Annotated in this window: 48 protein-coding genes, 2 pseudogenes and 1 riboswitch (2 of these 51 only partly in view); of the genes and pseudogenes, 18 read left to right on the top strand and 32 right to left on the bottom strand. The window is 71.1% G+C overall.

The features are described 5' to 3' along the window. The 3 genes from AC3EO4_RS11455 to clsA all read right to left on the bottom strand — a co-directional run. Positions 1-10 carry the 5' portion of a double zinc ribbon and FHA domain-containing protein gene (locus AC3EO4_RS11455; protein WP_354906861.1) on the bottom strand. 494 nt of this gene lie to the left of the window's left edge, so the window shows 10 of its 504 coding nt (coding positions 1-10); it begins with the start codon at positions 8-10; the stop codon falls past the left edge of the window. Positions 11-214: 204 nt separating this feature from the next. Continuing rightward, the gene (locus AC3EO4_RS11450) at positions 215-2,710 is read right to left on the bottom strand and encodes a sugar phosphate nucleotidyltransferase (protein ID WP_379568455.1); all 2,496 of its coding nucleotides are present in this window, start codon (positions 2,708-2,710) and stop codon (positions 215-217) included. 4 nt (positions 2,711-2,714) lie between these two features. Further along, positions 2,715-3,344, bottom strand: coding sequence for a cardiolipin synthase ClsA (clsA, locus tag AC3EO4_RS11445; protein WP_379568457.1), 630 nt, complete (start codon positions 3,342-3,344; stop codon positions 2,715-2,717). Positions 3,345-3,485: 141 nt separating this feature from the next. Then, positions 3,486-3,596: riboswitch (TPP riboswitch) on the top strand. Here clsA and thiC point away from each other — a divergent pair. Continuing rightward, the gene (gene thiC / locus AC3EO4_RS11440) at positions 3,589-5,271 is read left to right on the top strand and encodes a phosphomethylpyrimidine synthase ThiC (RefSeq protein WP_431895269.1); all 1,683 of its coding nucleotides are present in this window, start codon (positions 3,589-3,591) and stop codon (positions 5,269-5,271) included. Its footprint overlaps the riboswitch before it by 8 nt. 148 nt (positions 5,272-5,419) lie before the next feature. Here the strand turns inward: thiC and AC3EO4_RS11435 are convergent, their stop codons facing one another. From AC3EO4_RS11435 to AC3EO4_RS11415, 5 genes are all read right to left on the bottom strand, one after another. Beyond that, positions 5,420-6,619, bottom strand: coding sequence for a serine hydrolase domain-containing protein (locus tag AC3EO4_RS11435; RefSeq protein WP_431895267.1), 1,200 nt, complete (start codon positions 6,617-6,619; stop codon positions 5,420-5,422). 124 nt (positions 6,620-6,743) lie between these two features. Continuing rightward, the gene (locus tag AC3EO4_RS11430; RefSeq protein WP_431895265.1) at positions 6,744-7,331 is read right to left on the bottom strand and encodes a phosphoribosylanthranilate isomerase; all 588 of its coding nucleotides are present in this window, start codon (positions 7,329-7,331) and stop codon (positions 6,744-6,746) included. A gap of 9 nt (positions 7,332-7,340) precedes the next feature. Next, positions 7,341-7,772, bottom strand: coding sequence for a hypothetical protein (locus tag AC3EO4_RS11425; protein ID WP_379568465.1), 432 nt, complete (start codon positions 7,770-7,772; stop codon positions 7,341-7,343). Positions 7,773-7,858: 86 nt separating this feature from the next. Next, positions 7,859-8,533, bottom strand: coding sequence for a response regulator (locus AC3EO4_RS11420; RefSeq protein ID WP_379568467.1), 675 nt, complete (start codon positions 8,531-8,533; stop codon positions 7,859-7,861). Beyond that, positions 8,530-10,137, bottom strand: coding sequence for a sensor histidine kinase (locus AC3EO4_RS11415; protein ID WP_431895263.1), 1,608 nt, complete (start codon positions 10,135-10,137; stop codon positions 8,530-8,532). Before AC3EO4_RS11415 ends, AC3EO4_RS11420 begins: the two co-directional genes overlap by 4 nt. A 128-nt stretch (positions 10,138-10,265) precedes the next feature. On the opposite strand from AC3EO4_RS11415, the gene AC3EO4_RS11410 reads away from it, so the two are divergent. Further along, entirely contained in the window at positions 10,266-10,853 is a 588-nt protein-coding gene (locus AC3EO4_RS11410; RefSeq protein WP_379568471.1) for a class I SAM-dependent methyltransferase, read from the top strand. 229 nt (positions 10,854-11,082) lie between these two features. Further along, positions 11,083-12,264 carry an acyl-CoA dehydrogenase family protein gene (locus AC3EO4_RS11405; RefSeq protein WP_379568473.1) on the top strand — a complete coding sequence of 394 codons (1,182 nt, stop codon included), beginning with the start codon at positions 11,083-11,085 and terminating at the stop codon, positions 12,262-12,264. A 10-nt stretch (positions 12,265-12,274) separates the two neighbouring features. Here AC3EO4_RS11405 and AC3EO4_RS11400 read toward each other — a convergent pair whose 3' ends face one another. The 3 genes from AC3EO4_RS11400 to AC3EO4_RS11390 are packed head-to-tail and all read right to left on the bottom strand — an operon-like array spanning position 12,275 to position 14,708. Beyond that, complete coding sequence (locus tag AC3EO4_RS11400; RefSeq protein ID WP_431895261.1) at positions 12,275-13,066, bottom strand: enoyl-CoA hydratase/isomerase family protein; 792 nt, start codon at positions 13,064-13,066, stop codon at positions 12,275-12,277. Beyond that, a complete protein-coding gene (locus AC3EO4_RS11395) occupies positions 13,063-13,983 on the bottom strand; it encodes an alpha/beta hydrolase (protein ID WP_431895260.1) in 921 nt (306 codons plus the stop codon). Before AC3EO4_RS11395 ends, AC3EO4_RS11400 begins: the two co-directional genes overlap by 4 nt. 35 nt (positions 13,984-14,018) lie before the next feature. Beyond that, complete coding sequence (locus tag AC3EO4_RS11390; RefSeq protein WP_379568479.1) at positions 14,019-14,708, bottom strand: gamma-glutamyl-gamma-aminobutyrate hydrolase family protein; 690 nt, start codon at positions 14,706-14,708, stop codon at positions 14,019-14,021. 518 nt (positions 14,709-15,226) lie between these two features. Here AC3EO4_RS11390 and AC3EO4_RS11385 point away from each other — a divergent pair. After that, positions 15,227-16,345 (top strand): globin domain-containing protein, encoded by a 1,119-nt coding sequence (locus AC3EO4_RS11385; protein ID WP_379568481.1) that lies wholly within the window; start codon positions 15,227-15,229, stop codon positions 16,343-16,345. A 39-nt stretch (positions 16,346-16,384) separates the two neighbouring features. Here the strand turns inward: AC3EO4_RS11385 and AC3EO4_RS11380 are convergent, their stop codons facing one another. The 6 genes from AC3EO4_RS11380 to AC3EO4_RS11355 all read right to left on the bottom strand — a co-directional run bounded on the left by AC3EO4_RS11380 (position 16,385) and on the right by AC3EO4_RS11355 (position 20,945). After that, the gene (locus AC3EO4_RS11380; RefSeq protein ID WP_379568483.1) at positions 16,385-17,176 is read right to left on the bottom strand and encodes a helix-turn-helix domain-containing protein; all 792 of its coding nucleotides are present in this window, start codon (positions 17,174-17,176) and stop codon (positions 16,385-16,387) included. 75 nt (positions 17,177-17,251) lie between these two features. Next, on the bottom strand, positions 17,252-18,670 hold the full coding sequence (locus AC3EO4_RS11375) for a WS/DGAT/MGAT family O-acyltransferase (RefSeq protein ID WP_431895257.1): 1,419 nt from the start codon (positions 18,668-18,670) through the stop codon (positions 17,252-17,254). 84 nt (positions 18,671-18,754) lie between these two features. Next, a complete protein-coding gene (locus AC3EO4_RS11370; RefSeq protein WP_379568487.1) occupies positions 18,755-19,156 on the bottom strand; it encodes a hypothetical protein in 402 nt (133 codons plus the stop codon). Between the two features lie 100 nt (positions 19,157-19,256). Next, positions 19,257-19,805, bottom strand: coding sequence for a universal stress protein (locus AC3EO4_RS11365; RefSeq protein WP_431895254.1), 549 nt, complete (start codon positions 19,803-19,805; stop codon positions 19,257-19,259). Beyond that, complete coding sequence (locus AC3EO4_RS11360; protein WP_431895253.1) at positions 19,802-20,521, bottom strand: universal stress protein; 720 nt, start codon at positions 20,519-20,521, stop codon at positions 19,802-19,804. Before AC3EO4_RS11360 ends, AC3EO4_RS11365 begins: the two co-directional genes overlap by 4 nt. Continuing rightward, positions 20,499-20,945 (bottom strand): cation transporting ATPase C-terminal domain-containing protein, encoded by a 447-nt coding sequence (locus AC3EO4_RS11355; RefSeq protein ID WP_431895251.1) that lies wholly within the window; start codon positions 20,943-20,945, stop codon positions 20,499-20,501. The genes AC3EO4_RS11360 and AC3EO4_RS11355 overlap by 23 nt, the downstream gene beginning before the upstream one ends. Before the next feature lie 449 nt (positions 20,946-21,394). Here AC3EO4_RS11355 and AC3EO4_RS11350 point away from each other — a divergent pair. The 5 genes and pseudogenes from AC3EO4_RS11350 to AC3EO4_RS11330 form a co-directional block, all read left to right on the top strand. Continuing rightward, positions 21,395-21,505 (top strand): annotated as a pseudogene (locus AC3EO4_RS11350) (hypothetical protein); the annotation flags it as partial. 78 nt (positions 21,506-21,583) lie between these two features. Next, positions 21,584-22,699, top strand: a complete 1,116-nt coding sequence (locus AC3EO4_RS11345; RefSeq protein WP_431895560.1) for an acetate--CoA ligase family protein — start codon at positions 21,584-21,586, stop codon at positions 22,697-22,699. Positions 22,700-22,782: 83 nt separating this feature from the next. Next, the gene (locus AC3EO4_RS11340) at positions 22,783-23,466 is read left to right on the top strand and encodes a CBS domain-containing protein (RefSeq protein WP_431895249.1); all 684 of its coding nucleotides are present in this window, start codon (positions 22,783-22,785) and stop codon (positions 23,464-23,466) included. 2 nt (positions 23,467-23,468) lie between these two features. Beyond that, positions 23,469-24,050, top strand: a complete 582-nt coding sequence (locus tag AC3EO4_RS11335; protein WP_488186338.1) for a CBS domain-containing protein — start codon at positions 23,469-23,471, stop codon at positions 24,048-24,050. Continuing rightward, positions 24,047-24,421: a CBS domain-containing protein gene (locus AC3EO4_RS11330; RefSeq protein WP_431895246.1), complete on the top strand. Its 375-nt coding sequence runs from the start codon at positions 24,047-24,049 to the stop codon at positions 24,419-24,421. The genes AC3EO4_RS11335 and AC3EO4_RS11330 overlap by 4 nt, the downstream gene beginning before the upstream one ends. 84 nt (positions 24,422-24,505) lie before the next feature. Here the strand turns inward: AC3EO4_RS11330 and AC3EO4_RS11325 are convergent, their stop codons facing one another. The 5 genes from AC3EO4_RS11325 to AC3EO4_RS11305 all read right to left on the bottom strand — a co-directional run bounded on the left by AC3EO4_RS11325 (position 24,506) and on the right by AC3EO4_RS11305 (position 28,697). Then, on the bottom strand, positions 24,506-25,348 hold the full coding sequence (locus AC3EO4_RS11325) for a universal stress protein (protein WP_431895244.1): 843 nt from the start codon (positions 25,346-25,348) through the stop codon (positions 24,506-24,508). A 123-nt stretch (positions 25,349-25,471) separates the two neighbouring features. Continuing rightward, entirely contained in the window at positions 25,472-26,065 is a 594-nt protein-coding gene (locus AC3EO4_RS11320; RefSeq protein ID WP_431895243.1) for an Rv1733c family protein, read from the bottom strand. Between the two features lie 63 nt (positions 26,066-26,128). Further along, positions 26,129-27,211 (bottom strand): carboxylate-amine ligase, encoded by a 1,083-nt coding sequence (locus tag AC3EO4_RS11315; RefSeq protein WP_431895241.1) that lies wholly within the window; start codon positions 27,209-27,211, stop codon positions 26,129-26,131. Between the two features lie 153 nt (positions 27,212-27,364). Continuing rightward, positions 27,365-27,634, bottom strand: coding sequence for a DUF1876 domain-containing protein (locus AC3EO4_RS11310; protein ID WP_379568507.1), 270 nt, complete (start codon positions 27,632-27,634; stop codon positions 27,365-27,367). A gap of 259 nt (positions 27,635-27,893) precedes the next feature. Continuing rightward, on the bottom strand, positions 27,894-28,697 hold the full coding sequence (locus tag AC3EO4_RS11305; protein WP_431895238.1) for a universal stress protein: 804 nt from the start codon (positions 28,695-28,697) through the stop codon (positions 27,894-27,896). A 466-nt stretch (positions 28,698-29,163) separates the two neighbouring features. Between AC3EO4_RS11305 and lanKC (AC3EO4_RS11300) the strand changes: the two genes are divergently transcribed. The 4 genes from lanKC (AC3EO4_RS11300) (at position 29,164) to AC3EO4_RS11285 (ending at position 36,747) form a co-directional block, all read left to right on the top strand. Then, a complete protein-coding gene (gene lanKC / locus AC3EO4_RS11300; RefSeq protein ID WP_431895237.1) occupies positions 29,164-31,731 on the top strand; it encodes a class III lanthionine synthetase LanKC in 2,568 nt (855 codons plus the stop codon). Positions 31,732-31,916: 185 nt separating this feature from the next. Beyond that, positions 31,917-34,505, top strand: a complete 2,589-nt coding sequence (gene lanKC, locus AC3EO4_RS11295; protein WP_431895236.1) for a class III lanthionine synthetase LanKC — start codon at positions 31,917-31,919, stop codon at positions 34,503-34,505. 8 nt (positions 34,506-34,513) lie between these two features. Further along, on the top strand, positions 34,514-35,791 hold the full coding sequence (locus AC3EO4_RS11290) for an MFS transporter (RefSeq protein ID WP_431895235.1): 1,278 nt from the start codon (positions 34,514-34,516) through the stop codon (positions 35,789-35,791). Beyond that, complete coding sequence (locus tag AC3EO4_RS11285; protein ID WP_431895234.1) at positions 35,788-36,747, top strand: LLM class flavin-dependent oxidoreductase; 960 nt, start codon at positions 35,788-35,790, stop codon at positions 36,745-36,747. Before AC3EO4_RS11290 ends, AC3EO4_RS11285 begins: the two co-directional genes overlap by 4 nt. Before the next feature lie 29 nt (positions 36,748-36,776). Here AC3EO4_RS11285 and AC3EO4_RS11280 read toward each other — a convergent pair whose 3' ends face one another. Together AC3EO4_RS11280 and AC3EO4_RS11275 are read right to left on the bottom strand one after the other, a co-directional pair. Next, positions 36,777-36,893: an agmatine deiminase family protein gene (locus AC3EO4_RS11280; protein WP_431895232.1), complete on the bottom strand. Its 117-nt coding sequence runs from the start codon at positions 36,891-36,893 to the stop codon at positions 36,777-36,779. A gap of 42 nt (positions 36,894-36,935) precedes the next feature. After that, positions 36,936-37,315: pseudogene (locus AC3EO4_RS11275) on the bottom strand (agmatine deiminase family protein); the annotation flags it as partial. Positions 37,316-37,449: 134 nt separating this feature from the next. Between AC3EO4_RS11275 and AC3EO4_RS11270 the strand changes: the two are divergent. Together AC3EO4_RS11270 and AC3EO4_RS11265 are read left to right on the top strand one after the other, a co-directional pair. Next, a complete protein-coding gene (locus AC3EO4_RS11270; protein ID WP_431895231.1) occupies positions 37,450-37,728 on the top strand; it encodes a hypothetical protein in 279 nt (92 codons plus the stop codon). Between the two features lie 332 nt (positions 37,729-38,060). After that, positions 38,061-38,912 (top strand): universal stress protein, encoded by an 852-nt coding sequence (locus AC3EO4_RS11265; protein ID WP_379568521.1) that lies wholly within the window; start codon positions 38,061-38,063, stop codon positions 38,910-38,912. Between the two features lie 6 nt (positions 38,913-38,918). Here the strand turns inward: AC3EO4_RS11265 and fdhF are convergent, their stop codons facing one another. From fdhF to AC3EO4_RS11245, 4 genes are all read right to left on the bottom strand, one after another. Further along, positions 38,919-41,600 (bottom strand): formate dehydrogenase subunit alpha, encoded by a 2,682-nt coding sequence (gene fdhF, locus AC3EO4_RS11260; protein WP_431895229.1) that lies wholly within the window; start codon positions 41,598-41,600, stop codon positions 38,919-38,921. Continuing rightward, positions 41,597-43,201 carry an NAD(P)H-dependent oxidoreductase subunit E gene (locus AC3EO4_RS11255; RefSeq protein ID WP_431895228.1) on the bottom strand — a complete coding sequence of 535 codons (1,605 nt, stop codon included), beginning with the start codon at positions 43,199-43,201 and terminating at the stop codon, positions 41,597-41,599. The genes fdhF and AC3EO4_RS11255 overlap by 4 nt, the downstream gene beginning before the upstream one ends. Before the next feature lie 284 nt (positions 43,202-43,485). Further along, a complete protein-coding gene (locus AC3EO4_RS11250) occupies positions 43,486-44,631 on the bottom strand; it encodes an acetate/propionate family kinase (RefSeq protein WP_379568527.1) in 1,146 nt (381 codons plus the stop codon). After that, a complete protein-coding gene (locus tag AC3EO4_RS11245; protein ID WP_488186337.1) occupies positions 44,628-46,916 on the bottom strand; it encodes a phosphoketolase family protein in 2,289 nt (762 codons plus the stop codon). Before AC3EO4_RS11245 ends, AC3EO4_RS11250 begins: the two co-directional genes overlap by 4 nt. 263 nt (positions 46,917-47,179) lie before the next feature. On the opposite strand from AC3EO4_RS11245, the gene AC3EO4_RS11240 reads away from it, so the two are divergent. After that, on the top strand, positions 47,180-47,374 hold the full coding sequence (locus AC3EO4_RS11240; protein WP_379568531.1) for a hypothetical protein: 195 nt from the start codon (positions 47,180-47,182) through the stop codon (positions 47,372-47,374). Between the two features lie 392 nt (positions 47,375-47,766). On the opposite strand, the gene AC3EO4_RS11235 is transcribed toward AC3EO4_RS11240, so the two are convergent. Further along, positions 47,767-48,417: a CBS domain-containing protein gene (locus AC3EO4_RS11235; RefSeq protein WP_379568533.1), complete on the bottom strand. Its 651-nt coding sequence runs from the start codon at positions 48,415-48,417 to the stop codon at positions 47,767-47,769. Between the two features lie 243 nt (positions 48,418-48,660). Next, positions 48,661-49,506: a universal stress protein gene (locus tag AC3EO4_RS11230; RefSeq protein ID WP_431895225.1), complete on the bottom strand. Its 846-nt coding sequence runs from the start codon at positions 49,504-49,506 to the stop codon at positions 48,661-48,663. Positions 49,507-49,937: 431 nt separating this feature from the next. Here AC3EO4_RS11230 and AC3EO4_RS11225 point away from each other — a divergent pair, with 431 nt between their 5' ends. Beyond that, entirely contained in the window at positions 49,938-52,448 is a 2,511-nt protein-coding gene (locus AC3EO4_RS11225; RefSeq protein WP_431895223.1) for a cation-translocating P-type ATPase, read from the top strand. Positions 52,449-52,474: 26 nt separating this feature from the next. Continuing rightward, a complete protein-coding gene (locus tag AC3EO4_RS11220) occupies positions 52,475-53,839 on the top strand; it encodes an MBL fold metallo-hydrolase RNA specificity domain-containing protein (RefSeq protein WP_431895221.1) in 1,365 nt (454 codons plus the stop codon). A 59-nt stretch (positions 53,840-53,898) separates the two neighbouring features. Here the strand turns inward: AC3EO4_RS11220 and AC3EO4_RS11215 are convergent, their stop codons facing one another. Together AC3EO4_RS11215 and AC3EO4_RS11210 are read right to left on the bottom strand one after the other, a co-directional pair. Further along, entirely contained in the window at positions 53,899-56,673 is a 2,775-nt protein-coding gene (locus tag AC3EO4_RS11215; protein ID WP_431895220.1) for a poly(A) polymerase, read from the bottom strand. Beyond that, positions 56,673-57,171, bottom strand: the 3' portion of a protein-coding gene (locus tag AC3EO4_RS11210) for an RNA ligase family protein (protein WP_431895218.1). It continues 1,235 nt past the right edge of the window; 499 of the gene's 1,734 nt are visible here — the last part of the coding sequence; its start codon lies off the right edge, out of view; the stop codon is at positions 56,673-56,675. Before AC3EO4_RS11210 ends, AC3EO4_RS11215 begins: the two co-directional genes overlap by 1 nt.

Raw genomic sequence — 57,171 nt, 5'->3', positions numbered from 1 at the left:
CGTACGGCATCTATCGGCTCGGCCTCCTACCGCGAGAACGCGGCGACGGTTGATCAGGACGCCCCACGCCTCTCGCTCGTTCACGATTGCGAATGCCGCAACTTACGCTGATCACTGGCAAAGGTCAAGGCGGGACGCCGCACGGCGGTTCGGACGGTGACAAAGTTACCGCCGAGCCGCCCCCAAGGTCCATGCCGCCGCGCCACTTGTGTTGTCACGTTCCTGCGGCCTGCTCCACGACGCGCGCCCATCTGTCAAGGAATGCCTCTGCTGTGTCGAAATCGTGCGCTTCGGCCCACAGGTCGGTGGCGGGTTCCGAGGCGGCGGGCAGGATGAGAGCCCAGCGCCCGTCGTCCCCGACGACCCGCACGCCGTCGGTGGTGTCGACGCGGAAGCCCTCGGCGGCCTCGATCACCGAGCGCATCACCGCCCCCTTGGTGGCCCACGGCGTCGGGACCGTCCGCTTGAGCAGCTTGGCCTCCGGGATCCGCGCGTCGATCTGGCTGAGCGTCAGACGGGTGCGGGCCACGAGGCCGAGCAGGCGCAGGAAGGCGGCCAGGCCGTCCACCGTGGGCCCGAACTCCGGCACGATGAAGCCACCCCTGCCGTCACCCGCGAAGATCATGTACGGCTTGGCGGCCGCGGAGGTGAGCGCGTCGAGCGAGGTGGAGGTCCACTCGACCTGGACGCCGTGGAAGCGGCACACCTGCTCGGCCACCCTGGTCGTGGTCACCGGGAGCGCCACCCTGCCGCGGCGGCGTTCGGCGGCGACCAGGTCGAGCACCACCAGCAGCGCCCGCTCCTCGCTGATGAGCTGGCCCATCTCGTCGACCAGGGCGATGCGCTCGCCGACGGGGTCGAAGCGGACGCCGAAGGAGGCGCGTGAGGAGCCGACGAGTTCGGAAAGGCGCTGCAGGTCGCGGCGGCGCTCGGCGAGCGTCTCGGTGGGCGAGGCGGAGTCGAGTCTGGCGTTGACGGTCAGCACCTCGACGCCGAGACGGCCGAGCAGGGTGGGCAGCACCACCGAGGCGGTGCCGCCCGCGCAGTCCACGACGACCTTCATGTCGTTGACGCCCGTCATGTCGACGCAGCGCAGCAGCTCCTGCGCGTAGTCCTCGACCGCTCTGGCTGGGAAGCTCAGCTCGGCGATCTCGCCGGGGAAGGCTCTGCGGAACTCCTGGCGGGAGAAGACGCGTTCCAGCTTGCGCTGTGCGGTGGGGCTGAGGTCGGCGCCGTGGGAGTCCATGAAGACGATGTCGACGCTCTGCGGGTCGCCGGAGGTGGTGCGCAGCGCGATGCCGCCGCTGGCGGGCCTGCGGGAGGTGTGGAAGCGGGCCACGGGCAGCGGCATGGCCTCCAGGTCGAGCACGTCGATGGCGCCCGCGGTCAGCGCGCTGATCACGGCGCGTTTGAGCGCCCTCGCCGCGCGGGAGGAGTCGCGCGAGGTGATGACCTGGTCGCCCTTCTTCAGGGTGGTGGCGTAGGCGCTGGCCAGCCGGACGCAGAGCTCGGGGGTGATCTCGACGTTGACCAGGCCGCTGACGCCGCGGGGGCCGAACAGGCTGCGCTGGCCGCGCGACTCCCAGATGACGCTGGTGTTGACGACCGCGCCCGCCTCGACGGTCTTGAAGGGGTAGACCTTGACGCCGCTGGAGACGTACGCCTCGGCCTCGATGACGCACTCGTCACCGACGACGGCGTTCTCCTCGATGCGGGCGCCGGTCATCAGGTCGGTGTTCTTGCCGATGACGCAGCCGCGCAGGTGGGCGCCCGGACCGATGTAGACGTTGTCGTGGACCACGGCGCGGTGCAGGAAGGCGCCCTCGCGCACGACGGCGTTGCTGCCGAGCACGGTGTACTCGCGCAGCTCGGCGCCCGCCTCGATCTTGACGTAGTCGCCGATGAGCAGCGGGCCCTTGAGCACGGCCTCGGGGTCCACCTCGGCGCCCTCGCCCACCCAGACGCCCGGCGACATCTCGAAGCCGCCGACGTCGAGCTTGACCCGCCCTGACAGCGCGTCCGCCTGGGCCTTCAGGTAGCTCTCGTGGGTGCCGACGTCCTCCCAGTAGCAGTCGGAGACGTAGCCGTAGATGGGCGCGCCGCGTTCGAGCAGGCGGGGGAAGACGTCAGAGGACCAGTCGACGGCCTCTCCCGCGGGGACGTCGTCGAGGACTTCGGGCTCCATGACGTAGATGCCGGTGTTCACCGTGTCGGAGAAGACCTGGCCCCAGGTGGGCTTTTCGAGGAAACGCTGCACCCTGCCCTGATCGTCGACGATGATGATCCCGAACTCGAGCGGGTTGGGGACGCGCGTCAGACCGATAGTGACGAGGGCCGAATTCTCCCGATGAAACCGGATCATGTCCGATAAATCGATATCGGTCAGAGCGTCGCCGGAAATGACGAGGAAGCGGTCGTCGCGGAGTTTGTCGGCGGCGTTCTTGACGCTGCCCGCCGTACCGAGGGGAAGGTCTTCCGTGGCGTAGTGCAGGCGCATGCCCAGTTCGTCGCCGTCGCCGAAGTAGCTGCGCACCAGCGCGGCAAGGAACTGGACCGTGACCACGGTCTCGGTCAGGCCGTGTTTCCGCAGCAACCGGAGCACGTGTTCCATGATCGGGCGGTTGACCACAGGAAGCAGGGGTTTGGGCTGGTTCGCGGTCATCGGCCGCAACCTCGTGCCCTCCCCGCCTGCCATGACGACCGCCTTCACCCGATCACTCCTTCGTCGCAGTTTGCCCGGGTTCGCGCAGCTCCCCCTTGGCAGCGGTGACGAGCTGGCGCACCTGTACCACATACAACACGCCTGCCCACCAGTACAGACCCGTTCCCCAAATGGCGAACGCCCATCCGATAATCCTCGCAATATCGGCATACCAGGAGCCGGTGTGCGAGGCCAGGAAGAGCAGCGGGAAGGCGTACATCAGATTGGCCATGGCCGCTTTGCCAAGAAAATGCACAGGCAGTGCCTTGTAGCCGTATTTGCGGAGCACGGGGAAGAAACATCCGACGAAGATTTCCCGTGCCAGGATGATCGCGACCAGCCACCACGGGATCACCTCCCTGAGCACCAGGCCGAGGAGGGTGGCGAAGACATAGAGCTTGTCGGCGGCCGGGTCGATGAGGCGGCCCAGCCTGCTGGTCTGGTTCCAGGCGCGGGCGATCTTGCCGTCGAGCCAGTCGGTGAACCCCGCCACCATGAGCAGCCCGATCGCCCAGCCGTCCGCCTTGGGTCCGAGAACCAGCCAAAGGAACACGGGCACACCGAGGAGACGCAGGAAGCTCAGCAGGTTAGGAACCGTCCAGATCCGGTCCTCCGCTGACGAAGGGGCGGAAGTTTCGCTCACGCTTGCGACCCTACTGCGTCGCCGACCAGCGCACGCTGCCGCGCCGTGGCCCGATGGATCCGCTCGCGGACCGCCGCGGCATTTCGGGCATCCGAAGAAGCCGGGGGTTGCGCGGCCCCCCGGTGATCGGGTTACGGTTGCGCCGACCAACGCGGGAGCCCGGTGTGACCGGGCTGAGAGGACGGCTACAGCCGCCGACCGCCAGAACCTGCTCCGGGTAATGCCGGCGAAGGGAGTTTGCGCGATGAGTGGCGCGCGTTTTTCCAAGATCTACCAGGGCGATCTCAGGGTCCCGGCACGCCGGATCGAGCTGAGCGACGGCGGATCCTTCACCGTCTACGACACCTCCGGCCCCTACACCGACCCCAGCGTGGAGACCGACGTCACCCGCGGCCTGCGCCCCCTTCGCGAACAGTGGATCCTCGACCGCGGCGACGTCGCCAGGTACGGCGGCCGCCACGTCAAGCCCATCGACGACGGCTACCGCGACCAGGCGGCCTGGAAGCGGGCGGGCGCGAACCTGTTCGCCGGCGAGCGCCGCGACCCCCTCAGGGCCGCGGGCGCGCCCGTCACCCAGCTCGCCTACGCCCGCAGGGGCGTGGTGACCAGGGAGATGGAGTTCGTCGCCGTCAGGGAGGGCGTGGACCCCGAATTCGTCCGCGCGGAGGTGGCCGCGGGCAGGGCGATCATCCCCGCCAACGTCAACCACCCCGAGAGCGAGCCGATGATCATCGGCAGGAACTTCCTCGTCAAGATCAATGCCAACATCGGCAACTCCGCCATCACCTCCTCCGTCGAGGAGGAGGTGGAGAAGATGACCTGGGCCATCCGCTGGGGCGCCGACACCGTCATGGACCTGTCGACGGGCCGCGACATCCACACCACCCGCGAGTGGATCATCCGCAACTCGCCCGTCCCGATCGGCACCGTCCCCCTCTACCAGGCCCTGGAGAAGGTCAACGGGGTCGCCGCGCACCTGTCGTGGGAGGTCTACCGCGACACGCTCATCGAGCAGTGCGAGCAGGGCGTCGACTACGTCACCGTCCACGCGGGGGTGCGGCTGGCGTACGTGCCGCTCACCGTCGGCCGCAAGACGGGCATCGTCTCCCGCGGCGGCTCGATCATGGCGGCATGGTGCCTGGCACACCACCGCGAGAGCTTCCTGTACGAGCACTTCGAGGAGATGTGCGACATCCTCGCCTCCTACGACGTCGCCTTCTCACTGGGCGACGGGCTGCGGCCGGGCTCGATCGCCGACGCCAACGACGAGGCGCAGTTCGCCGAGCTGCGCACGCTGGGCGAGCTCACCAAGATCGCTCACGCGCACGACGTGCAGGTCATGATCGAAGGTCCGGGCCACGTACCGATGCACAAGATCAAGGAGAACGTGGAGCTGCAGCGCGAGCTCTGCGACGACGCCCCCTTCTACACCCTCGGTCCCCTGGTCACCGACATCGCGCCCGGCTACGACCACATCACCTCGGGCATCGGCGCGGCCATGATCGGCTGGTACGGCACGGCGATGCTCTGCTATGTCACCCCGAAGGAGCACCTCGGCCTGCCCGACAAGGACGACGTCAAGACCGGCGTCATCACCTACAAGATCGCCGCGCACGCCGCGGACCTGGCCAAGGGGCACCCGGGGGCGCAGGCGTGGGACGACGCGCTGTCGGATGCGCGGTTCGAGTTCCGGTGGGAGGACCAGTTCGACCTTTCACTGGACCCTGACACCGCGCGGGCCTTCCACGACGAGACGCTGCCCGCGACCCCGGCCAAGACGGCGCACTTCTGCTCGATGTGCGGGCCGAAGTTCTGCTCGATGCGGATCTCCCACGACCTGCGGGCGCAGGCGGGGATGCGGGAGAAGGCGGAGGAGTTCGTGCGCGGCGGCGGCGAGATCTACCTGCCGCTTCCCGAGCGGCGCTGAGGCCCGACCTGCCGCGGAACGCCCGCGCCGCCTGCCGCAGGGGCCGGGCGGCGCGGGCCGGCCGTCGTAGCGGTCCCTGGACCGGGAGGCCGGGACCGCGAGACCGGGACCGCGAGACCGGGGTCACGAGGCCGGGGTACGCCTGAGGTCAGCGCTTCACGGGCGCGCTCGCGTCGAGCAGCAGATTCTTGGCGTCGGTGGCCGTGAACCTGCCGGTGGTCCCGCACACGGCGCCCACGGTGTGCGCGGCCCAGGCCTGCGTGCCCGCCTCGGCCCCCGGGTGCCAGGTCGTGTTGATGCCGGACGAGGCCTGCCTGCCGCCCTCCTCGGTGCTGAGCGACAGCGTCGCCATGCCGATGACGCCGCCGTCATGCCCCCACAGCTTCCCGCAGGGCGTGTCGTAGGCGATGAGGCCGAGGCCGTAGTCGAAGGTGACGGGGACCCCCGGCCCCGGCGTGATCGGACCCGTCCTCCGCATCTCCGCGAGCTGGTCCTGGCCGATCAACCGGCCGGTGAGCAGCGCGCGGAAGAAGCGGTTGAGATCCTCCATCGTCGAGACCATCGCGCCCGCCGTGCCGCCCCACGACATGTTGAACGTGCTGAAGTCCCTGAGCGGGAAGGAGCCGAAGAAGGACGTGTACGCCTTCGCGTGCGGGCGGGGCAGCTCCGGCGTGTTCGGGAAGAACGTGTGCGACAGTCCCGCCCGCTGGATCACGTGGCGGGTGATGTAGCGCTCGGCGGACATCCCCGTGACCTTGTCGAGCAGCAGGCCGAGCACGATGTAGTTGGTGTTGGAGTAGCTGCCCGGCGAGTCGCCCGGCTCCCCCGACGGGCCGACGCCGAGGCCGAGGCGGATGAGCTCCTCGTCGCTGAACTGCCGCACGCGCATCTCTTCGAGGCTGTCGGGGCCGGTGATCAGCGCGGTGTCGTAGTCGCCGAGGTGGCTGGTGTGGTTGAGCAGCATCCTGACGGTGACGCGCCGGTCGGGCAGCAGCCCGGGCAGGTACTCCTCGACGGGGGCGTCCAGCCGTACCTTGCCCTGCTCGACCTGCTGCAGGACGGCGGTGGCGACGAAGGTCTTGGTGATGCTGCCGATCCGGTGGTACATGGCGGGCCGCGTGGGACGCCCTGCCTCCAGGTCGGCCAGGCCCGCCGCGCCGCGCCAGTGCCGCCATCCGTCCCGGACGGCGGAGTAGGCCCCGGCGACGCCGCCCTTGGGCACCTCCTCGAGCGTGCGCCGCAGCTCCTTCCTGTCGAGCCCCGGTCCTGCGGCGTGCGCGGCCGGAGCGACGCCGGCCAAGACGAGCAGCGCCCCGAGGCCCAGTGCGGCCATCCTCTTCCATGCCATCCTGTCGCCCTTCTCGCGAAGTTTCCGGACGGGCTCACTATGGCATGCCAGTGATCATGGAAACCTCGGCGGGAAGGAGGACTTCTCCGCTCATCCCCTGAAAGGAGGGGAGGCGACCGAAGTCTCAGGCGCGGGCGGCCTGGAGGAAGGCGCGGATGAGGGCGGAGTCCTTCACGCCCCTGGAGACCTCCACGCCGCTGGAGACGTCGACGCCCCACGGCTGCGCCGCGGCGATCGCCTGCCGTACGTTGCCGGGATCGAGGCCGCCGGCCAGCAGCCAGTGGCCCGAGGGGCCGCCGCGGACGGCCGCCCAGTCCCAGGGCTCGCCGGCGCCGGCCCTGGGCGCGTCCACGATCAGCAGGTCCTCGTCGAACGCCCCTGTCCGCAGGTCGGCGTCGGCCGGGACGGCGCGCACGAGCGTGAGACCGAGGTCCTTCAGCGCGGTGAAGTCCGCGTGCGGGTGACGGCCGTGCAGCTGGACGGCCCGCACCCCTGCGGCCGTGGCGGCCTGCCGTACCTCTTCGACGGGCTCGCCCATGAAGACGCCGACGGTCAGCACGTGGGCCGGGACCGGCGCGGCCAGCTCGGCGGCCCGCGCGGGACTCACCCTGCGCGGGCTCCGGGTCATCACGAACCCGATCGCGTCGGCGCCGGCCTCGACGGCCGCCTCGACGTGCTCGGGCTCGCTCAACCCGCAGATCTTCACGAACATGGCCAAAGCCTATCGGCGCCGCGCGGCCGAGGGCGACCACGCCCACACCGTGGTGAGGGCCAGCAGACCGAACATGAGCACGCCGTTGGGAACGTGCGCGCCGAGGCCGACGAAGATCAGCAGGAAGTGCTGGGCGATGCCGAGCAGGAACAGGGCGAGGCTCGCGAGGGCGGGCCAGCCCGCGCCCCTGCCGGGACGCCAGTAGAGGACGGCGGCGATCACCTGGAGCAGGCCGACCAGGTGGGCGACCATGCCGATCATGACATGGGTCTCGGCCGTCGCGAGGTCGGCCACGAGCGAGGTGTCGCCGTAGACCAGCGCCTGCCCGGCGAACGAGGCCGCCACCAGCAGCGAGACGGCGTGGGCGAGCACCAGCACGCGCAGGGTGTAGAGCAGCCCGGACGAGACGGGGACGGACGTGGCTGAGGTCACGTCGTGCATGAGGGTGGTCCTTCCTTCTGAGGTGAGGACCACATCGTGGCCGGGCGGGCCCGGCGGGGTCGTCAGCCTGCCGGGTGACCCCCCGATCAGCCCCTGGGCGGATGGCGCACCGGGCGGAAGGCGGCGTCGACCAGGCCGATGCGGTGGGCGACGACCGCGGCCTGGATGCGGTTGCGCAGGCCGAGCTTCTCCATGGCCGAGCCGACATGAGTCTTGACCGTGGTGACGCCGACGTGGAGGCGGTCGGCGATCTCGGCGTTCGACAGGCCGGTGCCGACCAGGGCGAGCACCTCGAGCTCGCGCTCGGTGAGCCCGGCGGGGGTGGGCGTGGTCTGCTGCTCGGCGGCCAGCGCCCGTTCGACGACCCTGCGCAGGACGGAGGGCGCGAGCAGTTGCTCGCCTGAGGCGGCCCTGCGCACGGCGTCGACCATGCGTTCGGGTTCGTCGTCCTTGACCAGGAACCCGAGCGCGCCGACGCGCAGCGCGGCGTAGACGTTGGAGTCGTCGGCGAAGGTGGTCAGCACGACGATCTTCGCGGCCGGCTGGGCGGCCAGGATCCGTTTGATCGCCTCGAGCCCGTCGACCCGCGGCATGCGCAGATCCATGAGCACGACGTCGGGCCTGTGGTGCTCGGCCAGACGGACAGCCTCCGCGCCGTCGTCGGCCTCGCCGACGACCTCCATGTCGCCCGTCGCCTGCAGCAACATGCGGACGCCCGCCCTCACCAGGGCCTGGTCGTCGGCCACCACCACTCGAATCACGTCGTCACCTTGGTCGTCGCCATCGTGGCCTGGGGGTAGGGAAGGGTCACGGCCAGGCGCCAGCCGCCGCCGTCGGGACCCGCGGTCAGCGTGCCGCCCAGGGCCTTGGCCCGTTCGCGCATGCCGGCCAGACCCTGGCCCGAGGACGGCAGCGGCTCGCGGATGGTGGGTGGACGGCCGTTGGCGACCTCGACGACCAGCTCGCCCTCGCCTGCGGCCAGCCCGACCCTGACGGCGGTGCCGGGGCCCGCGTGCTTGAGCACGTTGGTCAGGCCCTCCTGGACGATGCGCGCGGCCGAGGCCCTCGCCACCAGCGGCGCCTCACCGAGCGCGGGGTCGAGGTCGAGGTCGACGATCAGCCCGGCGGCGCTCATCCGCTCGGCCGACTCGGCGACCACGTCGGCGGGGTCGGCCAGCAGTACGGCGTCGCCGGCCGGGTCGCGCAGCACGTCGAGCAGGCCGCGCAGGTCCTCGAGCACCTGGTGACCCGTCTCCTTGATGTCGGCGAGCGCGTCGGCGACGGGGCCGTCGGGCGCGGCGTAGCGGGCGGCGGAGGCCCGCAGCACCATGGCGCCGACGTGGTGGGCGACGATGTCGTGCACCTCGCGGGCGAGGCGCTCGCGCTCGGCCAGCTGGTCGGCGCGCAGCTGCGCGATGGCCAGCCGTTCGGACTCGCGCACCCGCAGCCGCTCGGCCTCGGCGGCCGACTGCCTGGCCCCGGCGTACCTGCCGATCGCGATGGGAGTGGCGACGACCACCAGCAGCAGGACCACCCTGAGCGCGGTGACGTTGCCCTCGCCGTTGACCACCACCATCGCGGCCAGCGAGCTGGCGGTGACGTAGACCACGAGGTTCCAGAACCAGGAGGCGACCCGCATCGCGAACACGCCGACCGCGGTCAGCATCGCGACCTGGATGGTGCCGGTGGTCGCGGGGATGAACTGGTGCGCGCTCAGCAGCAGCGCCCCTTCCACCGCGAACACGGCGGCCGGCAGCCGCCTGGCCACCCCCAGCGCGAGGCCCGCCGCCACGACGAAGGAGCCGATCACCCATGCGGGCTGGCTGCCGGTGTGCCAGGAGGGCCAGGTCCCGAGGACGGCCACCGCCACCCCCGCGCCCGCCAGCAGCACGTCCGGGGTGATCTCGGGTGCTTCGAGCCGTCCTGCGGGGCCGCGCAGGTAGCGGCCGACGAGGGCGGGCAGCAGGGCGATGCCGACGGAGTAGAACCAGGCGTTGCGGGTGAAGGCGATGCCGGGGTCGGCGATGTTGAGCCCGGTGGCCAGCGCGCCCGCGGCCACGACCCCCAGGGTGGCGAGCCAGCCGCGGTGGTAGCCGGTGGCGCCGATCGCCACGCACAGCAGGATCTGCGCGGTGTTGGAGGTGAAGGAGCCGATCTGGTCGGTGAAGACGAGGAAGCCGACCAGGTAGAGGCTGACGTGGACGGGCCGGTGGCGTACCAGCCCCATGGGGGCGCCGACCAGCACCGCGAACAGGGGGACGCGCCACTCGGACTGCGGACCGCCTGCCTTGCCCGACATCAGCAGGTCGAGGGCGATTCCGGAGACGGCGAGCAGCACGTCCGGTGCCAGACCACGCCATCGCATGGCACAACCGTATCGACGGGCGCGACCTGCTCGATCCTCCCGACGGAGGAGTTCGCATCCTCCAAGTGGCCGGACATCCGCCCGTAAGATGGAGGATGAGTCTTGACCCCGCACCGTAACGTTGTCACATGCCCAACGACACCACGTTGTTCCTCGGCCAGTTCATGCGCTCGCCCGGCACGATCGGCGCCCTGGCGCCGAGCTCCCGGCGGCTGGCCGAGACCGTCTGCACGCCCGTGCCCGAGCGCGGCGAGCCGACCGTGGTCGAGTTGGGTCCTGGCACCGGCCCTTTCACGGCGGAGATCCAGCGCAGGTTGAACGGGCGCGGCCACCATCTGGCGGTCGAGCTGAACCCGAAGCTCGCCACCTTGCTCGCCGACCGTTTCCCCCGGGTGGACGTGGCGCAGGACGACGCGGCGCGCCTGCCCGACCTGCTGCGCGAGCGCAATCTGGTCAGGGCCGACGTGGTGGTCAGCGGGTTGCCGTGGGCGGCCTTCCCCGAGGAGCTGCAGCGGCAGCTGCTCGGCGCGGTCACTTCCATCTTGTGCCCCTCCGGGGCTTTCACGACGTTCTCCTACGTGCACGCGATGCCGCTGGCCTCGGCGCGCCGCTTCCGGACGCTGCTCGGCGAGCGGTTCGAGGAGGTCGTCCTGGGTCGCACGGTCTGGCGCAACACCCCGCCGGCGTTTGTGCTGCACGCGCGCCGGCCGCGCTGACCGTCCCTTTTCTCCGCCGTACGGCTCTCTCCGCCGTACGGCGTTCTCTCTTCCTACGGCTTCGCACGGCCGAGGCCACCGTGGTCACCGGTGACCGCCCGTCCATCACGCGTGCTCCAGCGGGACTCCGGCCGGTCGCCGTCACGTCAGTGATCTCGGCCGTTTCGCTCTGTCGAAGGTACAGAACTTCGTTCTACGATTGCGCACGCAACGAGAATGGAGTGATCACGTGGACTTCACGCTTCCCGAGAGCGCGCTTGCCGTCCAGAAGGGCGTCGGGGACATCTGCGCACGCTACGACATGGACTACTGGCAGCGCTGCGAGGCCGACAAACGGTGGCCCGAGGAGGTGTGGGCGGAGCTGGCCAAAGGCGGGTGGCTCGGCCTGGCCGTACCCGAGGAGTTCGGGGGCGGCGGGCAGGGGCTGCTGGAGCTGGCGGTCGCGACCGAGACGCTGGCGGCCTCCGGAGCGGCGGGGGGATCGGCCTTCACCTACGTGCTCACGCCCGGCTTCGGGGCGCTGACCCTGGCCAGGCACGGCAACGAGCAGCAGCGCGCCGAACTGCTGCCCAAGCTGGCCACGGGCGAGATCGAGACGTGTTTCGCGCTGACCGAGCCCGACGCGGGCTCCAACTCGCTGGCGATCACGACCTCGGCCAGGCGCGACGGCGGCGACTACGTGATCAACGGGCAGAAGATCTGGATCACCGGCGTTCAGCGGGCCACCTGGATGATGCTGGTCACCAGGACGATCCCGGCGGCCGAGGCCAGGCCGCGCACCAACGGCATGACGGTGTTCCTGGTGAACGTGCCGGAGGCGGTGGCCGCCGGGCAGCTGTCGTTCCGGCCGATCCCCAAGATGGGCGCCAACACCACGCCGTCGAACATGGTCTTCTTCGACGACCTGCGGGTCCCGGCCTCCAGCGCGGTCGGCCAGATCGACCAGGGCGCCATCGTGCTGTGGGACATCCTCAACCCCGAGCGGATCCTGCTGGCGGCCTCCGCGCTGGGCGGTGCGGAGGTGGCGTTGCGGGTGGCGGTGAGCTACGCCAAGGAGCGGGAGGTGTTCGGGCGGCCGATCGGCTCGAACCAGGCGATCGCCTTCCCTCTCGCCCAGGTGAAGGCGAAGATCGAGCTGGCCAGGCTGATGCTGTACAAGGCGGCGTGGTCCTTCGACCGGCAGCTGCCGTGCGGCACCGAGGCCAACATCGCCAAGCTGACCGCGTCGCAGGCGGCATGGGAGGCGGCCGACGCGGCGTTCCAGACGCACGGGGGGATGGCCTACTCGCTGGAGTACCCGGTGGCGCGGCTGCTGACGGACGCGCGGATCGGCAAGGTGGCGCCGGTGACGGAGGAACTGCTGCTGAACTACCTGGCCACGCAGGTGCTGGGGCTGCCCAGAAGCTTCTGACCCGTGCGGGTCAGGAGAAGGAAGGGGGGCGCTTCTCGCGGAGCGCCCTGACGCCCTCCTGCACGTCGGGCCCGGAGAAGCCGAGGAACTCCATGGCGAGGGAGGCGTCGAACGTCGGCCCCGCCATGCGCAGCCAGTTGTTGAGCGAGTACTTGGTCAGCCTGATGGCCTCTTGCGAGCCCTCGGCCAGCCGTACGGCGATCTCCATGGCCTTGTCGTGGACCTCGGCGTCGTCGACGCAGACGCTCACCAGGCCCATCCGCTCGGCCTGCTCGCCGGTGACGGGCTCGCACAGCAGCAGGTGGTACTTGGCCTTGGCCATGCCGCACAGCAGCGGCCAGATGATCGCCGCGTGGTCGCCCGCCGCGACGCCGAGCCTGGTGTGCCCGTCGATGATGCGGGCAGTACGGCCGGCGACGGAGATGTCGGCCAGCAGCGCGACAGCCAGGCCCGCGCCCACCGCCGGGCCCTGGATGGCGCTGACCACCGGCTTGGAGCAGTTGAGCACGTTGTAGACGATGTCGCGGGCCTCGGTGAACACGCGCAGCCTGGTGGCGTGGTCGCGGGTCATCTCCTCGATCATCGACAGGTCCCCGCCGGCGGAGAAGGCCGCGCCCTCGCCCCTGACCAGGACGGCGCGCACCTCCTCGTCACGGTCGAGGTCGCGCCAGATCTCGGCCAGCTCGCGGTGGCCGGTCATGTCGACCGCGTTCAGCCTGCTCGGCTCGCTGATCGTGATCCGCAGGACGCCGTCGGCCGCCCAGTCGACCTTGAGCTTGTCGAAGCCGTCGAATCCGCTCACGACGCCAGCGCCGCCCTGAGCCTGTCCGCGACGAACGCGCGGGCCTCCTCCGCCTGGTCGAACCAGCCGGGCAGGCCGAAGAAGCCGTGCACCATGCCGGGATAGCGGTGCACCTCGACGCTCACGCCCTCGGCCGCCATGCGCGCGCCGTACGCCTCGCTCTCGTCGCGCAGCACGTCGTGCTCGGCGGTCACCACGGTCGCCGGCGCCAGGCCCGCGCAGGATTGCAGGCGCAGCGGGGACAGCCGCGGGTCGAGAGGGTCGGCCGCGGCGGCGTACCGCTCCACGAACCAGGCCATCTCCTCGGCGTCGAGCCCGTAGCCCTTGGCGTGGTCGCGGTAGCTGGCGGTGTCCATGGCCACGTCGGTGATCGGGTAGACGAGCACCTGGTGGGCCAGGGTGAGCCCGGCGTCGCGCGCCTGCCACGCGGCCACCGCGGCCAGGTTGCCGCCCGCGCTGTCGCCGATCACGGCGACGCGGCCGTTGCTCTGGTAGAAGGCGGGGCGGGCGAAGATGTCGCGCACCACGGTCCACGCGTCGTCGGCGGCGGCGGGAAAGGCGTGCTCGGGCGCGAGCCGGTAGTCGACCGAGACCACCACCGCGCCGGTCCTGACGGCAAGGTCCCTGCCGAGCGCGTCGTTGCGCCTGACGCTGCCGAACACCCAGCCGCCGCCGTGGAAGTAGACGATGACAGGCAGGGTGTGGTCGCCAGGATCGGCTCGGTAGACCCTGATCGGCACGTCGTCGGCCAGCGCGTCACGCACGAACGGCAGGCGCGTCAGCGGGCCGCGCCTGTCGGCCAGGCCGTCGGCGGCGCGCATCCGCTCGATCTCCGCCTGGCCCAGGCTCGCAGGGTCGAGGCCGAGGTCGGAGGGGTAGAGCTCCAGATAAGCCCTGGCCTGGGGATGCAAGCTCATGATCCGAGCTTACTCATGAGCCACCCCATTTCTCATCAGTATCGGGCGGCCTCCACGAGTGCCTCGAACAGTCGCATATCCTCGCCCCGCTCGGGGTGCCACTGGACGCCGACGCCGAACCTGTGCCCCTGCAACTCGATGCCCTCGACGATCTGGTCGTCGGCCCACGCGACCGCCAGCAGGCCGTTACCGAGCCGCTTGACCGACTGGTGGTGCGGCGCGGTCACCTCGATCCGGTCGCCGAGCGCCTTGCCCAGTTTGCTGGAGACGCTCACCTGGATGACGTGCGGCCGGCCGTGCGCGGCGTGCCGTTCGTGGTCGAGGACGTCGGGCAGCCAGGGGATCAGCGTGCCGCCCTGGGCGACGTTCAGCACGTGCATGCCGCGCGCCACCGCGAGGATCGGCACGTCGGCCTGGACGGCTGCGCGGGCCAGCGCCAGCTCGAACCTGTCGCGGTGCGGCTGCGGCTCGGCCACCCTGTCGTCCTGGTCGGCCCCGTAGACGGAGCCGGCCACTTCGGCGCCTCCGGCCAGGACGATGCCGTTCAGGCCCCTCACGTAGGCGTCGATGGCGTGCAGGTTGAGCGGGGGCAGCAGGACGGGCGCGCCTCCCGCCCTTTCGACCGCCTTCGCGTAGGAGGGCGGCCCGAGGACGGCCTCCCTCACCCAGTCGCCCCAGCGGGCGGCCTCGAAGTAGGCGGTGATGCCGATCAGCGGTCGAGACATGCGCGCTCCAGAGGGCAAGCAGGAGGACGGGCGACCCACGTCGAAGATGGCGACCAGGTTCCTGGTCCATCATGGCGCACGCGATTTCGGTTATGTCACCTATCCCGGGTATCAGTGCTGTCACTTCCGGCGCACCCGATCACGGCGCCCGGTCCGCCCACCCGGTTCGCCAGGCACGAGCGTCCGCTACCGCCTGGCCGGGGCGGGAGGCCCGGCGGCGCGGAAAGACGACTCCGCGAACGCGCCGACTTTTCACGAAGCGTGAATGCGATACGCATTCACTTTTCTCGCCCCCAATGTATCGACTCCTGGTTGCAGAAAATAACGGTACCGTTACGGATAGTTCAGATTCGCACCGTATTGAGGTGAAACGGTTGTGACTCCAGGGAGCCGGTGTAACACTCCGAAATGAGCGTATGGAGGAGCCGGGGCTGTCCAGACGCTCGCAACCCGGAGCCGTCAGGGAGGTGGAACGACAGACTGGAATAGCATTCTGGTCAAAGGGTGGGTCAAAAGGCATGTCGTTGAATCCGCGCCTCGTCAAGGAGAGTTTCTCCGTCATCGAACCCGTCGCCGACAAGGCGGCGGCCTATTTCTACGGCCGGCTGTTCGCGGAGAACCCGCACCTGCGAGGGATGTTCCCGCCAGCCATGGACGTCCAGCGCGACCGGCTCTTCAGCGCGCTGACCCGGATCGTGTGGAGCCTGGACAGTCCGGACAGCCTCGCCTCCTATCTGGGCCAGCTCGGCCGCGACCACCGCAAGTACGGCGTGATCGCCGAACACTACACCGCGGTGGGCAACGCCCTGCTGGCCACCGTCAGACGCTTCGCCGCCGACATCTGGACCGCCGAGATCGAGGCCGCCTGGGTGGCCGCGTACACGGCCGCGGCCAACCTCATGATCGACTCCGCCGACGCCGACTCGGGCGTCTCGCCCGCCTGGTGGCTGGCCGACGTCATCGACCACGAGCAGCGCACGGAAGACATCGCGGTCCTCACGCTCAAGCCCACGCAGCGCCTGCCGTACGTCGCGGGCCAGTACATCAACGTGCAGACCGCGCGCTGGCCGCGGGTCTGGCGCACCTTCTCCATCGCCAACGCGCCGCGCGAGGACAACACGATCAGGCTGCACGTGCGCGGGGTGGCGGGCGGCTGGGTCTCGACCACGCTGGTACGGCACACGCGGATCGGTGACACCATCATGCTCGGGCCGCCGATCGGCACGATGATCCCGCACGAGGCGGGCGGAAGGGACGTGCTGTGCGTGGCCGGCGGGACCGGGCTCGCACCGATCAAGGCGATCATCGACCACATCATCACCTCGGGCAGGCGGCCCAACATCCACCTGCTGTACGGCGCTCGGACCGCCGCCGAGCTGTACGACCTGCCCGACCTGATCCGCATGGAGTCGGGCTTCCCCTGGCTGCGGGTGCTGCCGGTGGTGTCGGACCAGCCGTCCTACGACGGGATGCGCGGGCACCTGCCCGAGGTGATGCAGCGCTTCCACTCGTGGGCCGAGCACGAGGTGTACGTGTGCGGGCCCCCCGCGATGGTGCACGAGACGGTGCTCAGACTGCAGACGGCCGGCGTCCCGGCGACCCGCATCCACCGCGACATCGCCCAGGGCGAGCACTGACCCCGGGCGTCGTCCCGGACGACCGGTGGGTCGCGGGCGTCAGCGGAAGACGGCGGCCGTCTCCTCGTCGTTCGGCCAGAACGTCTCGATCGCCAGCTCCGACACCGTCACGTCCACCGGCGTCCCGAAGGTCGCGATGGTCGTGAACATCGACAGGATCCTGTCACCGTGCCTGATCCGCAACGGCACCATGATGTCGGCGATCCCTGGGGCGTGCGCCACGTTCAGGTCCACGCCCGGATAGGTGTAGGCCGCCACCTCGTCGTGCAGCTCGGCCAGCCGCCCGTCACCCGAGGCCTCGGCCTGCCGCCTCAGCCGGTGCAGCAGGTGGGCCCGCACCTCGGCGAGGTTGACCAGCCGCCCGCCCATCGCCTCCGGGTGCAGCGACAGCCGCATCACGTTGATCGGCTCCTTCAGCAGTTCGGCCGGTGCGCCCTCCATGAACATCGCCGCCGCCGCGTTGGCCGCCACCAGGTCCCACGCCGCGTCCACGACCAGCGCGGGGTACGGCTCGTGCCCGGCCAGGATCTTGTCCAGCGCCTGCCGTACCACCTGCATCTCCGGCGCCCGCACCTCCCGCTCGGGGAAGACGGGGGCGAACCCGGCCGCCACGAGCAGCCTGTTGCGGTGGCGCAGCGGCACGTCCAGCTCCTCCGCCAGCCTCATCACCATGTCCCTGCTGGGCTTGGCCCTGCCCGTCTCCAGAAAGCTGATGTGCCGGGCCGACACCTCGGCCTCGATGCCCAGGTCGAGCTGGCTGACCCGACGCCGCTGGCGCCAGGACCGCAGCAGGTCACCAAATGTCTCGTCATGTACGGCAAGCGCTCCCATGCAGCGAACGCTAGCGGCAAAAAGGAATCATCACGATTACCTGGGACGTAATCGCGCCGCGCAGGCAGGAGGCGGTCATGGCGAGTGGGCTTCCGGCGCCGTGCCCCTGCCCTGACAGATCGTGAGCTCGTCCAACGCTTCGCGCAGGTAGTCGGCATAGGCCCACACGTCGGGCACCAGCCTCCCGCAGGCGGTGACCCCTATGTCGAGGCGACCGTCGTAGGAGAAGACCGTGATGTTCACGGCTCCGCTCACATCCGTGACCACCGACACCGGATGGTGCGCCAGCAGCCTGACCCCCGCGATGTACAGCGGAAACTGCGGCCCTGGGACGTTGGAAACGATCACGTTGACAGGCGGGATCGTCCTGCCGACCACCTCGAACGCCGCTCGGTCCGCCAGTGCGTTGAGGGGGGCGGGCACGCTTTCGCTCAACTCCCTCAACCAGCTCGCCGACACCAGGTCGAACCGATCCTTGATCTGCCGCATCGCCTCGGCGACCAGTCTCAACCTCTCAGTAGCGTCGGCCACATGCGTCGGCAACTGGATCATCATGAGCGTCACCTGGTTGGCGAGCCGCTCGCCGTCCCTCCCCCGGAGGGAGAACGGCACGCCGGCGACCAACGGCACGTCGGGAAGCGCCTCATGCGCGAGCAGCCAGCGCCGCAGCGCTGAAGCCGACAGCGCGAGCACGACATCGTTCACCTTCACCCCCCGAGCGTCCTTGATCCGCTTGATCTCCTCCAGCGGCAGCTCGACGAAGGCGTAGCTCCGATGGGCCGACACCGCGCCGTTCAGCGGTGTGTGCGGAGCCGCGAAGTCCGGCAGGTCAGGCAGCGATCCGGGACGGACCAGCCTGGCCAGCCATCCGGCGGCAGGAAGCCGGGAGACGATGGGGAGCTGGTCGAGCGCAGGCGCCACCTCGGCCAGGAACTTCAGCAGGTGCACGGGATTGGCGGCGGCGTGTCGCGCACTCCTGGCGAGCATGTGCAGGAGATCCGGCGCGGTCTCGGGATCGTAGGTGACGGGGGCAGGTGCGGGGTCCATGACAGCGGCCAGGACCCGGGCGCCGGTCAGCCCGTCGGCGGCGGCGTGGTGCAGCTTGGTGTAGATCGCGGAGCGGCCCTGGGCCAGCCCGTGGATCAGGTACATCTCCCACAGCGGGCGCCCGCGGTCCAGCCGCCGCTCGTGCAGCCGCGCCACCTGTTCACCCAGCCGCCTGTCGTCGCCGGGTGACGGGAGGGCGAGCTCACGCACGTGGTAGTCGAGGTCGAGTGCGGCGTCGTCGGCCCAGTAAGGGTGATCCAGGCCGAGCGGGACGGGTGCCAGCCGCTGTCTCAACTGCGGCGTCCCGGCCAGGCGGTCCTTCAGCCGGGCCAGGATCGCCTCTCTGGACAGGCTCGTCTCGAGGATCGCCAGCCCTCCGATGTTGGCGACGTTGGTGTCTGTCTCGAAGTTGAGGAACTGCGCGTCCAGGGCGCTCAACTGCCTCATACCCTCAGGTTTCACCCGCCCCTGGTCAGCGGTCCACTGTGACGCGTCGGGTTTCGTCCCAGGTAGGCCGAGCCGAGTGCCCGCCTACCTGGCCAAGCGGCGGACGGGCCGATCAACAGCAGGAACACGAGTCACCGCATGCCGCACCGTTGAGATCAGCCACAGCGCGACCGTGGCGGCGAAGAGCACCAGCAGCGCGGTTTCGCTGGCCGTGACGAGTGCGATCACGCTGGACAGCAGAGCCGCGATTCCCAACGTGCACGCCAGGACGATGTAGAGGAGCGTGGCGGGCGAGCGTGGCCTCGTGTAGAGGTCTCCTCTGCTCATCTCGCACCCCGCGACCGTCCCGAGCATCACGATCACGCTGGTGGTTCCGCCCACATGGTGGATGACAGGCAGGTCGGCTCCGGCGACGAACAGGGCGTAGACCACCACGATCGCGCACACCAGCGTCGTGGCCACGGCGTCCTTCCAGGTCAGTCTCATCCTGCCCACCTCCTTGTCCACGACAAGCGTTCCAAGCCCCGTCGCGTGGACGGCAGGGCCACAAGACCCTTCCTGCCGGAGGCGTTGGACCGTCGCCGTATCACAGGCACGTGCCGTGGAGCCTCGAAGCAGCGGGCTCGGAGCGTGCTGCCGTCTCCAGCGGCACGACGGGCACCATGACCACCGGACATGGCGGCCATCGCAGGCAGGCGAGCACCGTCGCGCCGAGCCTGCCGTCGCCCGCCATCTGCGCCCGAGCCCCCAGGACCAGCAGGTCCGCGCCCTCGGCAGCCGCCAGCAGCGCCTCCGCAGGGCGGCCTTCGACCAGACGCCTCTCCACTGCCGACCACGGGCACACGCGGGACGCGATGGCCGCCATCCGGTCGAGAAGAGCTCTCCCTTCGTCTCGCGCCCACTCCGGCCCGACCCACACGGACGCGGGCGCGTAGGGCGCCCGATACGGCGACGGGCTCTCCCATGCGTGCACGATCACCAAGGCCGCCTGCCGCCGCGCGGCCTCCTCCGCGGCCCAGGTCAGCGCATCCCGTGCCGCAGCGGAGCCGTCCACGCCGACCACGACACGCCTGGTGCCGGCGTCGTCGGTGGCCGGGAGCGATTCGCGCTCCTTGAGCGTGGATCCGCGGCTCATGGCGTGACCTCCCGTGACAGCGGGACGACGGCGACGGGGCAGCGGGCCTCGCGCAGCAGCGCGTCGGCGAGGCGACCGAGGTGGCCGTGCCGGGGACGGCCCGCCACCAGCAGGCTGGCATTCTGCGGTACCTCGGTTCCGGCCTTCGCAGGGACGTCCGGGTATCGGCCTCTCCAGTTCTCGGGAAGCGGCGCGAGCGTGAGAAGGGGCAGCCGCTGCTGAGACGCCTCCTTGAAGGCGAACTCCAGCACGGCCTCCTCCATCTCGGTCACGACGACAGGGCCGGGATGTGCCGGTGAGGGCAGCGGTCCCGCTCCGCGGACGACGACGACGGGGCAGCTCGCGAGCGTCGCGACCTGCGTCGCCACCGAGCCGAGCACGGCGAGCGGAAGCCCACCCATGCCGCGCGAGCCGACGACGACCAGCTCGGCCTGCTCTGACAAGGTCACGAGCCGCTCGACGGCCGAACCCTCGTACAGGTCGGTCTCGACCTTGCCGACCGAGCCGGCGTGCCGGGCACATTCGGCACCGTGCCACAGCACGTGGTCGGCGGCCTTGCGCAGGTGAGACTTGGCTTCCTCGTCGGCCTCGCCGTACGGCCACTGCCAGGCGTGCACGACGGTGAGTGGCAGCTTGCGAAGCTCAGCCTCGTCCATGGCCCAGTCCAGAGCCTGCATCGAATAGTCGGAGCCGTCATATCCCACGATGACGTTCATGGCGGTGCCTCCAGGTCTTGTGAGTGGTGTCCGCGAGGATCACGGCGGGTATGGCGAGGCTCGCCAGCGCCCAGCCGGCCGGGGTGGGGAAGGAGCCGCCGAGCAGCCCGGCGAGCGGGGCCAGGCCGAGGAACAGCAGGAGCACACCGACCTCGAAGGCGACAGCGGCGATCAGCAGGGGGTTGCCGAGCAGGCCTATCCGGCCGATCCGGCGTGACTCGCTGCGGCAGGCCCACGCGTTGGCGAACTGGCCGAGCACCACGGCGGCGAAGGCCGTGCCGGAGGCCGTGGCCAGCAGGCGCGACAGCAGGACCGCTGCCGATGTGTGCGAGGCCTTGGGCAGGACGTTCGGCCCCTCGACGGCCAACCTCTCGGCGGCCTCGCCGGCGCTGAGCCCCGGTCTGGTCGTGGACACCCGCGTCATACCTGCCAGGCTCGCTGCCGCCCAGCCCGAGGGATAGGGACCTTCGCCCTCTGCTCGGGGGTCCTACGGCACTCCCCATCCACCTCCGTTCTGGGGAGCGTGGGAAGCAGGAGGTGTGCCATGTTCGCTTCGCTCGGACGGCCCCGTGTGCCGTGCCCCGCGACAGGAGAGGTTCAGCATGACTGACGGCTGTGACGTGCTGCTGCGTGACGGCGACATCGCCCATGTGCGGCCTCTCGCGCCCACCGACCGGCAGGCGCTGCACGAGCTGGTCGACAGGTGCTCCGAGCGCTCGGCCTACCTGCGCTTCTTCTCCGGAGGCAGGGCCACGGCCCACGCCTACATGGACACGATCACCGACGACACCTACAGCGGCCACGCCCTGGTCGCCACCCTGAGAGACCGGCTGGTGGCGGTCGTGGAGTGCATCCCCGTCCCCGGGGAGCAAGGCGGTGCGCTCACACACCGCGGCCGCCGCCACCCCCGACGTCGCGGTCGACGCCCTGGTACGTGCCTCGGGAGTGATCCGGGTCGACACCCTGCAGGACCTCATCGACACGGCCAGGCTGTTGTCCAGCCAGCCGTTGCCGCGCGGCAGGCGGGTGGCGATCGTCGGCAACTGTGGCGGCCCGGAGGCGATGGCCGCCGACGCCTGCGAACGGTACGGCCTCGTCGTCCCCGAACTACCCCCGGGCCTGGTGTCCGGGCGGCCCGCTGCCGCGCTCGGCAACCCGGTGGACCTCACCGCCGAGGCGAGCGCGCGCGAACTCGGCGCCGCCGTCGAAGCCCTCGTCGCCGGAGCCGAGGTGGACGCCGTGCTCGTCGTCTACACCCCGCCGTTCGGGTCCGGCCTGGAGGCCACCCGCGAGGCGATCGCGGTCGCCACCCGATCGGCGACCACGACCGTGCTGGCGTGTGTGATAGGCCATGGCGGGATGATCGACGGGCGGGTGCCCGCCTATGCCTTCCCCGAGCAGGCCCTCGCCGCGCTCGCCCATGCCGTTCACTACGCCGAGTGGCGTCCGGAACCGGCCGCCGAGCCGCCCGACGCCGACGTCGAGGCCGCGCGGAAGATCGTGAGGGCCGAGCCCGAAGGGTGGCTCTCCCCCACCGCCGCCGCCCGGCTGCTGCGCTGCTACGGCATCGCCGTCTGCGAGTCCGTGGCCGCCGACGGCCCCGCGAGTGCCGCCGGCGCGGCCGCCCGTGTCGGCCTGCCCGCCGTGCTCAAGGCGATCGGCCCTGTGCACAAGAGCGACGTCGGCGGCGTCCGCATGAACCTTCGGACCCAGGACGAGGTACGGCGGGCCTACCGGGATATGGCGGCCACGATCGAGGGGATGACCGGGGCGATCGTCCAGCATCAGATCCCAGCGGGCGTGGAGATCATCGTGGGTGGGGTCGGCTACCCGGCCTTCGGCCCTCTGGTCATGGTCGGCATGGGCGGCATCGCCGCCGACCTGCTGGCCGACCGCGCCTTCAGAGTGCCGCCCCTGAGCGTCGCCCAGGCGGTGGAGCTGATCGGCGAGCTGCGCTGCGTGCTGTACGGCTATCGCGGCGCCGCCCCGGTGGACGTGACCGCGCTGGCCGACCAGATCGCCCGCGTGGGCCGGCTCATGGACGACCTGCCCGAGGTGGCCGAGCTCGACCTCAACCCGGTCATCGTGACCGAGCGCGACGCGGCGACCGTCGACGCACGAATCAGACTGGCCCCGCCGCAGGCCAGGCCGTCACCGCTGCGCCGCCGCCTGCGCTGACCAACGGCGGCTGCGCGGGGACTTAGGCCCCTGTCCCGCCCGCCCTTCGGCGGCTGGGATGGAACCGAAGGAGGACACACATCATGCGCACCAGAGTGGAAGATGTCATGACCCGCCAGGTCATCTCCGTCGACTTCGACACCCCGTTCAAGGACGTCGCCGAGACCCTCATCCAGCACGGCATCAGCGCCGTGCCCGTCGTGGACGCCGACGGCCGGGTCGCCGGGGTGATCTCCGAGGCGGACCTGCTCCGCAAGGAGGAGTTCCGCGAGCTGTTCTACCGCGAGGGCTACCGTCCCCCGCTGCGGGTCAGACGGCGCCATCGCGACGCCGAGCGCAAGGCGACGGGAGACACCGCCTACGAGCTGATGAGCGCGCCCGCCGTGTCGATCTCCAGAGAGGCCACGGTCGTCGCGGCCGCACGGCTGATGGATGAGCACGACCTGAAGCGGCTGGTCGTCCGTGACGACGACGGCTGCCTGGTCGGCATCGTCAGCAGACGCGACCTGCTGAGAACCTTCGTCAGGGATGATGAGGAGATCGCCAAGGACGTACGGGAGGACGTCTTCGAACGCGCCCTGTGGAACGATCCTTCACAGGTCACGGTCACCGTCGACCACGGGATCGTCACGCTGAACGGGCGCATGGACCGGCGCAGCTCGGCCGCGATCGCGGCCAGGATGACCCAGCGTGTCAACGGCGTCGTCGACGTGGTCGACAACCTGATCTGGGACGAGGACGACACACCCGTCTGGGACGGGCGCTAGTCATGCTCGTCCGAGAAGTGATGACCAGCCCCGTGGTCACGGTCCGCAGGACCGACCCGGTACGGCAGGCCGTCCGCCTGCTCCACCACCACGACGTCACCGCGGCTCCCGTGGTCGACGACACCGGCCGGGTGATCGGCATCGTGAGCGAGCTGGACCTGCTGCGCGGCGAGTTCGAGCCCGACCCCCGCGCACGACTGCGTCCGGTGAACGGGCTGGACGAGCCGCCGCCGCCGACCGTCGGCGAGGTGATGAGCGGCAAGGTGATCACCGTGACGGAGACCACCGACGTCACCACCGCCATCGAGCTCATGGTCGGCCTGCGGGTCAAGAGCCTGCCGGTGATCCGAGGGGACGCGCTGGTCGGAATCGTCAGCAGGCGCGACCTGACGGCGATGCTCGCCCGTCCCGACTCCAGCCTGCGCGACGACGTGCTCGCGGCGTTGCGCGAGCAGTACCCCGGCCTCGAGGTGACCGTCCACGACGGGATCGCCGAGCTGACCGGACCCGCCGATGACGTCGCCGACGTGATCACCAGAACAGTCCCCGGCATCGTCCGGGTCACCCACAGGAGCACACCGTGAGGACCACCGTCCGGGACGTGATGACCACCGACGTGGCCGCCGTCAACGCCGACGCCGCCTTCCACGTGGTCGCCGAGCTGCTCATCCAGCGTGGCGTCAGCGGCGTCCCGGTCATCGACGACGCCGACCACGTACTCGGCGTCGTCTCCGAGGTCGACCTGCTGTGCAAGGAGGAGTTCAAGGAACGTTACTACGGCGACTTCTACCGGCCGCCGCTGCGCGCGCGACTGCGGCATCGAACGGGCAGCCCGCGAAAGGCGACAGGTGAGACCGCACGCGAACTGATGACCTCGCCCGCGGTCGTCACCACGCCTGAACCGTGCGCGCCGCCGAGAGCGTTGACGGCGTCGTCGCCGTCAACGATCAGCTGACGTGGAGGCGCAACGACGTCGCAGCCGACCTGCCGATCTGGGGCGGCGCCTGACGCGTCCATCGTCCCCGCGACATCCCGACGGTCATGACGCCTCCTTGCGCGGGCGGACCACCGCGACGGGACAGTGGGCGTGGTGCAGCACCCCGTGGCTGACGGAGCCGAGCACGGCGGAGGCGAACCCGCCCATTCCCCGGGATCCGACCACGAGCAGGGCGGCGGTCTTGGAGGCGTCGACCAACGCGGCGACCGGGTGCTCGCACACGAACGACTCCTTGACCTCGATGTGACCGTGCTCGTCACGCCACCGGGCCAGCCGCTCACGCGCGATGCCCGACGCGTCGTCGGCCGCCCGAGCCATGATCTCGCCGGAGCCGGCCGCATGCGGCCCGGCCACCGGCATCTGCCACGCGTAGACGGTGTGCAGCCGAACACCTCGCGCCAACGCCTGCTCAAGCGCGTAGTCCAGAGCCGCCTCGGAGTGCTCCGACCCGTCGAAGCCCGCCACGACCTCCCCGCGCTCCGGCCTCTCCGGCTCGCGCACGATGACGACCGGCGCCTCCGCGTGCCCGGCGACCGCCAGCCCGACCGAGCCCAGCAGCAGAGCGCCGAACCCACCGAGCCCTCGACTGCCCAGCACGACGGAGTCGGCGGTGGCGGACTCCCGCACGAGCGTCTCGACGACGTGCCCGGGCAGCAGCTCTGTCGTCATCTCCACACCGGGACCGGAGAGGCGGGCATGGTCGGCGGCCGCCGCCAGCGCTCCCTCGCAGTACCCCCTCTCCTCCGGAAAGCCCCAGCGCTCGCATACGTGGACGATTCTCAGTGCCAGCCCCCTACGGGCGGCATCGGCCGCGGCCCATTCGACCGCCTTCGTCGCCGGCTCGGATCCGTCTGTCCCCACGACGATCGAACTCAGGTCAGGCATGGCAGCCTCCTCTTCTCCTTCCTCCAGCTTCTCGATCGGGCCATAGGGTGGTACGAGTCGGAGGTCCCCAATTCGAAGGACCTTCGGCCCGAGCGACCCGTGCCCTCACGGAGATCGTCCAGCCTATGACTGATGTGGACGGCGCCAGCGGGCGTTCGCCTGCGCCCAGGCGCGGTCCCAGCCGGCGTACCGTCGCCGGTCCAGCGCCCGCCTGAACCCCAGAAAGCCCCCGTACAGCACCCATGCCGCGCCCATCACGACGAGGACGGCCGTGCTGATGGATGTGAAGCCGATCGTGCCGGGTGTGGGCGGGGGCGTGGTCAGTTCACCGGCGCCGTCGATCCACACCCTCACCGTGGAACCCTTGCCGGCGGCCTTCTGGAGCGCAACCGTTCCGGTGCGCTGCTCCCCCTCGGGCGTCACCCATCGCACGGCGACCCGCTTGCCTGGCGAGGCCCCGCGCCCGAGCGACAGCGGTATGGCGAGCGCGTCCTCCAGCAGCGTCGCCAAGACATGGTGCCGTTCGGCCGCGTCCTTGCGCTCCTGTTCGGAGACGTGCTCGGCCACGAGGACGGCAGGCCAGACGCTCAGGACGAGCAGGATGGCCGTCACGGCCAGGGCGGCCGCCTCCAGCCGGTCGGAAGGCCGCCTCAGCGCGTTGTCGTCCGGCCGGTACCGGCGGACACGACACATGATCCAGGTGATCGCGGCTTTCATGACACACCTCCTGTCGGCCCGCAGGGGAATCGGGTCAACGGCGTCGACGGATCGTGACCCGTCTCAGACCACGTATTCGCTTCTGGACGGGGCGGGAACGGTCGAGCCGAGAGTGGCGTCGGCCATGAGCTTCGCGAACTCCTGCAGGGTGCTGGAGCGGTTCCACAGCAGCCGCTGCCGCTCGGCGCCGGTGCCGCGCTGGACGAACTCGGCCAGACGTGTGGAGACCGGCTCGGCCAGGGCGATGCGGTCCGGAAGCGCCACGGTCAGCCCACCCGGTCCATACCGCGCGGCGGCGCGCAGAGCAGCTGCGACGTGGTGGTCAGGAAGCGGCGTGACAGGCGTGCCGGCCCGGACGTCCTCCATGGCGGTGGCCACCATCGCTCGCACCAGCGCGGCGACGAGAACGGTGTCATCGGCGCTGAGGCAGGTGTCCATGACGCGTACCTCGACGGTCGGGTAGCGCGGCGACAGCCGGGCGTAGAAGTAGACCGAGCGTTCGTCCAGGATCTTGCCTGACCTGATCAGCGCGCGCACCTCCGCGTCGTAGTCCTCGACACTGGGCCAGGCCCGGGGCGCAGTCGCCGACGGCCACCGCGACCAGCGGCGATATCGCCAGCTGGCCCAGGAGGTGTCCCGGTGGTCGGCGATGGGAGAGTTGGCGCTGATGGCGAGCAAGGTCGCCAGCCATGGTCGCAGCCGTCCGATCACCTGCAGGCCCATCTCTCTCGAGGGGATGCCGATGTGGACGTGGCATCCGCAGGTGCCGGTCGTGGCCACCAGCCTCGGATGACGCCTTGCCAGCTCCCGATAGCGCGGATGGTCGGTGAGCGGCGCCAGTCCCGGAAGACATCCGGGTGCGACCCCTGAGGCCACCAGGTGGCAGCCGAGCCGCTCCGCGGCCTCCGCCGCGATCTCCCGGCGCTGGGCGACCTCACGCGCCACCTGCTCCAGCGACGCGCAGACGCCGGTGACGGTCTCGAGCTGGTAGCGCATCGCCTCGGGTTTGATGCCGGCGTGACCCTCAAGGTCGGCCAGCAGCTGCGACGCCACGGGCGCGAGCGCACCGGTGTCCGAGTCGAGGAGGATGAACTCCTCCTCCACCCCCATCGTGAGCGGGAACGTCCCGCGATCCGTCACTGTCATGGCTCCAGCATCGGAGCCGGGATCACCCGGCGCAGGAGGCTTTGGTCCCGGATCGGGCGTCGATGGGCCCGAGCCGGTCGCCTGCCGAGAGCAGGGGAAGCAGCGCTCCGGCCGGGCCATGACGCCGCCCCTTCGGGCGCGGAACGCCTCCGCTCACCAAGACCACTTGGGCGTCGGGGCCTCGACGAAGCGGTCGATGTCGTGCTGCGTGACGACGGCGAGCTTGTCGGCGAGATCGGCGAGTGCGCGTGAGGCGGCCAGCTCGTCGCCTATCTCCGCGATCGCCTGATCAGCCGGGTTGCGATGTGCCCGCCCGGTTCCTGACAGGCTCATGCCGTCCCTCGTGATGAGTACGGCCTTGGCCGAGGTGTCGTCTCCGTCCTCGTCGATGTAGATCTGTACGGTCCACTGCTTGGCTTCCATGACGACCTTCCTTGCACAGGCGTCGACTCTTCACGACGGATGCCTCACCTCCCATCCATCCGTCCGGCGAGCTGCTAGGACAGGGGCGAAAGGCCCTGAGGGCAAGGGCGAAGGTCACACCGGGCGCGGAGCCGATCGGCTCATGCAGACCGCCATCTGGCTTCGCGGCCACGCGGCCACCGCCGCCGGCTGATGTCGACCGCTCACGCCACGGCCGCCCTCGGGCGGCAGGCGGTCGGCGCTGCCGCTGCCGGGCCGGTCACGTATCCGTCCGTGGCGGCCGGGCGATCATGACAGGGCAGGCGGCGTGCTGGGCGCAGTAGTCGCTGGTGGAACCCAGAAGCGAACCGGACAGCGGGTTGTGCCCCCGTGAGCCGAGGACGAGCAGGTCGGCGTCGGCGCTCAGGCGCGTCAGGACCTCGGCAGGGTGACCGTCGACGACGACGGCCTCCGCGCTCAGGCCGGCGGAGCTCACCTCGTCCGCCACGAGCTTCTCACCCCACGCGTGAAGCTGCTCGCCGCCAGGGGTCATCAGCTCGACGCCCAGAGGGTCCCAGTACACGGCGTGGACCACGAGGAGGACGGCGCCGCGCAGAGCGGCCTCTCGGCCCGCCTGGCGCAGCCCGAATCGGGCGTGGAGCGATCCGTCGACGGCGGCGATGACGCGACCGTGAGCGCGCTGCGCCTTCGGGCGGTCGGGGACGACGGTGACCGAGCAGGGGGCGTGATGCAGGCACGCCCTGCTGACCGATCCCAGCAGCATGCCGGTGAACTGGCTGCGACCACGAGACCCGACGACCAGCAGGTCGTCGCCGGTGCACGCTCCCGTCAGCTCGGCCGCGACCGCGCCGTATCCCAGCCGGCAGGTGACACGGCGGATGTCACCGGTCTCATGTACGGCGCGCCGTATCGCCTTCAGGACGGCCTCCTCGACCACCGGTCGTTGCGGCAGGACAGTCCACGCGAGGAGTTCCGCGCCATGCAACTCGGCCTCGTGCGCCGCCCATGCCAAGGCCAGGGCCGCCCCGCGAGAGCCATCGAATCCGACGATGACGCGTTCCATGGAGAATCCCCTCAACGGCACCGAGCGCACTCGGCGAGTGAAGTCCACGCTCAGAAGCTCAGCGAGCGAACTCCTACCCACCAGGGTGACGGCAAGGGGCGCGAAGTCACGGTCGCGGGCCCGCCATCATGTCGCAAGCCGTTGACAAAGCGGGGCCCGGGCTCCCGGCTCCCCGGGGCCGGCGACGACGAGCTCCGTGCAGGAGCTCCCGTGCCGGCCCCGGCCTCCAGCGGCCTTCCCCTCGGTCGGCACGTTCAGGGTGTCCCCGCTGGTCGCGCTACTCGGCGCCGCCCTCCGGCGGACCGGAAGCCGCCGCGCCCGGGTCCCGGCGAGCGCCGTGCCGGGACGGTGGCGTGCCCGCGCCGGACGATGTCAACCCCGAAGCTTGGGGATACCTCGGCGCCTGCCGTCTTCGCCATTCTCAGGGAGCGGCCGAGAGGCACCGCGGCGAGGGCGGGAGATTGCTGTGAAGCACGTCAACGACTACGACCGGTTCTATGTCGCCGATCCGGATTTCTTCGAGGCTCCGGACAGGATTCCCGACGGGGACAGCCGTCTCTCCTTCTTCTCGGCGGATGTGCCCGCGGGCTGGCGGCGTGAAGAGAACGGGTGGTGGGTTCGCCTGAATCCGTCCGCCGAGGCAGAGCCCGAACAGGGGTGGATGATCCATGTTTCGGTCGCCGAGCATCTCGTCGAGCGCACGCTCGAGATCGTGGGCGGGTACTGCCTGCATCACTCGATCGGATTCGAGGGCATCCGCAGCCGCCTGGCCGCCCGCGCGCTGAACGCCAAGCGCGCCGACCGCAGGCGAAGCGGCCGGCTGATCACGCTGTTCCCCGCGGACGAAGCGCGGTTCACGACCGCGCTGCTCGACCTGGACGCTCTTGTGAAAGGACAGCCGGGCCCCTATGTGCTGGGCGCGCTGCGGCACGGCTCCGGCCCGCTCTATTGCCGGTACGGCTCATTCGTCCCGGCCGTCGAGACCGACGAGCACGGCGAACCGGTGAGCGGACTTCGCCGCCCGGACGGCCGGTCGGTCGTGGAGGACAGCGCTCCGGTGTTCCGTCCACCTGACTGGATCTCCGTCCCGGAGGTGCTGGAGGCGGATCTGCGAGCGATGCGCGAAACCGTCCGAGGCGCTCTCCCGTACCGCATCGAGCGCGTCCTGGCGATCACCAACGCCGGTGGCACGTATGTGGGCGCGGATCGCCTGACCGGCGCACAGGTCGTCCTGCGGGAGGCCCGGCCGCACGCGGGTCTCGACGAGCACGGCGAGGACGCGGTGACCCGGCTCGACCGGCATCGCGCGGCGCTGGAGCAGGCCGCGGGCCTGGAATGCGTGCCGGAACTGCTCGACTACCGCACCTTCGGCGAACACCGGTTCCTGATCGAGGAATTCGTCGAAGGCGTGCCGCTGAACCTTTCGGTGCTCGCCACCCTGCCGTTGCTCACTCACCAGGAGGCCGTACGCGAGTCCGGGGCCGTCGCCACGTACACGAAATGGGCGACGGAGATCCTGGACAGGCTGCGCGACGCGGTGGACGGACTGCTCGGTCGCGGGATTCGGCTGGGCGAGCTCGACCCCGAGAACGTCGTGATCCGCCCGGACGGGCGCATAGCACTGGTTGATCTCGAGTCGGCGACATCGCTCGGCGATGACCGTCCTCCGGCGGCCGACGACCCGCAGTTCTGCGTCCCCGCAGGCGTCCGCGGAGCAGCGGCGCACGAACATCTGATCAACAGGATGCGGCTGTGGCTGTTCCTCCCACTGCCGTATCACGAGCGGGCCAAGGTGCGGACGCTGGCCGAGGCCGTCACCCGGCACTACCCGGTGCCGCCCGATTTCGGCGCGAACCTGGTGCACGTACTGGGGTGCTCCGACCCCGACTCCGCCGGGCATGCGCTGGACCGGCCAGAGGCGAACTGGCCGAGGATCCGCGACTCTCTCGTCCGCGGCATCCATGCGGTCGCGAGCCCGCATCGGCGGGACCGGCTCTTTCCTGGGACGCCCACGACTCCCACGACGATCGGCGGCTACCCGCTCGGGTACGGGGCGGCGGGGGTGCTCTACGCCCTTGGCCAGGCGGGTGCCGAGATTCCGCAGGAGTACGTCGAGTGGCTGGCGAAGGCGGCCCTCGACGATCCCGCTCCCCTGCCGGGCCTCTACGACGGGCTACACGGGGTGGCGTTCGTCCTTGACCACCTCGGTCACCGCGAGACGGCACTCACCGTGATCGACCGTTCCCGGCCGCTGGACGAGGCGGCGCGCTCGGCGAACCTCAACAGCGGCCTGGCGGGCATCGCGCTGAACCTCCTGCATTTCGCCAGGGTGACCGGCGACGAGGAGATGCGGGCCCGCGCCGTACGCCTGGGCGACGACCTCGCCGAACGCCTGCGGGACGGGTTCCCTGCGACCCCCGGCGGGCCGGAGCCGTTCGGCCTGCTGCACGGCCCGACCGGGCCGGCCCTGCTCTTCCAGCACCTGCACGCACAGACCGGCGAGCCCCGCTACCTGGACCTGGCCGACCTGGCCCTACGGCACGACCTCGACCGGTGCGTGACCCGTCCCGACGGCACGGTGCACCTGTTCGACGGCATCCGCTACCTGACATACCTGCACGGCGGGAGCAACGGTCTGGCCTTCGTCCTGCGCAACCAACTCCGGCACCGCCCGGCCCCCGATCTGCGAGCGGCGCTCGAGGGCATCAGGCGCGCGTGCCAGCCGGCCTGCGTCCACAACGCGGGACTGTTCCGCGGCCGCGCCGGCATGATCGCGACGCTGGCCGAGCTCGGCTTCGCCGAGGACGGCCCGGCCATCGCCGACCAGGCCCGCCGGCTCGCCTGGCACGCCCGGCTGCACCGCGGACACCTGGTCTTCCCCGGCTTCCGCATGCGCCGGTTGGCCATGGATCTGGCAACCGGATCCGCGGGCGTTCTGCTCGCCCTCAACGCCGCGTTCGGGGAGCGTACGGGGTTCCTCCCCCACCTCGATTCGCGGACGGCCACAACCGACACCACGGAGGGAGGGAGGTGAGAACCGTGGAGCAGATCCTTGCCCTGCAGGAGATGGAGGAGGACACCGTCTCCGTGCCGTCCAACTGCGTGAGCTGGACGTCGAGCAACACCGCCTTCTGACGCCTGACGTCGGAAGCGTCTCCGGTGCCGGCCGGTCCTTTCACCGCGGCCGGCCGGCACCGGCCCATCGCCTTCGGAGGGGAAATGCTTGCCGAACTGTTTCTGGCGGCGGACCCGTTGTTCGCCGACACCGTGGAGAACGTCGACGATGACGGAACCAGGTTCCAGCCACTCATACGAGCCGGATGGACACGCGTGGAAAGCGGCGGCTGGGTGCAATTGGCCAAGCGGGGTACGACCCTGCCGGACCAGGGATGGAAGATCCACGTCTCGGCCACCGCGACCGACGCGGCGCACGTGATCGACGCGGTCTGCGACTACTGCTTCGAGCACGAATTGAGTCTGAAGTTCCTGCGCAGCAGGCAGATCATGCAGATCGTCAACAGCAAGGTGGCCGCGCGCGGGTCCAGCGGGAAGCTGATCACCGTCTACCCGCCCGGACACCTCCTCGAACGGGCCCTGAACGACCTTTCCGAGCTGCTCGCCGGCACCGAGGGGCCGTACGTGCTGAGCGACCTGCGGTGGGATGCCGGACCGCTGTACGTCCGCTATGGCGCGTTCAAACCCCAGACCTGCCTTTCCGCCGAGGGCGAGCACGTGCCCGCCATCCGGGACCCGGCCGGACGCCTGACGCCCGACCTTCGCGGCCCCACGTTCCGGCTGCCGTCCTGGGCACCGGTTCCCCGTTTCATCGAGACAAGGATCGAGGCGAGGCGCGGGGACGCTTCGGAGCCGTTCCCCTACCGGGTCGAGAAGGCCCTGCGCCTGTCGAACGCCGGTGGCGTCTACCGCGCGACACAGCCGGAATCCGGCCGTACCGTGGTGCTCCGTGAGGCTCGGCCGCACGCCGGGCTGGACGACGCGGTCACCCGCCTGCTGCGCGCGCGGGCCGTCCTGCAACGGCTGCCCGACGTCGATGTGGTCCCCAAGGTCCTCGCTCACCGCGTGCACTGGGAACACCACTTCCTCGTGGAGGAGTTCGTCGAGGGCGAGAGCCTGCTGGAGGCCGTCGCCCGGCGGCACCCGCTGCGCCGCCCAGGTCACACCGCGGCGAGCCGGGCCGAGTACGCGTGCTGGGCGCTGACCATCCTGGAGCGCGTCGAGTCGGCCCTGGCCGACCTGCACGAAAGGGGGATCGTCTTCGGCGACCTCCAGCCCGGCAACGTGATCGTCCGTCCCGACGGCCGGGTGTGCCTGGTCGACTTCGAGACGGCGCACGAGCTCTCGGACGACCCCGCGTCGGGCCTGGCCACCGCGGGCTTCGCCGCCTCGTGGGCACGGTCCGGATTCGATCCCGACGACTACGCTCTGCAATGCCTGCGCCTGGCCCTGTTCCTGCCCGTCACCCAGCTCATCCGGTTGGATCCAGCCAAGATCGGCATCCTGGTGGACGCCGCCGAGGAGCTGTTCCCCGTGCCTGAAGGCTTCGGACGCCGACTGCGGGAACGTCTCGCCCCGCCTCCGGAGTTCACGGCGCGCGTGCGGCCCGCGTCCCGGCATGGTGACTGCGCCCGCCGATCGCATCTCCCCGCCCCGTCCTGGCCGGCCACCCGGGACGCCCCGGAGTGGCCGGCGATACTGGACGCGATGCGCGACGCGATCGTCTGCAGCGCGACACCAGGGCGCGAGGACCGGCTCTTCCCCGGAGATCCCCGCCAGTTCGAGGGGCAGGGAGCCACCCTCGCCTTCGGCGCCGCGGGTGTCCTCTACGCGCTGCACGCCACGGCACGTACCGGCTACCCCGGTTTCGAGGAGCACGTCGACTGGCTGATCCGCGCGAACAGGCGCATCAAGACGCCGCGTGCGGGGCTCTGCGACGGGCTGACCGGAGTCGCCTACGTCCTCGCCGAGCTGGGCCGGCACGAGGAAGCCCTCGACACGCTGAGCCGTCTGCGTGGCATCGACCTTCGCGGGAGCGCGGCCGGCCTGTTCGGCGGTCTCGCCGGAATCGGCCTCGGCCTCCTGCACCTCCGCGACCAGCTCGCCGGCGACGGCCCGGACGAGGAGGCGGCCCGGATCGCAGACCGGCTGACTCGCATGATCGACGGAGACGTGAGCGACGTCGCCACCATCACCCGCCCCGGCCTCATGCACGGCTGGTCGGGCGTCGCGCTGCTGCTCACCCGCCTGTACGGGGTGACCGGGCAGGTGCGCTATCTCGACGCCGCCTCGACCGCGTTGGCCAGGGACATCGCCCACTGCGGCGTCCCGGCCGACGGATGCCTCCACGTACGAGAGGGGACCGAGTGGCATCTGAGCCTCGCGAGGGGAAGCGCCGGCATCGCGGTCGCGCTACGGGAGTACCTCGCCTACCGGGCGGATGACGATCACTACCGCCACGTCCTCGACGCCGTCCGCGCCGGGCTGGGGACGGATCTGATGCTGTCTGCCGGGCTTCTCGAGGGGCGTTCGGGAGTCCTGGCCGTCCTGGCGCATCTGTCCGGCGCCGACGTCGATCCCGCGGTCGACACGCACCTTCGTCACCTCGGCTGGCACGCGGTCCGCTTCCACCGGCACCTCGCCTTCCCATCGGGCGACCTCACCCGGCTGTCCATGGACCTGGGCACCGGGACGGCGGGTGTGCTCCTTGCCGTCCACGGCGCGCTCGGACTGGGCGGCGTCCCGCCGGCCTGGGCCGGTACGGCCCCTCTGACGGCGAGCCCGGCCCGTTGACTCGGCCGTTGACCCGGCGGCTGACGTCGAGGCGCCCGGCAGGTGGCGCGGACGGGCGGCTGTCCGGCAACCGCGACTTCCTGATCATGTCGAGCGGGAACGGCCTGTCGCAGGTGGGCACGGCTGCGGCGGGCATGGTGCTGCCGCTGACAGTCCTGCACTCGACCGGCTCGACGCTGTGGGTCGGCGCGGTCGAGGCCGTCTGGGCGGCGTCGCTCGGCCTCGCATGTGTGCCGGCCGGTCCGATCGTGGACCGCTTCGACCGGGGCACCGTCCTGATGATCTGCGATGCGGGACGCGCGCTGGCCAGTGCCGCGCTGGCCCTCGCCTCGCTCGATGGCCGCCCACCGGTCTGGATCCTCTTGAGTGTGGGCGTCGTCCTGGGTTTCCTCGGCGCACCGTCCAACGCCGCGGTCCTCGCCTCGCTCCGCCAGCTCGTTCCCGGGTCACGGCTGTCCGCGGCCGTGTCGGTGACGCTGGGGCGTATCCAGGCCGCGAATCTGATCGGCCCGATCGCCGGCGGCTTCCTGTTCAGCGTGTCGCCCAGTACCCCGTTCTGGTTCAACGCCTGCTCGTTCGTCATATCCGGGGTGTGCGTGTTCGCGGTGCGCAGGTCCCTGCGAGCCACCCCGGCCACCGGATCCCGGTTCCTGAACGACCTCACCGCCGGATTCCGATTCGTGTGGAGGGAGAGGCTCCAGCGGACCTGCCTGCTGACGACCATGGCGCTCGGCCTGATCCTCCAGGGCATCCTGCTGCTGGTCATCCTGGTCAACGCGCAGCGCGGCGCGAGCGGGCCGTCAGTCGGCTTCATCGTGTCCGCCGCCACCGCAGGAGCCCTGGTCGGCACCGTGCTCGCCCCCATCGCCGGAGACAGGTTCCCGCCCGTACGACTCGTCATGGGCGCCACCGCGGTCACCGGTTGCCTGGTCGTGGTCATGACCACCGCCCGCGACCGGATCGCCCTGGCCGCCCTGCTCGCCCTGGCCATGGTCGTCATGTCCATCGCCGGAAGCGTCCTGACCACGACCCGGCTGCTGCGGACGCCCGACGACTTCCAGGGACGGGTGAACAGTGTCTTCCACCTCACTCAGTTCGCCGCGGCACTCGGCCCGACCATGGCCGGCCTGATGCTCGACCGCCTGTCCGGCGGCACAGGCCTGCTGATCTTCGCCGGGCTGCTGTGGGCCCTGACGCTCCTGCTGGCCCGGCTGAAGGTCCCGGCGCCGGAGGCCGCGGCCGGGTCCCCCGATCCCGACGCGCCTGCCCCAGGCGGTCGCGCATGACCACCTACTCCATCATGATGCCGTTCGCCCCTGCGCGTCCCCAGCAGATCCTGCCCTACGCCGCGCTCACCCAATGGAGCAAGGCGCACCGCCTGTGGCAGGGACAGGCCGACATCAGCGATCCGAACCAGACCTTCGTGTTCGCGGCGGCGTCAGGTTTCCGCGTCCCGGTCGGGACGGGCGTGCTGCTCATGCCGAACCGTCACCCCGCCACCGCGGCGCAACTCGCCCAGACGCTGGCGATGACCATGGGCCACCCGGTCGTCGCCGGTTACGGTCCGGGCGCCGAGGCCCTCCAGCACGCCTTGCTCGGCATGCCGTATCGGAGCCCGCTGACCGCCACGCGCGAGTACCTGACCATCATGCGCGGGCTGCTGGCCGGGGAGAGGGTCGAGCACGAGGGGGAGTACTTCTCGTGCCGCTTCGCCCTGCGACCCGTCCCGAGCCCGCCGGTCGAAGTCGGCGTGGGGGTGCTCGGACCGGCGATGGCCCGGGTCGCCGGCGAACTGGCCGACGTGGCCATCACCTGGCTGGTCCCCGCCGCCCATCTCCGGGACGTGATCGTCCCCGCGCTTCGCGAGGGCGCCGAGGCGGCCGGACGTCCGATACCCCGCCTGGTGTCCCTCGTCCCTGTGGCCCTCGACACAGACGGACGCGACCTGCCCGATCTGGTGATCGCCGGCCATTCCAGCCACCTCCGCCTGCCGCACTACGCCGCGATGCTGCGAAGGTGCGGTATCGACATCGACACCGCCGACCCCCGCGCCGCGGCGACGGCGTTGATCAAGGGCGGCGCGTTCGTCGGCGGCGGGCTCGCCGACGTCCGCGAGCAACTGCGCCGACATGCCGACGCCGGCGCCGACGAGATCGCTGTGAATCTCTCCGGCGTGCATGTGCGGTACGGCGAGACGACGGCGTTGCGGGAACTCCACATGATCTTGGAGGAGGTCGCCTGAGCATCGCCTGATCTTGCCCGGGTACACCTTCAGGCGCGCTTGGGCATCTGCTGGGTGGAGCAGTGGATGCCGCCGCCACCCTCGCCGAGGGTGTCGACGGGCATCTGGACGATCTCGCGTCGGGGATATTCGGGTGCAGGAGGCACTGCTCGGTGGTGATCAGGGTGCCCTCACCGTCGACGGTGATCGCGCCGCCCTCCAGGATCATGCGGGACTCGACGCGGTCGACACCGAGACGCTCCAGCAACAGCGCGCTGATCCGACCGTCCTGGTCCCACGGGTGGTGCTTGCCGCCTCAGGAGTTGAAGCGGAAGTCCACCGCGGCGCGGGCGCCGTCGCGGCCGAGCACGAAGATCGGCCCGGAGTCGCGCAGCCACGAGTCGTCGATGGGCAGCTCGACCACCTCGACCGCGTCGCCGCACAGGGCGCGCGCCTGCTCTCCCTGGCCGGGCAGCGCGACCATCGTCACGGGCTCGAACCGCGCGATGGCCCGAGCGACGGCGGCGTACTCCTCCCGCGCCTGTCCGAGCAGGTCCTTCCACAGCTCGTCCCTGGTCGGCCAGGCCATGAGGCATCCGTCGTGTGCGGCCCATTCGGCAGGCATCCGCACGATCTCGTGGGCTACGCGTGGAGAAGCTGGCCGCGGAGGCCGGAGTGTCGACCGCGCTCATCTACTAACACTTCGGCGACCGGGCCGGGCTGATGCGCCGAACCCTGGAGTTCGTCAACGAGCGGGCCGGCCGGTACACCGACGAGGCGAGGGAGATCGGCGAGGATCCCCGCGCCCAGCTCGAACTGCTCCTGCTCCTGGAGCTGCAGGACACCCCCACGGTCCGGGAGAACAGCGCGGCGTGGGGTGAGCTGCGGGCGAGCGCGGTGTTCGACCCCGACCTGCGCGAGCCGCTGAGCTCCTCCGCAACCCTGGACCGTGCCCGGGAGCTGGTGGAAGGCGCCGTCACCGCGGAGCTGGGCAGGCGATGACGACCATCGCCGGCCCGACGAGCGGGTCCTGGTGGTGCGCGGGACACGGACGACACCTCGCGCTGCGGCGGGCACCGTGAGGACTTTCGCCCCTATCGGAGAAATCGCTCGACGTGTGGAATGACGGGGACGGTAGGGGCATCGGCCATGCGTGTCACGGTGCGTGACGTCTCGTGGGTCAACGGGAGCGCCCGTTCAGGGACATCGCTGAGGTCCTCGCCGCTGACGCGGTGAGCGCGGTACCGGTCACCGCCTGTGGCAGCCCCGAGACGATGCCGTCTGGCGGCGTCAGGTCGTCATGCTCCGGCGCGGAAACATGCGAGGTGGCAATCATGACGAGAGCGATCATCGCGGGCGTCGACGGATCGGCGCCTTCCCTTCAGGCGGTCAGGTGGGCGGCAGAGGAGGCCGTGATTCGTGGCGCTCCCCTTCGTCTCGTGCACGCCACGTCGCGATGGACCTACGATGTCCCGCTCATCCCGCAACCGCCCTCCTGGACGGTGGACGCGGAGGCCGCGGTCGGGGAGATGCTCCGTCAGGCGGCCCAGGAGGCGCGAGCCGGCAGGCCCAAGCTGGAGGTCACCACCGAGATCCTCGACGGCGGGGCGCAGGATGCGCTCGTGGCCGCCGCGGAGGGGGCGGAGCTGATCGTCGTGGGGAGCCGGGGGCGCGGCGGATTCGCCGAATTGCTGCTGGGCTCCGTGAGCAGGCACGTCGCCGCCCGATCCCCCTGTCCGGTGGCCGTCATCCGGCGGTCGCCGGCCGGCGACCGCGGTGAGATCGCTGTCGGCATCGCGGAAGGCCGGGGTCAGGAGCGACTCCTCGACTTCTCCTTCCGCGAGGCCGCGTTGCGCCGCGCGACCTTGCGTGCCGTGCACGCCTGGGTGCATCCGGCCACGCGCGCGCCGGGGGACATGCAGCCGCTCGTGTACGACGTCGAAGGCATCGGACAGGAGGAAGCGCGCCTCCTCGCCGAGGCTGTCGCCGGTTGGCGGGAGAAGTTCCCCGACGTCACGGTCAGCGAGCAGGTCGTGCACGAGCACGCGGCGAAGGCCCTGGTCGAGGCGTCGAGAGAGGTCGACCTCGTCATCGTCGGAGCGCATGGCGGCATCCTCGATCTGGGCGGGACCGTCCATGCCGTCCTGCACCACGCGAGCGCGGCGGTCATCGTGGTCCGGCCCTGAGAAGGGTTACGCCAGGGGCCGCAGGCGCACGGCGGTGACCTTGTACTCGGGGCACGACGTCACGGTGTCCGCCCGGTCGGAGGTCAGGGTGTTCACCCCGCTGGACGGGAAGTGGAAGGCGCAGAAGACCTGTCCTGGTGCCATCTCGTCGCTGACCCGAGCGGTGAGCGCGGCGCGGCCGTGGCGGCTCTCGACCGTGACGGGGTCGCCGTCGTGCAAGCCGTGCCTGGCCGCGTCGGCGGGGTGCAGATCGAGCCGGTCCACCGGGTCGAGCCGGATGTTGCCGGTACGGCGGGTCATGCTGCCGGAGTTGTAGTGCGCCCATCGGCGTCCGGTGACCAGGATGAGGGGGTAGTCGTCGTCGGGCGTCTCGCCCGGTGGCAGATAGGGGCAGGCGGACAGGTGGGCGAGTCCGTCAGGGGTGGCGAACCGCTTTCGGTAGAGTTTCGCCTCCCCCGGGTGGCCGGGGTCCTGGCACGGCCACGGAATGGCGCCCTCGCGGTCCAGGCGCTCGTGGGACAGTCCGCCGAAGATGGGCGCGAGCCGCCCGCATTCGGCCAAGGCGGCTGCGGGCGTTCGGCAGCCGAGGTCGACGCCGAGGACCGCCGCGAGAGCGTGGACGGCGGCGAAGTCGGTGCGAGCCTGTCCCGGTGGGTCGAGAGCGGGGCGCACCCGCTGGAAGCGGCGGTCGAAGTTGACGAAGGTTCCGTCCTTCTCCAGCCAGGAGGCGACCGGCAGGACGACGTCGGCGCGCTGGGCGGTCTCGGACAGGAACAGTTCGTTGCAGACGACGAGCGGGCAGGCCTCCAGCGCCTCGGCGACGCGGGTGGCGTCGGGGTCCGTGGTGCACACGTCCTCGCCGATGACCCACAGCGCCCTCAGCGTGCCCTCGCGCGCGGCCGCGAACATCTCCGGGATGCGCAGGCCCGGCCGGTCAGGGACGGGAACACCCCACACGGTCTCGGCTCTGACCCGGGCGGCCGGATCGATGACCTTGCCGTATCCGGGCAGGAGGTCGGGCAGAGCACCCATGTCGGAGGCACCCTGGACGTTGTTCTGACCGCGCAGCGGGTTGACCCCGAAGCCGTGGTCGGTCCCGACCGCACCGCGCAGGATCGCCAGGTTGGCCAGGGCTCGCACCCCGTCGGTGCCGTGGAGGTGCTCGGTGACGCCCAGCCCGTAGACGATCGCCGGCTGTTCGGCGCGCCCGTAGAGGCGGGCCGCGGCGACCAGCTCGCCGACGGGGACGCCGGTGACGGCGGCCACCCGCTCAGGCGGGTAGTCGGCGAGCAGTGCGGTGAGTTCCGCCAGTCCGTCCGCGCGGTGGCGCAGGAACTCCGCGTCGACCAGGTCTTCGGTGAGAAGCACGTGCGCCAGCCCGTGGAACAGGGCGACGTTGGTGCCGGGCCTGGGGCGCAGATGCACGTCGGCGTGGCGGGCCAGGCCGACCGAGCGCGGGTCGGCGACGATCAGGCGTGAGCCTCGCAGGACCCGCTGGAGCAGGCGCGCTCCGACCACAGGGTGGGCCTCGACCGGGTTCGCGCCCACCACCAGCAGGCAGTCGGCCTTCTCGACGTCGTCGAAGCTGTCGGTGCCGCCTGACAGTCCGAACGCGGCGGTCAGCCCGGCGGCGGAGGGGGCGTGGCACAGCCGGGAGCAGTTGTCGACGTTGTTGGTGCCGATCGCGACCCGCATGAACTTCTGGATCAGGTAGTTCTCTTCGTTCGTCGCCCGCGCGGAGGAGATGGCCGCCACCGCGTCGGGGCCGCCCGCGGCGATAGCGTCCCGCAGGCCGCGGGCCACGTGGTCGAGCGCCTCGGCCCAGCTCACCGGCTCCAGGCGGCCGCCGCGCCGCAGCAGGGGCCGGGTGAGTCGTTCGGGCGAGTGGAGGAAGCCGTGGGCGAAGCGGCCCTTGACGCAGGCGTGGCCGCGGTTGAGCGGGCCGTCACGGTCGGGCAGGACCGCAGCCACCTCGCCGTCCCTGGTGAGCACCTCCAGTGAGCAGCCGACGCCGCAGTAGCCGCACGTCGTGCGAGTCCGCGTGGCGATGGGCTTCGCGCCGCCGATCGGCAGTCCCGGCTCGGTCAGCGCCCCGGTGGGACAGGTGTCGACGCAGCCGCCGCAGGACACGCAGTCGGACTCGGCCCACGATCCGCCGGTGCCGGGCGCGACCACCGTGTCGGAGCCCCGGCCGACGAGTGTCAGGGCGAAGGTGCCCTGCACCTCGGCGCACATCCGCACGCATCGCCCGCAGGCGATGCACAGATCCCGGTCGAGGTGGACGTAGGGGTGGCTGTCGTCACGGCCCCGGCCGCCCCGTCCCCTGGCCGTCTCGGGCGGGATTCCCAGCGAGTCGCAGACCCGGGCGAGCTCGGTCGTGCCGTCCTCCGCGCCGTCCAGAGCGGAGGGCGGCAAGGCCGAGACGATCAGCTCCAGCGACTCGCGGCGCAGCGTCGCCACGTCCTCCGTGGCGACTTCCACGACGGCGCCGTCAACGGCCGGGGTCACGCAGGCGGCCACCACGGTGCCGCCGGATCTCACCAGGCAGATACGGCATGAGCCCGCAGGGCTCATGCGATCGTCATGGCACAGGGTGGGCAGCTCGACGCCGGCCGCCCGCACCGCGTCGAGCAGGGACGCACCGTCGTCGGCCAGCGAGACCACCATCCCGTCAACGGTGACTCTCACGCGTCCCACCCCCGCAGCCGCTCACCGTAGGCGCGCACCAGGCTGCGCACCGCGGCGGGAACCCGCCTGCCGAAGGCGCACAGGCTGGCGCCCTCCATCACCCGCAGCAGCCGCGCATACTCTTGCCCGGTCGGCGGGCGGCCCGTCACCAGCTCCAGACCTCGCAGGGAACCGACCCCGCAGGGAGAGCAGGCCCCGCAGCTCTCGGCGGCGGCGAACTCCCACACGTGCCGCAGCACCTGCTCCGGTTCGAGGCGCTCGTCGAAGGCGACCAGCCCGGCATGGCCCAGCGCGGCACCATGGGCGGCCAGATCGGCGTCGGTCAACGGCACATCCAGCCGGCTCGGGGCGAGAAACCCGCCCAGCGGCCCGCCCACCTGCAGGACGCTCAGCTCGGCGCCATCCCGCAGGCCGCCGCCCAGCTCGGTGACGATCGCGGCCACCGGCGTGCCGAGTTCGACCTCGTAGCAGCCGGGCCTGGCGAACCTCTCCGAGAGGCACACCAGCTTCGTGCCGGCCTCTGACCTGGTACCGCGCCGGGCGTAGGCGTGCCCGCCCTGCCGTACGATCCACGGAACCGCGGCGAGTGTCTCGACGTTGTTGACCACGGTCGGCGCGTCCCACAAGCCCTGCTGTGTCGGGTACGGCGGGCGGGGGCGCGCGGTTCCGCGCCCGCCTTCGAGCCCCGCGATCAGGGCGGTCTCCTCGCCCGCGACGTACGATCCGGCTCCCTCGACGACCTCGATGTCCAGCTCGACGTCTCCCCCGTGGACTCCTCGCCCCAGATGCCCGTCGGCGCGTGCCTGCTCGGCGGCGGCCCGCATCCGTGCCAGCGCCCGCGGGTACTCGGAACGCACCAGGACGATCCCGCGGCGGGCTCGGCAGGCGAAGCAGGCCAGGGCCAGTCCTTCCAGCACCCGCCCCGGATCCTCCTCCATCAGCAGCCGGTCGGCGTACGATCCCGGATCGCCCTCGTCGCCGTTGGCCACCACCACCGGGTCGGGTTGCCCGAGCGCGGCGGCCCACTTGGCGGCCACCCTGAACCCCGCGCCACCGCGCCCGCGCAGCCCGGAGGCCGCCACCTCGGCACGGACCTGCTCCGGCGTGGCCGCGCGCACGACCTCCGGCCACACCCGCCAGGCGGCCTCCCCTGCCACGACGCCGGCCAGCACGATCGGATCGCCGGTGGCGTCGGCGGCGGGGATCGGCGGCGCCTGTGGTTCCGCACGGCCGGCAAGCTGATCGGCGAGCGCCGGCCCCGTGCAGGGCGTGTCACCGTCCAGGCACGCGGGGCTCGCGTAGCAGTAGCCGAGGCAGCGCACGGACTGCAGCGACGCCTCCCCGTCGGGGCCGGCCGAGTCGGCGGCGACGCCCAGCGCGTTCTCCACCTCGGGCACGTGCCGGCCCGCGTCGGCGGCGAAGCAGGAGGCGGCGGTGCAGACCCGCACATGACGGCGGCCGTGCCGGGCGACCAGGTCGGCGTAGAAGGTGGCCGGCCCGAGCACTTCCGCGGCCGGCAACCCGAAGCGTTCGGCGATCTCGGACACCCACGCCCCGGGACCCTCCGGCCTGCTCTTCACCGTCTCGGACAGGGACTCCACGAGCCGAATGCCAGGACGCCCACGCCGGGCGGCCAACGCACGAAACGCGTCAAAACGCCCATCCGACCTCATGGTCCCCATCATGACCACAGAAGGTTCGGAACGACGCTCGCGCGCAGGTCATCATCGGGTAAGCCGATCGACAAGGCCTGGCCGCCTAACCGGCACGGCCGCCGAGCACGTCGTGACCGACGTGCCGACGTGGCCGACGTGGCCGACGTGGCCGACGTGGCCGACGTGGCCGACGTGGCCGACGTGGCCACGTCGGACCCGAATCGCCGGCGTCACCGGGCCGACACGCCTGTGATCGCCGCGACGGTCTGGCGGGCGATCTCCCATTCCTCGTCGGTAGGGACGACCAGGACGGCGACTTCACTGTCCGCGGCGGAGACCGCCCGCTCATCGTTCGACGGCGCTTCGTTGCGTCCAGGGTCGATGGTGATGCCCAGGCGGTCGAGCCCGGTCATGGACAGCGCGCGCACGCCGGAGTCGTGCTCGCCCACTCCCCCGGTGAAGGCGATCGCGTCCACCCTGCCGAGCACCGCGTAGTAGGCGCCGACGTATTTGCGGATCCGATGGCAGTAGACCTCACGGGCGAGGCGGGCATCCTCGTCGCCGTCCTCGGCGCGCTGCCGTACGGCACGCATGTCGGCCACGCCTGCCAGCGCGAGCAGGCCGCTGTCCCTGGTGAGCGCCTCGTCGGCGTCGACACCTCGGGTCCTGGCGAGGTATCCGGCCAGGCCCGGGTCGACGTCGCCGGAGCGGGTGCCCATCACCAGGCCCTCCATGGGCGTCAGCCCCATGGAGGTGTCGACGCTGCGCCCTGCCTGGATGGCGGTGGCGCTGGCGCCGTTGCCCAGGTGCAGGACGATCAGGTTGACCTCGGAGAGGTCGCTGCCGAGCAGGGCGGCGGCCCGTTCGGCCACGTAGGCACATGAGGTGCCGTGGAAGCCGAAGCGGCGCACGTGCCACTCGCGCGGCACGGCGTAGGTGGCGGCGTGCGGCGGGAGCGTGTGGTGGAAGGCGGTGTCGAACACCGCGACCTGGGGCACGCGGGGGAAGGCGCGCTGGGCCACCCTGATGCCGGTGACGTTGACCGGGTTGTGCAGCGGAGCAAGCGGAGCGAGCCGTTCGACGGCGGCGATCACCTCCTCGTCCACGACCACCGCTGCGCGGAAGCGCTCCCCGCCGTGGACCACGCGATGGCCCACGGCCTCCGGCGAGATGTCGCCGAGGACCTGCAGGATCGCCTTCAGCGCGGCCTCGTGGTCGGCGAAGCAGCCTTTGACGGTCCCGCTGTCGTGGGTGAACCGCCCTTCCTCCTCGCCGATGCGCTCGACCAGGCCCTTGGCCCGGCGTTCGCCGGTCTGCACGTCGATCAGCTCGTACTTGACGGTGGAGGAGCCCGTGTTCAGCACCAGGACGCTCATGCCCAGGTCCAATCGCGGATCTCGGGCAGATCCTCGCCGTACTCGCGGGTGTGGGCACGAGCCTTCAGCCGGGTGTCGGCCATCTCCTGGCGCAGATGCGCCTGGGCGGCGCCGAGACCTTCGACGCGGTCGATGACGTCCATGACCAGGTGGTAGCGGTCGATGTCGTTGAGCATGGCCATGTCGAAGGGCGTGGTCGTGGTGCCTTCCTCCTTGTAGCCGCGCACGTGGAGGTGGTGGTGGCCGTGCCGGCGGTAGGTGAGCCGGTGGATCAGCCAGGGGTAGCCGTGGTAGTTGAAGATGACCGGCTTGTCGGTGGTGAACAGTGCGTCGAACTCGGCGTCGGACATCCCGTGCGGGTGCTCGGACGGCTGCTGGAGCCGCATGAGGTCCACCACGTTGACCACGCGGACCTTCAGCTCGGGCAGGCGCTCGCGCAGGATGGCGGTCGCGGCCAGCGTCTCCAGCGTGGGCACGTCGCCCGCACAGGCCATCACGACGTCGGGTTCCCTGCCTTCGTCGGTGGAGGCCCAGGGCAGGATGCCGAGGCCGCGGGTGCAGTGGGCGATGGCCTCGTCCGAGGTGAACAGGTCGAGCACCGGCTGCTTGCCCGCGACGATCACGTTGACGTAGTCGCGGGAGCGCAGGCAGTGGTCGGTCACCGACAGCAGCGTGTTGGCGTCCGGCGGCAGGTAGACGCGCACCACGTCGGCCTTCTTGTTGACCACCACGTCGAGGAAGCCGGGGTCCTGGTGGCTGAAACCGTTGTGGTCCTGCCGCCACACGTGCGAGGACAGCAGGTAGTTCAGCGAGGCCACCGGGCGCCGCCACGGGATCTTCTTCGACGACTCCAGCCACTTGGCGTGCTGGTTGAACATGGCGTCGATGATGTGGATGAACGCCTCGTAGCAGTTGAACAGCCCGTGCCTGCCGGTCAGCAGATAACCCTCCAGCCAGCCCTGGCACAGATGCTCCGACAGCACCTCCATGACCCGCCCGCCCGGAGCCAGGTGCTCGTCGGTCGGCTCCAGTGCGGCGTTCCAGGCCCGGTCGGTGGCCTCGAAGACGGCCGAGAGCCGGTTGGAGGCCGTCTCGTCCGGGCCCATCAGGCGGAAGCTCTGCGGGTTCGCGGCGATCACGTCGCGCAGGAAGCCGCCCAGGACGCGTGTCGGCTCGCTCGACTGCGTCGCGGGCGCCTTCACCTCGACCGCGTGGTCGCGGAAGTCCGACAGCACCAGCGGGCGCAGGATCTCCCCGCCGTTGGCGTGCGGGCTGGCGCTCATCCTCAGCGACCTGTCCGGCAGGCTCCGCAACACGTCGGGCACCGGCCGGCCCTCGGCGTCGAACAGTTCCTCCGGCCGGTAGGAGCGCATCCACTCCTCCAGCATCGCCAGGTGCGCCGGGTTCTCGCGGACCTGTGCGAGCGGCACCTGGTGGGCTCGCCACGTCCCTTCGATCTGCACACCGTCCACCGTGTGAGGCCCGGTCCAGCCCTTCGGTGTCCGCAGGACGATCATCGGAAGCCTGCGCTCCCTGCCGTCCTTGTAGGCGGCGATCTGGTCGAAGACCTCGTCCAGCACCCGCGCCATCTCCTGGTGGGCGGGGCCGACGAGATGGGGGCGGTAGCCGTACCCCTCCATGAGCTTGACCAGCTCCTCTTCCGGGATCCTGGCCAGGACGGTCGGGTTGGCGATCTTGTAGCCGTTCAGGTGCAGGATGGGCAGGACGACGCCGTCGCGGCGGGGGTCGAGGAACTTGTTGGAATGCCAGCTTGCCGCCAGCGGCCCCGTCTCGGCCTCACCGTCACCGACGACGCAGGCCACCACCAGGTCCGGATTGTCGAAGGCCGCGCCGTAGGCGTGGGCGAGGGAGTAGCCGAGTTCGCCACCCTCGTGAACGGAGCCCGGCGTCTCCGGGGCGACGTGGCTGGGGACGCCACCGGGGAAGGAGAACTGGCGGAACAGCCTGCGCATGCCCTCGGCGTCCTGCGAAACCTCCGGGTAGCGCTCGGAGTAGGAACCCTCCAGCCAGGCATGCGCGACCGCCGCGGGACCACCGTGTCCTGGGCCGGCGATGTAGATCATGTCCTGGTCGCGCTCGGCGATGATCCGGTTGAGGTGCGCGAAGCAGAAGTTCAGCCCGGGCGTGGTGCCCCAGTGGCCGAGCAGGCGTGGTTTGATGTGCTCGGGCCTGAGCGGTTCTGTGAGCAACGGGTTGTCGAGCAGGTAGATCTGGCCCACGGACAGGTAGTTGGCCGCACGCCAGTAGGCGTCGATTCGCTGCATTGCCGTCATATGCCCGACGTTCCATGATCTATCACCGCGCCGATAGGGACCTTGGTCCTCGATCGGCAGGTCCTATGCCGATTCGCACGGCTGATTCCTCCTGCGCCACAGATGTCAGCCTGACCTCTCCGCGCCGGGACTTGGGTACGCCCTCGTGGTGCCTTCCCGAGGCTACGAAGGGCCCACCGGCAGACGTCAAAGGACCTTCGGCCCTGCTCCTTCACGCCGACCACCAAGCACGCTGGAGCTGAAGGACCCGAGAGATGTCCGAGCACTTCGGCGCCTCGGACGCACGTTCAAGGAGAGGTGACCACGTCATGCCACGATCGATCGGCCATCAGCTCTTCAACCCTCTCGAAGCGGAGCTCGCCGTGCTGAGGAAACGCGTGAGCAGGCTGGAAGAGCAGGTGGAATCGCTGAGACGCGAGCTGGAAGCCGCCGGCCTCCATCGGAGCTGACCGGTTCGTGACATGTATCGCGCACTCCGACTGAGAATGAACCCGACCGGTCGGCTGTCACCTCGACCTGACGACGGGATCACCACGGTCAGGTGCCGCGGCGAGGTCGGTATTCGCCACGGCAGGACTGGCTTGAGCGGCTTCTCGTCGACGTGCAGCCGGTCACGTCACGACGTCGTTCTCAACCTGCGTGACGTCATTTTCCTTGATGCCGGCGGTTCGACCGCGCTGATCCGCGCCGACGATCTGGCGCGCCGCCTTACACGGGCACCATGTCCACGGGACCCGGTGCCCGTCGCGGGCGGTCGAGCAGAGTCCCGACGCCCACGCTGACCGACGGCGGATCGCCTGACCGGCGGCTCGACACGCTGATGGGGCGTGCTGGACGCCGTTCACATGATCGGCGGCATGAGGAAGAGGTCGTCCCTCGAGTAGGTCAGCTCGCAGGCCACGTCCACGACCCCCTCCAGCTGCCTGATCCGCTCCACGAGCGCGACAGCCCGGGAGGCGCTTTCCACGTGACCGCCGATCGTGACGACGCCCTTGTCGACAACGATCGAGAAACTGCTGCCGATCAGCTGCCTGATGTCGGCTTCAAGTTCCTCGGCCGGGCGGGTGAAGACCCGCAGCACGTCCGCCTCGTGCAGAGTGCCGATCATGCGGCCGGTGAGGTCGTCGATGACGGGGAGCTGCTTGATCCGGCAGTCGTACATCGTCCGGGCGGCGTCCCTGATGAGCGTGCCGGGCGTGACGGTGATCGCGGGTGTGGTCATCAGCTCGGCGGCCGTCCTCGCCGCCGCCTTTCTGTGCTCGGCACGGGTCCTGGGGCTCTCGAAGACGGTGACCGGGTGCCGCGCCGTGTCGATCTCCTTGAGGATCAGGTCGTCCTGCGAGACCACGCCCACCGGACGGCGGTCGGTGTCGATGACGGTGACCGCTTGCACCGCATAGCGCTTCATCGCTTCCACGATGTCGGCGAACGACGCGTTCTCCAGCACCGCGATGGCTACCCGTCCCATGACGTCCTGGACTTGAACGGACATGATGACCTCCTCAGGTTCACCTCCCAGCCTGCTGGCCCCCGGCCCGCGAGGGCACCGGCGAACGTCCTGCCAGGTCAGGCCATAGGTCCCGGATTTCGGGCACCATCCTCACCGTGCTCGCGGGTGCGGACATGGGCCGGCCTCGGCCATCTCCTGGCCCGGCTGCGCGCCAGGCATGACCGAGGCCTTCCACGCGCTCGGCAGCGGTCGACGCCGTTCCGGAGGACCCGAGCCTTGGCTGACCTAGGCAGTGGGCACGACGGCGACCGGACAGCGAGCGTGGTGCAGCGCACCCCTGCTGACCGAACCGAGCAGCGACCGTTCCAGGGCGTTCCTGCCGTGGCTGCCGACCACCACCAGATCCGCCACGGCCGACGCCTCGGTGAGCGCCTCCACCGGGTGCGCCTGCCGGACGTCCTCGACGACCTTCACGTCCGGGTACTCCTTCCGGCAGGCGGCGATCGTCTCCGCCACGACCTTCAACTGCCTGTTCCTGATGTCGTCCATGTCGTAGACGAACCCGGGAGAGTAGAGGTGCACCGGCAACTGCCAGGCATGGAGCGCGCGCAGCATGCTGCCACGCAGCTTCGCCTGCTCGAAGGCGTACGCCAGCGCGGGTACGCAGTTCGGCGTGTCCTCGACGCCCACCACGATCTCGCCCCGGACCGGCCCCTGCGCGCCACGTATCACGACGACGGGACGGCGGGCCTGGCCCGCCACGTGCATGCTGACCGACCCGAGCAGCATGCCCGCGAACCCGCCCAGGCCACGGCTGCCGACGACGACCTCGGCGGCCTCTCCCCCCGCTTCGAGCAGGACGGCCGCCGGAGCACCCTGGACCAGTCGCGTGTCCACCGCAACCGCGGGCTGGCGCGCTCGCGCGATCGCCTCGGCGTCGGCCAGCAGCTTCTCCCCCGCGCGGGCCATGGTGTCCGGCCACTCCTGGACCGGCAGCGCCGCGATCTGGTAAGGCCAGCGATCCACCGCGTGCACGATCCGCAGCGGCATGCCCATCCGCAGCGCGTCATCGGCGGCCCACTCCACGGCGGCCTTGGCGGCCGCCGAGCCGTCGAACCCAGCAATGATCATGGCTCCTCCTTCGTCCCTCCCATCCCACGGCGGCCGCTCGCGTCGCGACAGGGGCGAAAGTCCCGGCGCGGGCAGGTCCGAAGGCCCTGGCCCAGCGTGGTGGTGCCCTCTTGTCGCGGTCCTGATGCCGGCGGGCGAGGTCAACTGACTCCACCCGGCCGTCAGAGGCGACGGTCAGAGTCACGTCGTGGTCGTGGAGGCGTGCGCCGACCCGCCCTTCATCTCCTTCGACAGGGACGCGGCGCCCGACGGCGGGCGAGCCTGCTCGTGGCGGGAAGCGGAGGTCGGTTCTCCTGGCACGGGCGGTCGCACCGCATCATGCCGGGCCGAGGGCCGCATCGAGGACCTTCGGCCCTGTTCAGGCTGCGCGGTCACCACGAAGACTGAGATCACGGACCATGGGTTCACCGGAGGGAACAGAGGACGAGCGGATGTCGACGACCACTCCTGCTCCCAGAGGCCTCTCATCCGCCGAGGCGGCAGCTCGGCTCGATCGCGATGGGCCGAACCTCCTACCGGAGAAACCTCCGGTGCCACTGTGGCACCGCATCCTCACCCAGCTTCGTGACCCCCTGATCCTGGTCCTGCTCGTGGCCTGCCTTTTGACCGTCGTCACAGGCGACTGGAGCGACACAGCGGTGATCATGCTCGTGATCGTGGTCAACACCGCGGTCGGCGTGGGACAGGAGATCAGGGCCGACCGGGCCATCACGGCGCTGACGCGGCTCACCGCCCCGGTGGCGAGAGTGATCAGGGACGGCATCGACCGGCGGATTCCCGCCGCCGACGTGGTGGTGGGTGACCTGCTGGTGCTGGCCGAGGGTGACATCGTGCCCGCTGACGCCACGGTGACGGAGTCGGCGGCCCTGCTCGTCGACGAGTCCGCTCTGACCGGCGAGTCGGTCCCCGTGGAGAAGGCTCGCAACGAGCCGGTGTCGTCCGGGACGATCGTGGTCAGAGGACGCGGACGCGCCGCGGTCATCGCGGTCGGCGTGGCCAGCGCCACCGGCCGTATCGCCGCCCTGATGGCCAAGGGATCGGGCCTCACGCCCCTGCAGCGGCGCCTGATGGGCGTCGGCCGCCTGCTGGCAGGCGTCACCGTCCTGCTGTGCACGCTGGTGCTGGTCCTCGGACTGGTTCGCGGGCAGCCGGTCGAGTTGATGGTGATCACGGCGATCAGCCTGGTGGTCGCGGCGGTCCCGGAGTCACTTCCCGCGGTCGTGACGTTGAGCCTGGCGTTGGGTGCACGCCGGATGGCCGCTCGCAACGCGCTGGTGCGAAGGTTGCCCGCCGTGGAGACGCTCGGCTCGGTGACCGTGCTCGCGACCGACAAGACCGGAACGCTGACCGAGGGCAGCATGGTGGTCAGGCGGCTGTGGACACCCGCAGGCGAGGCGACGATCTCCGGCTCGGGTTACGCGCCGGAAGGCGAGATCACCGGGGACGGAACCCTCAACGACCGGAGCCTCATGGAGCTGCTGACCGCGGCCGCGCTGTGCAACGACGCCACGCTGTCCATGGGCGACGAGGGTGAGTGGACCGCGATCGGCGATCCCACCGAAGCGGCGCTCCTCGCCGCCGCCGCCAAGGCGGGCCTCCATCGTCCTGAGCTGGAACGGAGATTCCCCAGGAATGCCGAGGTTCCCTTCGACAGCGGGCGCAAGCGCATGACCACCGTGCACCGAACGGCAGGCGAAGGCGGCATCGTGTTGTGCAAGGGCGCCCCTGAGGCGCTGCTTCACCCTCCTGTCCTCCTGGACGGCCCTGCCCTGATGGCCCGCGCGAGCGAGCGGGCCGGCGAACTCGCTCAGGCCGGCTACCGGGTCCTGGCCGTCGCCGGCGCCCGGCCGGCCCACCTCCCTGCGGTCGCCGACGAGAGCGGCCTGTCCCTGCTCGGCCTCATCGCGATCATGGACCCGCCACGCCCCGCGGCCGCGGCGACCATCGCCGCGTGCAAGCGGGCGGGCATCCGACCGGTCCTGATCACCGGCGATCATCCTGGTACGGCCCGCGCCATCGCCACCGACGTCGGCATCATCGGACCTGCGGACCTCGTGGTCGACTGCCGCGCCGCCGGCGAACTCGACGGGCAGGACGCCGCCGTCTACGCCAGAGCCACACCAGAGGAGAAACTCGTCCTCATCCAGAGCATGCGCGATCGCGGCCAGATCCTCGCCATGACGGGAGACGGCGTCAACGACGGGCCCGCGCTGCGCCGCGCCGACATCGGGGTCGCCATGGGCAGGCGCGGCACCGAGGTCGCCCGCCAGGCCGCCGATCTCGTGCTCGCCGATGACGACCTGAACACCGTGGTGGCGGCAGTCGAGGAAGGACGCCGGGTCTACACCAACATCCGCCGCTTCCTCGTCTACGGCCTGTCCGGCGGGGCGGCCGAGATCGCCGTCATGCTGCTGGGCCCGCTTGCCGGCCTCGCGCTCCCCCTGCTGCCCGCCCAGATCCTGTGGATCAACCTGCTGACCCACGGCCTTCCAGGCGTGGCCCTGGGCGGCGAGCCCGCCATCCCGGAGACCATGGCCGCCCCGCCCCGGCCGCCCTCCCAGAGCATCCTGGGCGCCGGGCTGTGGCAGCGCGTCATCCGTATCGCCGTCGTGCTCACCGCCGTCTCCCTGGGCGTCGGCCTGTGGGCCCACGAGACCGGCCGGCCGTGGCAGAGCATGATCTTCTTCGCTCTCGGTGCCGCCCAGCTCGGTGTCGCCCTCGGCTCGCGTACCAGGCCCGGCTCGCTGGCCAACCCCATGCTGCTGCTCGCCGTCGCGGGCGCGTTCGTCCTGCAACTGGCCGGACTGTACCTGCCGCCCCTGCGGGAGCTCCTCGGCACCGAGCCACTGGCCGCGGGCGATCTCCTCGTCGTCACGGCGCTGTCGGTCCTCGGCTACGCCGCCGCACGCCTGGACAGGATCCTGCATCGATCAGGAAAGTGAGGGCCGGCGACATGCGCGGAGCCGGCTTGACGTTCCTCGGCGGCGTCGGCACGGTCACGGGCAGCAAGTTTCTGCTCGACCTGCCCGACGACGAACGCCTGCTCCTGGACTGCGGCCTGTTCCAGGGGCAGCGCGAGCTGAGACGCCGCAACTGGGCCACTTTCCCCATCCCGCCCTCGACCATCTCCTCGGTCGTGCTCAGCCACGCGCACCTCGACCACTGCGGCTACCTGCCCGCTCTGGTACGGCAGGGCTTCAACGGCCCCGTCCACACCACGCCCCGGACCGCGGAACTGACCTCGATCGTGCTGCGGGACAGCGCCAGGCTGATGGCCGACGAGGCCGACAACGCCAACGCCTTCGGCTGGTCCGTCCACGACCTGGCCCTCCCCCTCTACGACGACGAGGACGTCACCCGCGCGCTGCGACGACTGGCGCCGGTCGAGCACGGCCAGTCCGTGCGGCTGCGCGGTGCCCGGCTGCGACTGCACAGGGCCGGCCACATCCTCGGCTCCTCCTGGACCGAGCTGGTCCTCGACGACGGGCGGACGCTCGTGCACAGCGGCGACCTCGGCAGGCCTGTCCATCCCCTGCTCCGGCCGCCCGAGGCGCTGTCGCATGCGGACGTCCTGCTCGTCGAATCCACCTACGGCAACCGGCACCACGACGACAGCACGACCATGCAGGACATGGCGCGGGCCATCACCAGGACCGCGGACCGCGGCGGGTCCGTGCTCATCCCCGCCTTCGCCGTCGACCGCACTGAAGTGATCATTTACCGGCTGCGCGAGTTGAGAGACGCCGGGCGCATCCCCCGGCTGCCGGTCTACGTCGACAGCCCTATGGGACTCGCCGCCAGGGACGTCTACCTCGACGCCATCCACGCGCACGACGCCGAACTGCGCCACGGCGTGACCGGTGACGACATCGACCCCAGCTGGGTGCGAGAACTCGTCACCGCCGAGGAGTCGATGACCGTCAACCAGCCACGCCATCCCTGTGTCGTCATCTCGGCCTCCGGCATGGCCTCAGGCGGCCGTGTCCTGCACCACCTCCGCCACATGCTGCCCGACCCGCGGATGACCGTGCTGATCGTGGGGTTCGCCGCGCTCGGCACCCGAGCCCGCGACCTCGTCGACGGGGCCACCTCCCTCAAGATCCACGGCCACTACGTCCCCGTGCACGCCGAGATCGTCGATCTCCCGGGCTTCTCGGTCCACGCCGACGCCGACGGCACCCTCGCCTGGCTGTCCACCATCGACCGGCCGCCGTCTGTCACCTACGTCGTCCACGGCGAACCCGACGCCGCCCAGACCCTCCGCGACCGCATCAGCGAGGAGCTCGGCTGGCACTCCGTGGTTCCCCGGTCCGACGAGCGCGTCCTGCTCTGAGCCCCTGCTGGTCACGGGGCCGATCCAGGGAGCCGACGGCCCCAGGTCGCCGCGCGTCCTCAGGCCAGCGTCGGTACGGCACCGCATTCGGCGCGTTCGACCCTGACCCCGGGCAGGCCGCGGACCCATCCACCGGCGATCTCGGCGAGCCGGGCAGCGTCCGGCGGCGTGCGGCCCAGTCCGATGGCATACCGTGCCGATCGGGGCGCCGTCTCGAACGGGCGGGGCCAGGCGTGCGCGTCGGGCACGCCGGCCTCCTCCAGCGCGGTGAGCAACTCCAGCATCCGGCCCCTGACGCGCCCCAGCGTCGCGTCGAACTCCTCGGCCCGTTCGCGGTGCAGGGTCAGCACGGCCCACGCCGCGTGCCGGCGGTGGAGGGGCGGCGGCGAGAGCAGTTCGGCGCGCCGGCCGTCCTCCAGGAGCTCCCATGCCCGGTAGAGCTCCTGCGTGAGCAGGTCCCGGCCGCCGACGGTGACCTGGCGCGCGCAGTTGCGCATCGGGTCGCTGGGCGTCATCACCGTCATCGGGGCCGGCTCCCCCGGAGTGGCGGCGGGAGTGAGTGCGACCGAATCCCGCCAGTCCCAGGCGGCCCACGTGCTGAAGAAGCGGGACAGGAGGTCGGGGTCGTCGCTCTCACGTACGGTGCGCGCGGCCAGCACCGCCCAGGCCACGCCCGGCAGCCCGCCGAACGGGGCCGAGTCCAGGCCGCGGGCTCGCGCCCATGCCTTCACCTGCCTGGCGAGACGGGCGAAACGGGCGTGTTCGGCCCCGACGGCGGCGCGGATCGTGTCCGCGTCGCTGACGGCGCTCAAGGCGATCGCGGCCGCCTGGCCCAGCTCGGCGCGGCGGGCCGGGGCCTGCGCGGGAGCAAGCGTCCCTGTGGCCACCACGGTCAGGTCGACGTCCAGGCCGGTCGCGTGGAACCGCAGGCCCGGCACCCTGGCGCCGATCACCTGCCGCACCCTGGAAGCGCCGGGCACGGCCGCTCGTACCCGCGCCCGGACGTCTTCCATGTCCGTCTCGCCGGGCAGCACCGCCACCAGGTCCAGGTCGGCGGCCGCGAGCTCGCATCCCATCCGCCGGGATCCCGTTACGTGCACGATCCCCGGACGCAGCGCCTCCGCCAGACGCTCCGTGACCTCCCCGGCCAGGGCGGCCGTGCCGGGACCTGGCGGCTCGCCCGCCTCGCCGGCCATCCAGCGGACCTCGCCCGTTCCCAGAGTGATCACCGCGCGCGGGCGCATGGGCTCGTCCCCGCGGCGCGACAGCAGCACCATCTCCCCGACCCGCGCCGTCATCCCGTCGAGCCGGGCGGCGAGCCGGCCCGGATCCGCGACGCGGCCCAGCGTCAGGTGCGGCGTGAACCCCTCCGTCCGTCCTCCGCATCGGGGGAAGCGCGGTTCCAGCGCCCGGCGAAGGCGGGCCCACGGCTCCTGGCCGTCAGCGGCGGGGTCGAGCCAGACGGTCGCGTCGTTCCGGTGCCGGAAGGCACGCACTCCTTCCAGCCGGGCGGTGAAGGGCTCCACCTCCGCGGCCGCCGCGGCCAGCAACGGCGCCGCCGCCTCGAACTCCGACTCCGGCACGAAACCGAAGAGCAGGTTGACGTGCGGCGGCCAGCGGTCGACCCCCGGATCGTGCTCGCGGCGGACGTCCTGGATGGGCGGCCACAGCTCCCGTGGCGGCACCCACGCCACCGCCGTGCGCGCGGTCGGCGGCACGTCGAGTACCCCGGCGGGCGCGGTCCCCGCGAGGTCGAGGACCGCCTCCACCCCGTAGTGGTCCGAGATGTACAGCCCTTCCGGGGACGGCGTGTCACCGCGCAAGGCCGCCGAGACCACCCGAGGCCGACCGCGCAGCAGGACCCGGTCCAGCCGCGCGGCCCGCCCGGTCAGCGAGGAGAGCGCCGCGAGCGGGTTGGCACGCGGATCGAAGGTCGGAGTCTGCTCCGATCCGTGCACCTCCGTCCAGGCGTCCCGGAGCCCGAGCGCGGCCGCGGGGGCGTCCGTGCCGTCGTTGAAGTCGCCCAGCAGGATCAGGTCGCCGTCCACACCGGCCAGTCCTTCGGCGATGGCGGCCAGCTCGGCCTGCCGTCTGGCGGCGCTGTCGTCGGTGCGGTCGCTGGTCAGGTGGGTGGCGGCGACCACGAGGGGACCGGCCGCGGTGTCCACGACGATGGCGGCCACGGCCTTGTGCGGCCCGAGCCCGTGCCATGCCGCCTCCCGCACGGGCAGCCGGCTGAGCAGCAGCAGCCCGCTGTCGTCGACGTCGGCGCCGTCCGGGCCGGTCCCGATGGCGTAGCGGGCACGTACCCACGGGGCCGCCAGCAGCATGGACAGCAGCGCGGGCTCGGCCTCCTGCAGTGCGATGACGTCCGCGTCGGCCTCCTCCAGCGCCTCCAGCAGCAGCCGCCGGCGCCGGGTGGTGTCGATGCGCTCGCTGTCGTAGCGGTCCCACAGCGTGTTCCAGGTCAGGACCCGCAGGCCGTGCGTCGCGGGCGTCCCCTGTCCTGAGCCGGGGCGCCAGCCGCCCACCTGGTCCCAAGCGTGCGGGGTCCTCGCCGTGAAGAACGGCGCCCGCAGACGGCGCGGCTCCCGCGCCCGGCCGGCGTCGCAGGTGTCGACGCGATCCAGACCGGTGGCGCGGTCCCAGACCAGCTCGCCGTCCGCCTCGACGAACAGCACCCGATGCCAGGGAATGTCGCCGCCCGGGGCGAAGGCGGGCAGCGGGATCCGCTTGGGGGCGGCTCCCCGCTGGCCGACGCCCAGCACGAAACGCGACGGGTCGAACCGCGGATCCCAGCGCACCCGGTGGTAGATCTCCTCACTGGTACGCATCACGCCTCCTCCGCGTCCACGGCGCCGACCACGTCCTCGACGGTTCCGGACGCGCCGACGTACCAGGTGCGGTGGGCCTGGCCGGGATACGGCGGGACGAACCGGCGTGCCTGCGCGGCGAGCACGTGCGGCGGCACCGGGTGCTCGCGGCGCTCGTTTCTCCGGTGCAACTCGTCCTCCTCCACCAGCATGACCACGTACGTCGTCAACGCGTCGCGGCGGCGCGCCACGGCGTGCACCACGGAGCGCTGGTGCTGGTTGAGCGACGTCGCGTCCCACACCACCGTGGCGCCGCCGGTCAGCGCGGCGTCCAGCCGGTCCAGGCACTCGCCAAGCACTTCCCTGTTGTCCCGCTGGCCCGCCCGCGAGCCCCGGGCCTCGCGCAGCTCGTCCAGGGACAGGCGCACGTCGATCCCTGACAGGCCCGCGGCGAACGTGCTCTTCCCGCTGCCCGAGGGCCCGACCAGGTGCACCAGCCGGGGGAACCGTCCGGACCGC

Source organism: Nonomuraea sp. bgisy101 (genome assembly GCF_057708945.1).
The sequence above is the reverse complement of the archived record's forward strand: the minus strand, read 5'-3'. Positions and strand labels throughout refer to the sequence as shown.

Excerpts from the sequence above, each read along its gene's own strand:
- AC3EO4_RS11270 (WP_431895231.1), top strand. The coding sequence starts at position 37,450 with ATGCGCCGAACCCTGGAGTTCGTCAACGAGCGGGCCGGCCGGTACACC.
- AC3EO4_RS11365 (WP_431895254.1), bottom strand. The coding sequence starts at position 19,805 with ATGAGCCGCGGATCCACGCTCAAGGAGCGCGAATCGCTCCCGGCCACC.
- AC3EO4_RS11410 (WP_379568471.1), top strand. The coding sequence starts at position 10,266 with ATGCCCAACGACACCACGTTGTTCCTCGGCCAGTTCATGCGCTCGCCC.
- AC3EO4_RS11230 (WP_431895225.1), bottom strand. The coding sequence starts at position 49,506 with ATGATCATTGCTGGGTTCGACGGCTCGGCGGCCGCCAAGGCCGCCGTG.
- thiC (WP_431895269.1), top strand. The coding sequence starts at position 3,589 with ATGAGTGGCGCGCGTTTTTCCAAGATCTACCAGGGCGATCTCAGGGTC.
- AC3EO4_RS11315 (WP_431895241.1), bottom strand. The coding sequence starts at position 27,211 with ATGACAGTGACGGATCGCGGGACGTTCCCGCTCACGATGGGGGTGGAG.
- AC3EO4_RS11380 (WP_379568483.1), bottom strand. The coding sequence starts at position 17,176 with ATGGGAGCGCTTGCCGTACATGACGAGACATTTGGTGACCTGCTGCGG.
- AC3EO4_RS11415 (WP_431895263.1), bottom strand. The coding sequence starts at position 10,137 with ATGCGATGGCGTGGTCTGGCACCGGACGTGCTGCTCGCCGTCTCCGGA.
- AC3EO4_RS11375 (WP_431895257.1), bottom strand. The coding sequence starts at position 18,670 with ATGAGGCAGTTGAGCGCCCTGGACGCGCAGTTCCTCAACTTCGAGACA.
- lanKC (WP_431895236.1), top strand. The coding sequence starts at position 31,917 with ATGCTTGCCGAACTGTTTCTGGCGGCGGACCCGTTGTTCGCCGACACC.
- AC3EO4_RS11360 (WP_431895253.1), bottom strand. The coding sequence starts at position 20,521 with ATGAACGTCATCGTGGGATATGACGGCTCCGACTATTCGATGCAGGCT.
- AC3EO4_RS11345 (WP_431895560.1), top strand. The coding sequence starts at position 21,584 with ATGGCCGCCGACGCCTGCGAACGGTACGGCCTCGTCGTCCCCGAACTA.
- AC3EO4_RS11250 (WP_379568527.1), bottom strand. The coding sequence starts at position 44,631 with ATGAGCGTCCTGGTGCTGAACACGGGCTCCTCCACCGTCAAGTACGAG.
- AC3EO4_RS11320 (WP_431895243.1), bottom strand. The coding sequence starts at position 26,065 with ATGAAAGCCGCGATCACCTGGATCATGTGTCGTGTCCGCCGGTACCGG.
- AC3EO4_RS11335 (WP_488186338.1), top strand. The coding sequence starts at position 23,469 with ATGCTCGTCCGAGAAGTGATGACCAGCCCCGTGGTCACGGTCCGCAGG.
- AC3EO4_RS11285 (WP_431895234.1), top strand. The coding sequence starts at position 35,788 with ATGACCACCTACTCCATCATGATGCCGTTCGCCCCTGCGCGTCCCCAG.
- AC3EO4_RS11240 (WP_379568531.1), top strand. The coding sequence starts at position 47,180 with ATGTCCGAGCACTTCGGCGCCTCGGACGCACGTTCAAGGAGAGGTGAC.
- AC3EO4_RS11370 (WP_379568487.1), bottom strand. The coding sequence starts at position 19,156 with ATGAGACTGACCTGGAAGGACGCCGTGGCCACGACGCTGGTGTGCGCG.
- AC3EO4_RS11395 (WP_431895260.1), bottom strand. The coding sequence starts at position 13,983 with ATGAGCTTGCATCCCCAGGCCAGGGCTTATCTGGAGCTCTACCCCTCC.
- AC3EO4_RS11305 (WP_431895238.1), bottom strand. The coding sequence starts at position 28,697 with ATGGAACGCGTCATCGTCGGATTCGATGGCTCTCGCGGGGCGGCCCTG.
- AC3EO4_RS11390 (WP_379568479.1), bottom strand. The coding sequence starts at position 14,708 with ATGTCTCGACCGCTGATCGGCATCACCGCCTACTTCGAGGCCGCCCGC.
- AC3EO4_RS11385 (WP_379568481.1), top strand. The coding sequence starts at position 15,227 with ATGTCGTTGAATCCGCGCCTCGTCAAGGAGAGTTTCTCCGTCATCGAA.
- AC3EO4_RS11310 (WP_379568507.1), bottom strand. The coding sequence starts at position 27,634 with ATGGAAGCCAAGCAGTGGACCGTACAGATCTACATCGACGAGGACGGA.
- AC3EO4_RS11430 (WP_431895265.1), bottom strand. The coding sequence starts at position 7,331 with ATGTTCGTGAAGATCTGCGGGTTGAGCGAGCCCGAGCACGTCGAGGCG.
- AC3EO4_RS11340 (WP_431895249.1), top strand. The coding sequence starts at position 22,783 with ATGCGCACCAGAGTGGAAGATGTCATGACCCGCCAGGTCATCTCCGTC.
- AC3EO4_RS11435 (WP_431895267.1), bottom strand. The coding sequence starts at position 6,619 with ATGGCATGGAAGAGGATGGCCGCACTGGGCCTCGGGGCGCTGCTCGTC.
- AC3EO4_RS11265 (WP_379568521.1), top strand. The coding sequence starts at position 38,061 with ATGACGAGAGCGATCATCGCGGGCGTCGACGGATCGGCGCCTTCCCTT.
- AC3EO4_RS11215 (WP_431895220.1), bottom strand. The coding sequence starts at position 56,673 with ATGCGTACCAGTGAGGAGATCTACCACCGGGTGCGCTGGGATCCGCGG.
- AC3EO4_RS11245 (WP_488186337.1), bottom strand. The coding sequence starts at position 46,916 with ATGCAGCGAATCGACGCCTACTGGCGTGCGGCCAACTACCTGTCCGTG.
- AC3EO4_RS11225 (WP_431895223.1), top strand. The coding sequence starts at position 49,938 with ATGTCGACGACCACTCCTGCTCCCAGAGGCCTCTCATCCGCCGAGGCG.
- AC3EO4_RS11355 (WP_431895251.1), bottom strand. The coding sequence starts at position 20,945 with ATGACGCGGGTGTCCACGACCAGACCGGGGCTCAGCGCCGGCGAGGCC.
- AC3EO4_RS11235 (WP_379568533.1), bottom strand. The coding sequence starts at position 48,417 with ATGTCCGTTCAAGTCCAGGACGTCATGGGACGGGTAGCCATCGCGGTG.
- AC3EO4_RS11325 (WP_431895244.1), bottom strand. The coding sequence starts at position 25,348 with ATGCCTGACCTGAGTTCGATCGTCGTGGGGACAGACGGATCCGAGCCG.
- AC3EO4_RS11425 (WP_379568465.1), bottom strand. The coding sequence starts at position 7,772 with ATGCACGACGTGACCTCAGCCACGTCCGTCCCCGTCTCGTCCGGGCTG.